General features: G+C 69.1%; 48 protein-coding genes and 2 riboswitches (2 of these 50 running past the window's edge). Of the genes, 18 read left to right on the top strand and 30 right to left on the bottom strand.

Features of this window, described 5'->3' with window-relative positions; genetic code table 11:
• A protein-coding gene (locus E0H50_RS27305) for a sensor histidine kinase (RefSeq protein ID WP_238151245.1) crosses the window boundary here: on the top strand, nucleotides 1-975 show its 3' portion. Its footprint begins 318 nt before the window's first position; the window shows 975 of its 1293 coding nt (coding positions 319-1293); the start codon falls outside the window, past its left edge; its stop codon occupies nucleotides 973-975.
• A 42-nt stretch (nucleotides 976-1017) separates the two neighbouring features.
• Here E0H50_RS27305 and E0H50_RS27300 read toward each other — a convergent pair whose 3' ends face one another.
• On the bottom strand, nucleotides 1018-2217 hold the full coding sequence (locus E0H50_RS27300; RefSeq protein WP_238151244.1) for an RNA-guided endonuclease InsQ/TnpB family protein: 1200 nt from the start codon (nucleotides 2215-2217) through the stop codon (nucleotides 1018-1020).
• A 42-nt stretch (nucleotides 2218-2259) separates the two neighbouring features.
• On the opposite strand from E0H50_RS27300, the gene E0H50_RS27295 reads away from it, so the two are divergent.
• Nucleotides 2260-2910 carry a response regulator transcription factor gene (locus E0H50_RS27295; RefSeq protein WP_131293374.1) on the top strand — a complete coding sequence of 217 codons (651 nt, stop codon included), beginning with the start codon at nucleotides 2260-2262 and terminating at the stop codon, nucleotides 2908-2910.
• Here E0H50_RS27295 and E0H50_RS27290 read toward each other — a convergent pair.
• Nucleotides 2907-3455 carry a MarR family winged helix-turn-helix transcriptional regulator gene (locus E0H50_RS27290; protein WP_131293373.1) on the bottom strand — a complete coding sequence of 183 codons (549 nt, stop codon included), beginning with the start codon at nucleotides 3453-3455 and terminating at the stop codon, nucleotides 2907-2909. The two genes, E0H50_RS27295 and E0H50_RS27290, sit on opposite strands and share 4 nt — an antisense overlap.
• A gap of 123 nt (nucleotides 3456-3578) precedes the next feature.
• Between E0H50_RS27290 and E0H50_RS27285 the strand changes: the two genes are divergently transcribed.
• On the top strand, nucleotides 3579-4247 hold the full coding sequence (locus E0H50_RS27285; RefSeq protein ID WP_131293372.1) for an FMN-dependent NADH-azoreductase: 669 nt from the start codon (nucleotides 3579-3581) through the stop codon (nucleotides 4245-4247).
• A gap of 108 nt (nucleotides 4248-4355) precedes the next feature.
• Here E0H50_RS27285 and E0H50_RS27280 read toward each other — a convergent pair whose 3' ends face one another.
• From E0H50_RS27280 to E0H50_RS27235, 10 genes are all read right to left on the bottom strand, one after another.
• Nucleotides 4356-5192, bottom strand: coding sequence for a putative RNA methyltransferase (locus E0H50_RS27280; RefSeq protein ID WP_131293371.1), 837 nt, complete (start codon nucleotides 5190-5192; stop codon nucleotides 4356-4358).
• Nucleotides 5193-5197: 5 nt separating this feature from the next.
• Entirely contained in the window at nucleotides 5198-6076 is an 879-nt protein-coding gene (locus E0H50_RS27275; protein ID WP_131293370.1) for an ABC transporter permease, read from the bottom strand.
• Nucleotides 6063-6998: an ABC transporter ATP-binding protein gene (locus tag E0H50_RS27270; RefSeq protein ID WP_131293369.1), complete on the bottom strand. Its 936-nt coding sequence runs from the start codon at nucleotides 6996-6998 to the stop codon at nucleotides 6063-6065. The genes E0H50_RS27275 and E0H50_RS27270 overlap by 14 nt, the downstream gene beginning before the upstream one ends.
• An 8-nt stretch (nucleotides 6999-7006) precedes the next feature.
• Complete coding sequence (locus tag E0H50_RS27265; protein ID WP_131293368.1) at nucleotides 7007-8116, bottom strand: LolA family protein; 1110 nt, start codon at nucleotides 8114-8116, stop codon at nucleotides 7007-7009.
• Between the two features lie 102 nt (nucleotides 8117-8218).
• A complete protein-coding gene (locus E0H50_RS27260; protein WP_238151243.1) occupies nucleotides 8219-8818 on the bottom strand; it encodes an LURP-one-related family protein in 600 nt (199 codons plus the stop codon).
• On the bottom strand, nucleotides 8815-10170 hold the full coding sequence (gene bluB / locus E0H50_RS27255; RefSeq protein WP_131293367.1) for a 5,6-dimethylbenzimidazole synthase: 1356 nt from the start codon (nucleotides 10168-10170) through the stop codon (nucleotides 8815-8817). The genes E0H50_RS27260 and bluB overlap by 4 nt, the downstream gene beginning before the upstream one ends.
• Nucleotides 10167-11525, bottom strand: a complete 1359-nt coding sequence (locus tag E0H50_RS27250) for a cobyrinic acid a,c-diamide synthase CobB (protein WP_238151242.1) — start codon at nucleotides 11523-11525, stop codon at nucleotides 10167-10169. Before E0H50_RS27250 ends, bluB begins: the two co-directional genes overlap by 4 nt.
• Complete coding sequence (gene cobO / locus E0H50_RS27245; RefSeq protein WP_131293366.1) at nucleotides 11519-12133, bottom strand: cob(I)yrinic acid a,c-diamide adenosyltransferase; 615 nt, start codon at nucleotides 12131-12133, stop codon at nucleotides 11519-11521. Before cobO ends, E0H50_RS27250 begins: the two co-directional genes overlap by 7 nt.
• A gap of 1 nt (nucleotide 12134) precedes the next feature.
• Nucleotides 12135-14132, bottom strand: coding sequence for a putative cobaltochelatase (locus E0H50_RS27240; RefSeq protein ID WP_131293365.1), 1998 nt, complete (start codon nucleotides 14130-14132; stop codon nucleotides 12135-12137).
• 61 nt (nucleotides 14133-14193) lie between these two features.
• A riboswitch (cobalamin riboswitch) is annotated at nucleotides 14194-14331 on the bottom strand.
• Complete coding sequence (locus E0H50_RS27235) at nucleotides 14327-15046, bottom strand: FadR/GntR family transcriptional regulator (RefSeq protein WP_202868346.1); 720 nt, start codon at nucleotides 15044-15046, stop codon at nucleotides 14327-14329. Its footprint overlaps the riboswitch before it by 5 nt.
• Nucleotides 15047-15168: 122 nt before the next feature.
• Between E0H50_RS27235 and E0H50_RS27230 the strand changes: the two genes are divergently transcribed.
• From E0H50_RS27230 to E0H50_RS27210, 5 genes are read left to right on the top strand one after another with little or no spacing between them, the layout of a single operon-like run.
• A complete protein-coding gene (locus tag E0H50_RS27230) occupies nucleotides 15169-16779 on the top strand; it encodes an ABC transporter substrate-binding protein (protein ID WP_238151241.1) in 1611 nt (536 codons plus the stop codon).
• A gap of 11 nt (nucleotides 16780-16790) precedes the next feature.
• The gene (locus tag E0H50_RS27225; protein ID WP_131293362.1) at nucleotides 16791-17750 is read left to right on the top strand and encodes an ABC transporter permease; all 960 of its coding nucleotides are present in this window, start codon (nucleotides 16791-16793) and stop codon (nucleotides 17748-17750) included.
• Entirely contained in the window at nucleotides 17750-19705 is a 1956-nt protein-coding gene (locus E0H50_RS27220) for a dipeptide/oligopeptide/nickel ABC transporter permease/ATP-binding protein (RefSeq protein ID WP_131293361.1), read from the top strand. Before E0H50_RS27225 ends, E0H50_RS27220 begins: the two co-directional genes overlap by 1 nt.
• Nucleotides 19702-20715, top strand: coding sequence for an oligopeptide/dipeptide ABC transporter ATP-binding protein (locus tag E0H50_RS27215; protein WP_131293360.1), 1014 nt, complete (start codon nucleotides 19702-19704; stop codon nucleotides 20713-20715). Before E0H50_RS27220 ends, E0H50_RS27215 begins: the two co-directional genes overlap by 4 nt.
• Nucleotides 20712-21656, top strand: coding sequence for a dihydrodipicolinate synthase family protein (locus E0H50_RS27210; RefSeq protein WP_131293359.1), 945 nt, complete (start codon nucleotides 20712-20714; stop codon nucleotides 21654-21656). Before E0H50_RS27215 ends, E0H50_RS27210 begins: the two co-directional genes overlap by 4 nt.
• 272 nt (nucleotides 21657-21928) lie before the next feature.
• On the opposite strand, the gene surE is transcribed toward E0H50_RS27210, so the two are convergent.
• From surE to E0H50_RS27185, 5 genes are all read right to left on the bottom strand, one after another.
• Nucleotides 21929-22687, bottom strand: a complete 759-nt coding sequence (gene surE / locus E0H50_RS27205) for a 5'/3'-nucleotidase SurE (protein ID WP_131293358.1) — start codon at nucleotides 22685-22687, stop codon at nucleotides 21929-21931.
• 12 nt (nucleotides 22688-22699) lie between these two features.
• Entirely contained in the window at nucleotides 22700-26404 is a 3705-nt protein-coding gene (gene cobN, locus E0H50_RS27200) for a cobaltochelatase subunit CobN (protein ID WP_131293357.1), read from the bottom strand.
• 32 nt (nucleotides 26405-26436) lie between these two features.
• A riboswitch (cobalamin riboswitch) is annotated at nucleotides 26437-26548 on the bottom strand.
• Nucleotides 26549-26559: 11 nt separating this feature from the next.
• On the bottom strand, nucleotides 26560-27537 hold the full coding sequence (locus E0H50_RS27195; RefSeq protein WP_131293356.1) for a DUF3500 domain-containing protein: 978 nt from the start codon (nucleotides 27535-27537) through the stop codon (nucleotides 26560-26562).
• A gap of 37 nt (nucleotides 27538-27574) precedes the next feature.
• Nucleotides 27575-28255: a phosphoglycerate mutase family protein gene (locus tag E0H50_RS27190; RefSeq protein ID WP_131293355.1), complete on the bottom strand. Its 681-nt coding sequence runs from the start codon at nucleotides 28253-28255 to the stop codon at nucleotides 27575-27577.
• Nucleotides 28246-29223, bottom strand: coding sequence for a cobalamin biosynthesis protein (locus E0H50_RS27185; RefSeq protein WP_202868345.1), 978 nt, complete (start codon nucleotides 29221-29223; stop codon nucleotides 28246-28248). The genes E0H50_RS27190 and E0H50_RS27185 overlap by 10 nt, the downstream gene beginning before the upstream one ends.
• Nucleotides 29224-29267: 44 nt before the next feature.
• Between E0H50_RS27185 and E0H50_RS27180 the strand changes: the two genes are divergently transcribed.
• The 3 genes from E0H50_RS27180 to E0H50_RS27170 are packed head-to-tail and all read left to right on the top strand — an operon-like array spanning nucleotide 29268 to nucleotide 32013.
• Entirely contained in the window at nucleotides 29268-30095 is an 828-nt protein-coding gene (locus E0H50_RS27180; RefSeq protein WP_131293353.1) for a serine hydrolase, read from the top strand.
• Nucleotides 30092-31150 (top strand): mandelate racemase/muconate lactonizing enzyme family protein, encoded by a 1059-nt coding sequence (locus E0H50_RS27175; RefSeq protein ID WP_131293352.1) that lies wholly within the window; start codon nucleotides 30092-30094, stop codon nucleotides 31148-31150. The genes E0H50_RS27180 and E0H50_RS27175 overlap by 4 nt, the downstream gene beginning before the upstream one ends.
• The gene (locus tag E0H50_RS27170; RefSeq protein WP_131293351.1) at nucleotides 31147-32013 is read left to right on the top strand and encodes a C40 family peptidase; all 867 of its coding nucleotides are present in this window, start codon (nucleotides 31147-31149) and stop codon (nucleotides 32011-32013) included. Before E0H50_RS27175 ends, E0H50_RS27170 begins: the two co-directional genes overlap by 4 nt.
• Before the next feature lie 54 nt (nucleotides 32014-32067).
• On the opposite strand, the gene E0H50_RS27165 is transcribed toward E0H50_RS27170, so the two are convergent.
• Nucleotides 32068-33099: a TerC family protein gene (locus E0H50_RS27165; RefSeq protein ID WP_131293350.1), complete on the bottom strand. Its 1032-nt coding sequence runs from the start codon at nucleotides 33097-33099 to the stop codon at nucleotides 32068-32070.
• 390 nt (nucleotides 33100-33489) lie between these two features.
• Between E0H50_RS27165 and E0H50_RS27160 the strand changes: the two genes are divergently transcribed.
• The gene (locus E0H50_RS27160; RefSeq protein ID WP_131293349.1) at nucleotides 33490-34377 is read left to right on the top strand and encodes a nitrilase-related carbon-nitrogen hydrolase; all 888 of its coding nucleotides are present in this window, start codon (nucleotides 33490-33492) and stop codon (nucleotides 34375-34377) included.
• A gap of 2 nt (nucleotides 34378-34379) precedes the next feature.
• Here E0H50_RS27160 and uvrB read toward each other — a convergent pair whose 3' ends face one another.
• From uvrB to coaE, 6 genes are all read right to left on the bottom strand, one after another.
• Entirely contained in the window at nucleotides 34380-36497 is a 2118-nt protein-coding gene (uvrB, locus tag E0H50_RS27155; RefSeq protein WP_131293348.1) for an excinuclease ABC subunit UvrB, read from the bottom strand.
• A gap of 46 nt (nucleotides 36498-36543) precedes the next feature.
• A complete protein-coding gene (locus E0H50_RS27150) occupies nucleotides 36544-37401 on the bottom strand; it encodes a hypothetical protein (protein ID WP_131293347.1) in 858 nt (285 codons plus the stop codon).
• Between the two features lie 31 nt (nucleotides 37402-37432).
• Nucleotides 37433-38347: a hypothetical protein gene (locus E0H50_RS27145; protein ID WP_131293346.1), complete on the bottom strand. Its 915-nt coding sequence runs from the start codon at nucleotides 38345-38347 to the stop codon at nucleotides 37433-37435.
• Nucleotides 38344-39408, bottom strand: coding sequence for a hypothetical protein (locus E0H50_RS44260; RefSeq protein WP_131293345.1), 1065 nt, complete (start codon nucleotides 39406-39408; stop codon nucleotides 38344-38346). Before E0H50_RS44260 ends, E0H50_RS27145 begins: the two co-directional genes overlap by 4 nt.
• Nucleotides 39405-40541: a PrsW family glutamic-type intramembrane protease gene (locus E0H50_RS27135; RefSeq protein WP_238151240.1), complete on the bottom strand. Its 1137-nt coding sequence runs from the start codon at nucleotides 40539-40541 to the stop codon at nucleotides 39405-39407. The genes E0H50_RS44260 and E0H50_RS27135 overlap by 4 nt, the downstream gene beginning before the upstream one ends.
• Before the next feature lie 201 nt (nucleotides 40542-40742).
• A complete protein-coding gene (gene coaE, locus E0H50_RS27130) occupies nucleotides 40743-41369 on the bottom strand; it encodes a dephospho-CoA kinase (protein ID WP_238151261.1) in 627 nt (208 codons plus the stop codon).
• Nucleotides 41370-41458: 89 nt separating this feature from the next.
• On the opposite strand from coaE, the gene E0H50_RS27125 reads away from it, so the two are divergent.
• Nucleotides 41459-44218, top strand: a complete 2760-nt coding sequence (locus E0H50_RS27125) for an AfsR/SARP family transcriptional regulator (RefSeq protein WP_131293343.1) — start codon at nucleotides 41459-41461, stop codon at nucleotides 44216-44218.
• 62 nt (nucleotides 44219-44280) lie between these two features.
• Here E0H50_RS27125 and rpsA read toward each other — a convergent pair whose 3' ends face one another.
• Together rpsA and E0H50_RS27115 are read right to left on the bottom strand one after the other, a co-directional pair.
• A complete protein-coding gene (gene rpsA, locus E0H50_RS27120) occupies nucleotides 44281-45759 on the bottom strand; it encodes a 30S ribosomal protein S1 (RefSeq protein ID WP_131293342.1) in 1479 nt (492 codons plus the stop codon).
• Between the two features lie 251 nt (nucleotides 45760-46010).
• Nucleotides 46011-46883, bottom strand: a complete 873-nt coding sequence (locus tag E0H50_RS27115) for a phosphotransferase family protein (RefSeq protein WP_131293341.1) — start codon at nucleotides 46881-46883, stop codon at nucleotides 46011-46013.
• A gap of 106 nt (nucleotides 46884-46989) precedes the next feature.
• On the opposite strand from E0H50_RS27115, the gene E0H50_RS27110 reads away from it, so the two are divergent.
• From E0H50_RS27110 to E0H50_RS27100, 3 genes are read left to right on the top strand one after another with little or no spacing between them, the layout of a single operon-like run.
• Nucleotides 46990-47742: a MerR family transcriptional regulator gene (locus E0H50_RS27110; protein ID WP_131293340.1), complete on the top strand. Its 753-nt coding sequence runs from the start codon at nucleotides 46990-46992 to the stop codon at nucleotides 47740-47742.
• A 48-nt stretch (nucleotides 47743-47790) separates the two neighbouring features.
• Nucleotides 47791-48600, top strand: a complete 810-nt coding sequence (locus E0H50_RS27105) for a class I SAM-dependent methyltransferase (protein ID WP_131293339.1) — start codon at nucleotides 47791-47793, stop codon at nucleotides 48598-48600.
• Nucleotides 48597-49634 (top strand): acyltransferase family protein, encoded by a 1038-nt coding sequence (locus E0H50_RS27100; protein WP_131293338.1) that lies wholly within the window; start codon nucleotides 48597-48599, stop codon nucleotides 49632-49634. The genes E0H50_RS27105 and E0H50_RS27100 overlap by 4 nt, the downstream gene beginning before the upstream one ends.
• Here the strand turns inward: E0H50_RS27100 and E0H50_RS27095 are convergent.
• Nucleotides 49541-52216 carry an alpha-(1->3)-arabinofuranosyltransferase domain-containing protein gene (locus tag E0H50_RS27095; RefSeq protein ID WP_165547316.1) on the bottom strand — a complete coding sequence of 892 codons (2676 nt, stop codon included), beginning with the start codon at nucleotides 52214-52216 and terminating at the stop codon, nucleotides 49541-49543. The genes E0H50_RS27100 and E0H50_RS27095 overlap by 94 nt on opposite strands.
• Nucleotides 52217-52306: 90 nt before the next feature.
• Here E0H50_RS27095 and E0H50_RS27090 point away from each other — a divergent pair, with 90 nt between their 5' ends.
• Nucleotides 52307-53578 carry a lipopolysaccharide biosynthesis protein gene (locus E0H50_RS27090; protein ID WP_131293336.1) on the top strand — a complete coding sequence of 424 codons (1272 nt, stop codon included), beginning with the start codon at nucleotides 52307-52309 and terminating at the stop codon, nucleotides 53576-53578.
• On the opposite strand, the gene E0H50_RS27085 is transcribed toward E0H50_RS27090, so the two are convergent.
• Genes E0H50_RS27085 through E0H50_RS27075 form a run of 3 tightly spaced genes read right to left on the bottom strand, consistent with a single transcriptional unit; the run spans nucleotide 53564 to nucleotide 57240 of the window.
• Nucleotides 53564-54550 carry an ABC transporter permease gene (locus E0H50_RS27085; RefSeq protein WP_131293335.1) on the bottom strand — a complete coding sequence of 329 codons (987 nt, stop codon included), beginning with the start codon at nucleotides 54548-54550 and terminating at the stop codon, nucleotides 53564-53566. The genes E0H50_RS27090 and E0H50_RS27085 overlap by 15 nt on opposite strands.
• A 6-nt stretch (nucleotides 54551-54556) precedes the next feature.
• Nucleotides 54557-55495 (bottom strand): carbohydrate ABC transporter permease, encoded by a 939-nt coding sequence (locus tag E0H50_RS27080; protein WP_131293334.1) that lies wholly within the window; start codon nucleotides 55493-55495, stop codon nucleotides 54557-54559.
• A complete protein-coding gene (locus E0H50_RS27075; protein ID WP_131293333.1) occupies nucleotides 55492-57240 on the bottom strand; it encodes an extracellular solute-binding protein in 1749 nt (582 codons plus the stop codon). Before E0H50_RS27075 ends, E0H50_RS27080 begins: the two co-directional genes overlap by 4 nt.
• A gap of 242 nt (nucleotides 57241-57482) precedes the next feature.
• On the opposite strand from E0H50_RS27075, the gene E0H50_RS27070 reads away from it, so the two are divergent.
• A protein-coding gene (locus E0H50_RS27070; RefSeq protein WP_131293332.1) for an NUDIX hydrolase crosses the window boundary here: on the top strand, nucleotides 57483-57671 show its beginning. Its footprint extends 285 nt past the window's final position; the window shows 189 of its 474 coding nt (coding positions 1-189); the start codon lies at nucleotides 57483-57485; its stop codon lies off the right edge, out of view.

Genomic DNA, 57671 nt, shown 5'->3' with positions numbered 1-57671 from the left:
GCCCAGCGCCGGCGTACGACGGTGTGGTTCTGCCTGCACCTGCTGGCCGGCGGGGTCGTCGGCATCCTCAGCACGATCGTGTTCGGTCTCGGCGCGATCTGGCTGGCCGCCCCGTTCCGCTCCCCCGGTGCGCACGACGTCGTCCCCGGCTGGTCGTACGACATCCACGGCGACTGGACCGACCTGTGGATGCCGGCCGCGGCGATCGGCGGACTCGCCGGACTCTTCCTGCTGTCGGCCGCCGTCGGCGCTCTGCTGGCGTACCTGGCGCCCCGCGTCCTCGGCCCGACCGCGGCGGAGCGGATCGAGCTGCTCGAGCAGCAGACCGCGACCCTTGCCGAGCGCAACCGTCTCGCCCGCGAGCTGCACGACAGCGTCGGGCACGCGCTGAGCCTGGTCACGATCCAGGCGGCGGCCGCCCGCCGCGTGCTGGCCAGCGATCCGGAGTTCGCCGAGACCGCACTCGCCGCGATGGAGACCTCCGCCCGGGCGGCGCTGGCAGATCTCGACCACGTGCTCGGCCTGCTCCGCGACGACCGGCGACCCGGGTCCCGGACCACGCCGCAGGCAACACTCGGAGGGCTGGACCGGCTCGTCGATGCCACCCGGGCCGGCGGGATCACGATCGAGGTGGAACGATCCGGCGCGCTGGAGCAACTACCGGCCGCGGTGTCCCGGGAGGCGTACCGGATCGTCCAGGAGGGCCTGACCAACGCGATCCGGCACGCCGGCCGCCCAGCCGGCGAGCTGGCCGTGCACCTGTCGATCTGCCTCGACACCTCCGGACTACGGCTCGCCGTGACCAACCCCGTCAGCGGCAAATCCGATCACTCCGGAGGCGGCCGCGGGCTGGCTGGGATCCGTGAAAGAGTCGCCGTACTACGAGGAACCGTCGACGCCGGCCCGGTCACCTGGCAGGACGCCCCGGGATGGCAACTGGCAGTGCGGTTACCCGTCAGCGTGACGAAGGGATGACTTGACGTCCTCCCCGCCCGAAGGCAAGGGATTTCAACCCAACTACGTGGAGGTGGCGAGTTGAGGTTCACGCGTCTCAGAGGCCGGTATAGCAGTCTCTCGGCGTGCGTTCACGGCCCGTCCGGCCGCGATGCCACGTGCGATGTTGATAGCAGCGTTCACATCGGCGTTAGCTTCATACCTACAGGCGACGCATCGGAACACGGTTTGGTTCTCACGGCTTTCCGGTGCGCAATGCCCGCAAGCACTGCAGGTCTGCGATGTATACGCGGCGTTCACCTTCTGGACCCGACCGGGCGCCTTGTGCTCCAGTCTGGCCGCAAGCTGCCCCCACCCGTTGGCGAGGATGCCACGGTTCAGCCCAGCCTTCGCGCGAACATTCCGGCCGGGCTGTTCGATCGTGCCCCGTGCCGAGCGGGTCAAGTTTCTGATCTGGAGATCCTCGAGCCGGATCAGGTCGAATCTTCGTGCGAGGTCTGTGCTGGTCTGCTCGACCCAGTTCTTGCGCCGGTCGGTCTCGCGCGCTTTCCATCGCGCGATCGCAGTCCTGACCCGAGCGCGGCGCTTCGAACCATGCTCAGCGCGGGCCAGGCGGCGTTGCAGCTTCTTGAGCCGGACTTGTTCGCGTTTGGACAGGCCCGGACAAGACAGCATCTCGCCGGTGGACAGCGCTGCGGACACGGCGACGCCACGGTCTACGCCAACGATCTCGCCGTTGCCGGGCGCCTCGATCACGGATGGGATGACCGCAAAGGCTATATGCCACCGGCCGCTCCGGTCACGGGTCACTCGGTACGACTTCGCGGCCGGCAACGCACACGACAGCCGGAACTTGATCCAGCCGACCTTCGGCACCAGCACCCGGCCCCACTTCCGGTTCAGCTTCTCCACCCGCTGAACCTGGGATCCGACGATACGGAATCCCTCATCCACCCCCTCCCTGCGCCACGTCGGTCGCCGATGCGTGCCGTTCCAGAAGTTTCGCCATGCCTGCTCGAGATCCCGCAGCGCCTGCTGCTGCACCATTTGCGAGCCGGCCTTGAGCCACGGCTCCGCCGCGCGGGCTTCGGTGAGTTGCCTCGCCTGCGCGACATATCCCGGGGTGGCGCGACGGCCTGGACGCCACATCAACCGTTGTTCCAGGCCCAAATTCCAGACGTACCGCGCATGCCTGCACAAATCGAGCAGCCCCGACACCTGGTCGGGGCTGGGCGCGAGGCGGTAGCGGGACACGACACACATCCGATCAGATAGAACCGACAGTTCTCACGCGAAGGAGTTGCGGTGACTTTGTCCGTGGTCGTGGTTGATGACGAGCCGCTGATCCGTAGTGGGTTGCGGGCCATCATCAACGCCGAGGAGGACCTCACGGTCGTCGGTGAGGCCGGCGACGGGGCGGAGGTGCTTCCGCTGGTACGGCGTACCGGGGCGGACGTCGTACTGATGGACGTCCGGATGCCGGCGGTGGACGGCATCCAGGCGACGCGACTGCTGCTGGACAGCCTCGACCCGGCGCCGCGCGTCCTGGTTGTCACGACGTTCGAGAACGACGACTACGTGTACGACGCGTTGCGGGCCGGAGCGTCCGGGTTCCTGCTCAAGCGGACCCCGCCGGACGACATCATCGCGGCGATCCGGACGGTCGCGAAGAGCGAGTCGTTGCTGTTCCCGGAGGCGATCCGCGCCCTTGCCCTCGCTCACCTCGGAGCCCCGGCGGCGAGTGGACTCGACCGGTACCAGCTGACCGAGCGCGAGCAGGAGGTGCTCCGGCTGATGGCGCGCGGACTGTCGAACGCGGAGATCGCCGCGGAGCTGATCCTCGGTCTGCAGACGGTCAAGACCCACGTCGCCAACGTGCTCGCCAAGCTCAACGCCCGGGACCGCACGCAAGCGGTCATCCGCGCCTACGAGTCAGGCTTCGTGCCGCTGCACTAGGTGTTGGCCGGGTCGTCCGCCTCGGCCAGCGTGCAGGCGTTGTGGAGCGGGTCGACGGCGTTGGCCTTCATCGCCAGCCGCTGCAGGAGCATCCTGAAGCTGGTCCGCTCGGACTCGTCGAGGATGCCGAGCATCTGGTCCTCGGTGGCCCGGAGCCGCCGCTCGAGGTCACAGAGCGTCTCGCGGCCGTCGTCGGTCGGCGCGATCAGCCGCGCCCGGCGGTCGGCCGGGTCGGGCCGGCGCTGGACCAGGCCTGCCTTCTCCAGGTCGTCCAGCAGGTAGGTCATCACGGTCCGGTCGACGCCGAGCTGAGCGGCCAGGTCGAGCTGCCGTTTCGGGCCCTCGGCGCTCGTCGTCGCGAGCACCTGGTAGCCGCGTGGGCCACCGGGCACGCCCTCCAGCGTCACCGCGGCCGCCTTCGCGTACTGCCGGAAGACGACGCCCAGGGCCCAGCCGAGGTCGGCCTCGACCGGCGCGCCACTGGCGACCGCGGGCTCGACCCCCCGCGTGCCTCGGGTCGCGACGTCGGGCGGAGTACTGGACATGTCCCCATCGTACGTGGTGTACGCCACCCGGAATACGATCTGGCTTGAATATGTTCTGTTCCACAGATTATCTTCGGAGCAGCTCAATACGAGCACCCCCTCAACTCGATGGAGACACAACGAATGAGCACCCTGCTACGCGTCGACGCCAGCATCCGGCTGGACGGCTCGGTGTCCCGCGCCCTCGCGGACAGCGCAGAAGCCGCCTGGAAGGCTGAGCACCCGGACGGTGTCGTGGTACGGCGTGACCTCGGTCAGCACCCGCTGCCCGCGACCGTGTGGCCGACCCTGGCCGCGGCCCAGGTGGGCCAGGAGCCGGTCGCCGAATCGGACCGGATGCCGCTCGCCGAGGCTCAGGCGATCGCCGACGAACTGAAGGCGGAGATCGTGAACGCCGACGCGGTCCTGCTCGCCGTACCGATGTACAACTACGGCATCGCCCAGCACGTGAAGACGTGGATCGACCTGCTGGTGATCGACAAGGACCTCGCCTTCGGTTCCCGGCCGCTCGCCGGGCGGCCGGCGATCTTCGCGCTCGCCCGCGGCGGCGGCTACGGCCCGGGCTCGCCCAAGGAGGGCTGGGACCACGCCACGCCGTACCTCGAGCGGATCTTCGGCGATGTCTTCGGGATGAACATCCGGACCGCCGCGGCGGAGCTCACCCTCGCCCCGGTCACCCCGGGTATGGAGGAGCTGATCGACGCCTCCAAGGTCTCGGAGTCCGAGGCGCACGTGGAGGCCGAGACCCACGGCACCGTCGTCGCCCGCGAACTCGTCGGCAAGGCAGCCTGACAGACCGGAGCTCCACCACTCACCAACTCTCACTCGCCTCCCGGCACCGCCCGGGGTTGAGCGTGCGTCGCTCGGCTGACGAGTGGTTGGTGAGTGGTGGGCGTCCGGTCAGCCGGCGAGCCGTCGCCAGGTCGAGAGGTTTACCGACAGCGTGACGATCGCCGGCTCCGGGAGTACGGCGATCCGCTGCAGCAGCTCGCGGTAGTTCAGGTGGCGGGCGCTCGGCGTCATCAGCACCAACTGCTCCACGGCCGACCGGTCGAGCCGCATCGTTTCCTCGACCAGCTCGGTGCCGACGCGCTCGAACTCCCCGGCGAGCGACTCCTCCAGCCGGCGTTCTTTCTGCTCGTCGACGCTGACCATCCCCAGTACGTCGACCAGCTCGCCGAGGTGCTGCTGGTTCGGTGTGACCACGAGCAGCCGGCCGCCCGGGGCCAGGACGCGGGCCATCTCGGCGGCATTGCGGGGAGCGAACACGTTCAGCACCACGTTCGCCGAGCCGTCCATCAACGGCAGCTCACGCCACGCGTCGCACACCACGGACGCGATCCGCGGATCCGCCCGGGCCGCGCGGCGGGCGGCGTACTTCGACACGTCCAGCGCGATCCCGCGGCGGTGCGGAGACACGCCCAGGACCCCGGACAGGTAGTAGGCGGTGCCGGCGCCGACCTCGACGACCAGGTCGTCCTCGCCCAGCCCGGCCTGCAGGATCAGCGCGTCCCGGATCGGTCCGTAGTGGCCGGTGCCGAGGAACACCGTGCGGGCGCCGACCATCGCGGCCGAATCGCCCTCGATCCCGTTCGACGCCGAGGGCAACAAGTTCAGATAGCCCTGTTTGGCCAGGTCGTAGGCGTGCCCGCGCGGGCAGCGCGCCGTACGGTCGTCCAGCGCCAGCCGGTCAGCACACACCGGACAGCGCAGGACGGCCACGAGGTCAGCTTCCACGCGGCTCAGGTTATGTCGCGACTGGTGATCCTCGCCCAGGCGGCGGCGTAGAAGACGACCAGGTAGCCGGCCTGGAGGAGCAGGTTGCGGCCTATCTCGTGCCAGTACGGCGGGTCGCGGAGCAGGTCGGCGAACGACTGCCAGCGGTAGATCAGCAGCCACGGGTGGATCGCGTGCAGCTGCGGGATCGCGGTCAGGATGCCGAGGACGATGAACGTGCCGAACGTCGCGGCCATCGCGGCCAGCGGCGTCGAGGTCAGTGACGAGATGAACAGGCCGATGCCGGCCAGGCCGAGCAGCGACAGGGAGATCACGACGGCGATCCCGAGCGCGCGGAGCAGGCCTTCGCCGAGCGAGACGGTCGAGCCGGACAGCAGCAGGACGTCGCCGACCGGGAACAGGATGAAGCCGACGATCAGGCCGGAGAGCCAGATCGTCATCGTCGCGGCGAAGCAGAACACGATGAGTGCGACCATCTTGGCGGCGAGGAGGCGGGAGCGGCCGGCGGGTGCGGTGAGCAGGTTGCGCAGGGTGCCGAGGCTGGTCTCACCGGCCAGCGACTCCCCCGAGATCACGGTCACCGCGGTCGGGAGGAAGAACGGTAGCGAGAGGCCGAGGCTGGCGACGATCAGGAACAGCCCGTTGCCGGCGATCTGCCCGATGAACCCTCCGGCGCCGCTGTCCTCGCCGGCGATCCGCACCGCGATCCCGATCAGCAGCGGTACGGCGGCCAGCACCCCGAGCCCCACCTGAGTCCGAGCCCGCGCGAACACCAACCGCAGCTCCGACAGGAACAACGCCACCGTATGCCGCCCGGCCCCAGGCCCCCGCCCAGCAACCACCACGTTCTCGATCGGTTCTACTGATGCTTCATTCGGCGACATCGAAGCCCTCCCCGGTGAGTGCTACGAAGGCGTCTTCCAGGCTGGGGCGTTCGAGGCCGAAGCCGTGGATGCGGACGTCGGCGGCGACCAACGCGGCGGCGAACTTCTCGACCGGCAGTTCGCCCGGATCACCCTCGACGGTGTCACCACTCGTCTTCAGATCCGTCACACCCAGGCCCTGCAACGTCTCGGCCGCCGTCCCCGCATCCGGCGTCCGCACGACCAGCCGCGGCCGGAGCTCGGCGCGCAGGTCCTCCACCGTCGACTGCCGGAGCAGCTTCCCGCGGCTCATCACGGCCGCGTGCGTGCAGACCTGCTCGACCTCGGCGAGCAGATGGGTCGACGTGAACACCGTCGTACCGTCACTCGCCAGCTCCTTGATCAGATGCCGGACCTCGCGGGTCCCCTGCGGATCGAGCCCGTTCGTCGGCTCGTCCAGCACGAGCAGCTCCCGGCGCTGCATCAGCGCGACCGCGATCGCGAGCCGCTGCCGCATACCGAGCGAGTACGCGCGCACCTTCTTACCGGCCGCGTTCGACAGGCCGACCCGTTCGAGCGCCTCACCGGCGCGCGCCTTCCGGGTCTTCGGATCGGCGGTACGGTCGGCGGCGTCGAACCGCAGCAGGTTCGCCTGGCCGGTCCAGAACGGATAGAACGCCGGCCCCTCGACCAGCGCGCCGACCCGGGGCAGCACCCTCAGGTGCGCCTTCGGCATCGGCTCGCCGAGCAGTTCGACCGCACCGGACGTCGGCGCGATCAAGCCGAGCAGCATCCGGATCGTCGTCGTCTTCCCCGACCCGTTCGGGCCGAGGAAGCCGAACACACTGCCGGCCGGCACCTCCAGGTCGACCGCGTCCACCGCGACCTGTCCGCCGTGGAACCGTTTGGTCAGCCCGTGGGTGACGACCGGCGCGCTCGTCATCTGGCTGTTCAGCGGGGGGCCTTCGCCGCGGCGGCCTGCAGGGTGTCCGAGGTGACCAGGCCGACGAAGACCCGGCCGTCGTCGGTGATCAGCGCGCTCACCATCTTGCTGGTCAGCACCTTGCCCTTGCCCCACGGGCCCGACACGGTCGGCGCCTTCGCGAGCAGCTGCGCGAGCGGCCCGTTCCCGGTCAGCTGGCCGGTCTGCGCACCGCGGATCATCGCGACGCTCTCCCAGCCCTCACCGATCACGGTCGGCTCGTCCGCCTTCGCCGTACCCGGCTTGGTCTGCTTCGGCTCGACCTGCTTCGGCTCGATCCGCTGCGGCCGCTCCTGCGACGGCACCTTCTTGTCCGTGACCTTCACGCCCTTCGGCGGAGTGAAGGTGAACGTGCTCGCCGCCGGTACGTCGAACGACACCGAGCTGAAGCCCACCTCGAGCGCCGGGTCGTTGCCGGTCCGCGGCATCACCGTCACGTCCAGCGGGACCCAGGTCTTGGAGTCGATCGCCAGCGTCACGGAACCCACGGTGGTCTTGTCGGTCTTCGGAATCAGGCGCAGCTTGTACGCGTCCCGGCCGGCGACCTTCTCGGTGCCGCTGACGTCGACCTTGGTGCTCGGGTCGATCGCGTCGAGGAACTGCTTGGCGACCGCCTGCGGATCGTACGACGGCACTGCCTTCTCCGGCTTCGCCGTCTTGTGCTCGGGGACCGTCAGCTTCACGGCCTCGCGCCTGGACGAGTCGTACGCCCACGCGGACTTGCCGTCCGTGGTCCACACCCGCTCGGCCTGGGCGTCGAGCACCGAGACCCGGGCCTTGTCCGGGCTCGCGAACGCGACCCGCGCGGTGTGCTGACCGCTGAGCATCTCGGTCAGCTGCTGGCTACCGGCCGGTGCGCCCGGGATGGCCGGCAGACCCAGGTCCGCGTCCGAGCGGACCGTGCCGCTCAGGCCGTCGACCTTCGCCGTCTGCACCTTGGCCAGCAGATCCTGCGCGGAGATCCCGGGGAGATTCGGCGAGGCATCCGCGACCACCGGTCCGAGTGCCCCCACCCCCGCCACCACCGCGACTGCCGTGACCGGAACCAACCACCGTCGACTGCGCTGTGCTACGCCCATGAGTACAGCCTCGCACCGGCGCAGGCCGGAACCAAGCCCACTCAGGGTAGGTTCACCCGAAAGAGTGAGTACGGCGTACGACCGTGGTCGTACGCCGGGGACTCAACGCGACTGCAGCGCGTCCAGAGCCACCGTCATCGCGGCCGCGACGCGGAAGTCGAGGCGCTCGTCCTGGACGGTGATCCGGTAACGGTCCCGGACCGACATCTTCCGCTCCACCGACAGCACCGGCTGCCCGCTGGACCGGTCGGTGAAGTCGAAGTGGAAGATGAACGGCAGCGGGATCTCACCGATGAACGGCACGAAGTCCCAGACCCGCCGGACGATCGCGACCGTCTGGTTGCGCTCGGTGCCGTCCGCCTCGACACCCGGCGCGCTGAGCTGCCAGCTGGACCGGAGCAGGCTCTTGCCGAACTCCTTCTTGAACCAGCCGATCGCCTGCCCGTCGGCGTCGTACACGTCGTACCCGGACCCGAGGTCGATGGCCTTGCGGGCCTTGAACGAGAACACCGGCTGGGTCTTGGCGTCGTCGCTGTAGAACGTCACCTGCTCCTTGAACGCCATCCGCTTCTGCTGCGCGAACGCGAGCAGCGCCCCGTCGGTCCCGTCCGGGTTCGTGGCGATCAACTCGTACTTGTTCGCCATCAAGGTCACCCGCTGCTTCATCGAGAACGCGGGCACGTACATAGGTGCAGTCGTCATGCGGTGGAGTGTGTCAGACCACAGGCCGACGCACCGACCTGCAGACCGCGGGAGAGGGCTTCGGCTTGCTCCGAGTTCTCTGCGAGCTGTACGACGAGTTGGCCGACGCCCTGCAGTGCGAGGTCGCGGGCGATCTCGACGCCGAACTCCACCGCCTCGGCGGGTGTCCGCGCCGGGCGCCACAGGACTCCGAAGTCGGCGGGCGGGCGGACTGCTTGTAGATCGACGATCAGTGCATCGGCCTGCTGCAGTCGGCTCGCGTCGCCGCCGACGATCACGTGGACTCGCTGACCGGTCGCCGGTACGGCGTTCTGCGTGGCTTGGAGGGCGTCGTCGACGATGGACGTGGCGCGGCGGCCCCATTCCTCGTGGTGGATCGCCCAGGAGAGCGGGCGGCGCTTGGCCCATCCGGAACGCACGAGTTCGGGGGCCGGGGCGAACTCGTCGACGTACCCGACGCAGAGGTAGCCGACCAGTTCGATGTGCGCGGGGAGGTCGAGGATCGCGGCGACTTCATCGGGTTCGAAGAACGAGACCCAGCCGACGCCGAGTCCCTCGGCGCGGGCGGCGAGCCAGAAGTTCTGGATCGCGATCGCGGCCGAGAACATCGTCGTCCGCGGATCCGCGTGCCGGCCGAGGACGTGCCGTCCGCCGCGGCCGGGGTCGCAGGTCACGGCGAGGTTCAGCGGGGTGTCGAGGATCGCCTCGATCTTGAGTCCGTCGAACGCCGCGCGACGGTCCTCCGGGAGGGACGCCGCGAACGCGTCGCGCTGCGCGGTCGCGAGATCGTGCACCTTGCGGCGGGTCGCGAGATCGCGGATCACCAGGAAGTCCCACGGCTGACTCAACCCGACACTCGGCGCCCGATGCGCCGCCTCCAGCACCCGCCCGAGCACCACATCGTCGACCGCCACGTCCAGGAACCCCCGCCGCACATCCCGCCGCTCGGCAATCACTCGCTGCACAACTTCCCGATCCCGCAGGTCGTAGCCCGCAGCCCGCTGCACGCCTATTGCGATGGTGGTGTTGGAGGCTTGGCGTTTGGGGATGAGGAGGTGGGCGCCGGTTGCCAGGACGGCTGCTTCGGCGACGCTGGGGGTTCCTTTGAGCTGGTCGACTCGCTCGCTCGGGGTTGGTACCGGCTGTTGGGCGAGTTCTTCGGTCGAGAAGGTACGTAGTTCTGCACCCAACTGCGCGACCAGCTCTTGCAGTGCGGGCTCGTGTTCTTTGCCGGCGATCGTGACGACCAGCCGCACCTCGCCCGCGAGTTCACGCAGGGCTGTTGTCACGAGGTCCTGTAGTTCCGCGAACGGCGTACCAGCGCGGAGGCCGACGCCGAGTACCAGGCTCATCGGGCACGCTCTCGGGCAGCGGCGACCAGGCGCGCGGGGACGTCCGGGGTGGCGGTCCAGTGCAGGTGAAGGTACGACGCGTGGACGTGTGGAAGGGTGATGCCCTCGACGCCGCCGGGGAGATGCCAGGCCGGTTGTACGTCGGTCTCTAGGTCGATCGTGGTGCGGTGGAATTCGTGGCCGCGAACCCGGCGTCCTTCGTCGAAGAACGCGGTGGTGGACGCGGCGACCGCCGTACGGTAACCGAGGGTGAGGCGGCCGGTCATGCGGGCGGTCGCCGGGAGTACGCCGGTCATCGGGTGCCCGTCGAGTTCGCGGCAGAGGTAGAGCAGGCCGGCGCATTCGGCGACCACCGGGAGGCCGTCGGCGACCGCGGCGGCTACTTGTTTGCGGAGTTCGACGTTCGCGGACAGCGCCTCGGCGTGCAGCTCAGGGAAGCCGCCGCCGAGGTAGAGCGCCGCGGTTGCCTCAGGCAACTGGTCGGTCAGCGGGTCGAAGGTGACCACGTCCGCACCGGCGGAGGTCAGCAACTCGGTCGTCTCGGTGTAGTGGAAAGAGAACACCGGCCCCCCAGCAACAGCAACCACCGGCCGCTCCCCCACAACCACAGCGGATTGTGGTGGGGTCCAGGGGATGGCTGTGTGAGTTGGTGCGGAGTGGGCAGCGGCTATTACTGCTTGGAGGTCTACGCCTTGGCGGACCAGTTCTGCGGCGGCGTCCACGGCTTGTTCGGCCTGGGTGCGTTGTTCGTTGGCGGGGATCAGGCCCAGGTGGCGGCTGGGGACCGTCAGGCGGGTGTCGCGGCGGAGAACGCCCAGGACCGGTACGCCGGTCGGCGCGACACCGGCCCGTACTTCGGCCTCATGCCGATCCGACCCCACCTTGTTCAGGATCACCCCGACGATCCGGATCTCGGTGTCGAAGGCAACGAAACCCTGCACGACCGCCCCGACGCTCCGCCCCGCCGCCGACGCGTCGACGACCAGCACCACAGGTGCCTTCAGCAACTTCGCGACATGCGCCGTGGACGAGAAGCCTTCCGTCCCGAGCGCACCGTCGTACAGCCCCATCACGCCCTCGACCACCGCCAGGTCCGCGCCCTCGGAACCGTGCGCGAACAGCGGCCCGACGAGCTCCTCCCCCGACAGCATCGGGTCGAGGTTCCGCCCCGGCCGCCCGGTCGCGACCGCGTGGAATCCGGGATCGATGTAGTCCGGCCCCACCTTGAACCCGGCCACCACCTGCCCGGCCCGCCGCAACGCCGCCATCAACCCGACAGCGACCGTCGTCTTCCCGGCCCCCGAAGCCGGCGCCGCAACCACGATCCGCGGAATCATCGCCGCGCCCGTTACCACTCGATACCCTTCTGGCCCTTCTGCCCGGTGTCCATCGGGTGCTTGAGCTTCGTCATCTGAGTCGCGAGGTCGGCGGCCTCGAGCAGCTTGGGATGCGCATCGCGTCCGGTGATCACGACGTACTGATGGCCGGGACGGTTGACGAGCGTTTCGACGACCTCGTCCACGTCGATCCAGCCCCACTTCATCGGATACGTGAACTCGTCGAGCACGTACAGGTCGTGGGTCTCGGCGGCCAGCCGGCGCTGGATCTCGCGCCAGCCTTCGACCGCGTCGGCGGCGTGGTCCTCCTCGGTGCCGGCCTTCCGCGACCAACTCCAGCCCTCGCCCATCTTGTGCCACTCGACCGGCCCGCCCTCACCGGTCGCCGCGTGCAGCCGGCCGAGCGCCTTGAACGCGCTCTCCTCGCCGACCTTCCACTTGGCGCTCTTCACGAACTGGAAGACCCCGAGGTTCCAGCCCTGGTTCCAGGCCCGCAGCGCCATCCCGAACGCCGCCGTCGACTTTCCCTTCATCTCGCCGGTGTGCACCATCAGCAGCGGACGGTTGCGGCGCTGCCGGGTGGTCAGCCCGTCCTGCGGTACGGCAACCGGTTGCCCCTTCGGCATCTCAGGCCGCCTTCCGTTCGGTGACCGTGCGGATCAGGTTGCCGGCGGCAACGTCTCCGAGGTCGAGGTACTCCGCGCCGAGATCCCCCGCGAGCTCCGCCGCCAGCCCGAGCCGGACGCCGCGCCGCGGTTCGCAGTCCACCACGACGGTGGCGATGCCGCGGTGCGCGAGCCACCCGGCGGCCTGCCGGGCGCGGGCGAACGCGTTGTCGCCGTGGGTGGCGCGGCCGTCGGTCACGAGGACCAGGAGCGGCCGCCGGCGCGGGTCGCGGATCGCGGCGATCCGCAGTACCTCGGCCGCTTGCAGCAGCCCTTCGGCGAGCGGCGTACGTCCACCGGTCGGGAGTGATTCGAGCCGTCGTACGGCGGTCTCGACGCTGCCCGTCGGCGGTAGCGCGACCGTCGCGGCGGCGCCGGCGAACGTGACCAGACCGACCGTGTCGCGGCGCTGGTACGCGTCGAGAAGGAGCGAGACGATCGCCGTCTTCACCTCACCCATCCGCTTCTTCGTCCCCATCGAACCGGACGCGTCGACGCAGAACAGCACGAGATTTCCCTCCCGCCCTTCCCGCACCGCGAGCCGCACGTCGTCCGCCCGCACCACCAGGCCCGGACCGCTCCGCCCGCGCACCTTCTGGTGCGGCGCCGCGGTGCGCATCGTCCCCAGCAGATGCGGTCGCCCGGCCTCGCGCCCGACCCGGCCGCGATCGCCCACCACGCGTCCCGCCTCGGTGATCGCCCGCGACCGGCGCCCCGCGACACCGGCGCCGGCCACCTGAACACTGAGCAGCCGAGCCTTGTACGGCGTGGAACTGCCGGCAACGTCACCGCTCGGGGCCGGACCGGACGGCGCCTGACCAACGGACTGCTCTTCGCCTTCGGAATCGGAAGAAGCAGCCGAGGTATCCGCTCCCCCGCCAGGTCCTCCGCTCGGATCGTCCGGTCCGTCGTCGTCGGGGTCTTCGGGTGGGGTGCTGTTGTTGATGGCTTCTTCGAGTTGCTCGTCGTCCAGGCCGGGGGCGTCGAAGGGGTTCCGGCGACGGCGGTGCGGGAGCGCGAGTTTCGCGGCGGCCCGGACGTCGTCGACCTCGACGACGGTACGGCCGGACCACGCGGCGTGGGCGACCGCGGTCCGGGCCGTGACCAGGTCCGCGCGCATGCCGTCGACGTCGAACGACGCGCAGATCTCCGCGATCTGGCGCAGGGCCGAGTCGGTCAGGATCACCTCGGTCAGCAGGTCGCGCGCCTTCACGATGCGTTCGGCGAGCTCCCGCTGCGCGCCGTCGTACCGGGTGACGAAGGCGGCCGGATCCGCCTCGTACGTGAGCCGCGCGCGCATCACCTCGACGCGGACGGCGGGATCGCGGCTGGCGACCACGTCGACGGTCAGCCCGAACCGGTCGAGGAGCTGCGGCCGGAGCTCACCCTCCTCGGGATTCATCGTGCCGACGAGTACGAACCGTGCCGGGTGGGTCACCGAGACACCGTCCCGCTCGACCGTCGCACGCCCCATCGCGGCGGCGTCGAGGAGCACGTCGACCAGGTGGTCGTGGAGCAGGTTGACCTCGTCGACGTACAGCAACCCGCGATGCGCCGCGGCGAGCAGACCCGGCTCGTACGCCGTCACGCCCTCCGCGAGCGCCTTCTCCAGGTGCAACGACCCGAGCACCCGGTCCTCGGTAGCACCCACCGGCAACTCCACCAACCGCGCCGCCCGCACCGACCGCTCCCCCGCGTGCGGGCTGTCAGGACAGGACGGGTCGGGGTGGTCGGGATCACAGGAGAAGCGGCAGCCGGGTACGACGTCCACCGGCGGGAGGATCTCGGTGAGGGCGCGGACGGCGGTCGACTTCGCCGTCCCCTTCTCGCCGCGGATCAGCACGCCGCCGATGGCCGGCGAGATCGCCGCCAGGATCAGCGCGAGCTGGAGATCGTCCATCCCGACGATCGCGGTGAACGGAAACGAATTCGACGGTCCACTGAGTGGTGCAGCCCGCATCGGCGGTGGTCCCTTTCGTCGAGCGGGTGTCCACGCCCGCTACGGCCGGTACGCCGTCCCTTCGGGCCGGCGGACGACCGCGGATGTCCTGGCTTCCAGGCCGACGTGATGCTCGGCTCTGGTCACAGTGGCGGGACCGCCCCGGACTCCCAGCACGCTGGTCACCGGTGTTCCTCCACGACTCGTCGGCCCGATCATGGCACATCGGCTCCCGGCAGGCTGCGGTACGGGCCGGTGCCCAGGCGGGTACGGACCTCGGCGAAGTGCAGGTGGACGGCTTCCTCCGCCAGGTCGGCGTCGCCGGAGTCGATCGCGTCGACCACGCGCTGATGGCGCGCCGCGGTTTCAGCGGGTGACGCCGCGAAGGTCTCCAGCTCGGTCTCGACGGCCCGGTACACGTCCCAGAACAGGCCGACCAACTCCCGGGCCAGCGGGACCCCGGCGGCGTCGCAGATGTGTTCGTGGAACTCGCGGTCCGCGGTCGCCGCGTCCGGGCCGTCGTCCCGCATCCGCGCGACACACGCGGACAGCTTCTGCTGGAGCTCGCCGTCGCCGGTCCGCGCGGCGCGGCGGGTCAGCTCGGTCTCGAGGATCTCCCGGATCTCCAGCAGTTCCCGGAGCCGTTCGGTGCTGCTGCCGGAGCGGGTGCGGAACAGCAGCCAGGGCTGCAAAGCCGCCGAGCTGGCCGAGCCGACGAAGGTTCCGTACCCGTGCCGGATCTCGACGATCCCCAGCGCCTGCAGGGCTTTGAGCGACTCCCGGACCGAGTTGCGGCTGACGCTGAAGTCCGTCATCAGCACGCTCTCGGGAGGCAGCGGAGCGCCGGGCTCCAGGTTGCGTTCGATGATCAGGTCGGCGATCGCGTTGGCCAACTCGTCACTGCGTTTCGACCGTTTCGACCGTGTCACTGCCACGACGTCTCCTCGGGCTTGACCGACTGGAGACGGACTCCTAAGGTCGGCACTCATAGGACGTAGTACGTCCTACAACCTACCTCCTAGAACACTTCGCCACATCCCCTGCCGCTGGAGGCATCGTGAAGCAAACAGGGTTCGACCGCCGCTCGTTCCTGAAGTACTCCGGTGCGCTGGGCGCAGCCGCGACGATCACTGGTGGATTGTCGGCCTGCAGCAGCGGCCCGGCCTCGACCGGAGCCGTCGGCGCCGGCGCGGACACCGGCCTGGTCACCGCGGTGATCGGCTACGGGAACAACCAGAGCTGGGACCCGACCATGACCGCCTCCGCCTTCACGATGGCGGCGATGCAGCACGTGTACGAAGGGCTGCTCGACACCGACCCGATCACCCGGCAGCCGTACGCCGCTCTCGGGACGGAGGTGCCGGCCGACCTGAACGCCACGTCGTGGAAGTTCACCCTGCGGGACGGGGCGAAGTGGCACGACGGCCGGCCGGTCACCGCCGACGACGTCGTCTTCACCTTCCAGCGGATCCTCGACCCGAAGCTGAAGGTGCTCACCTACAACTTCTTCGCCGCCTGGCTGAAGGAGGTCAAGAAGGTCGACGACAAGTCCGTCGAGCTGGTGCTGAACTTCCCGTTCCCCGACGGCGCGCCCCGGCTGACGATCGCGAAGATCATGCCCAAGCACGTCTTCTCCCAGACCGGCGCCTGGGACCTGGCCAAGAACGGCAAGGCGGTCGGATCCGGACCGTACAAGCAGGTCTCGCACCAGCCGAAGTCGAACACCACCTTCGAGGCGTTCGCCGACTACAACGGCCCGCGTCCGGCGGCGTTCAAGAAGATGAACTGGCTGAGCATCGTCGACTCCTCCGCGCGGGTCGCGAAGATCTCCGGCGGCAGCGCCGAGGCACAGATCTCCGACAACATCCCGTACGCCAACATCGAGCAGCTGAAGAGCTCGGGCCTCACGGTCGAGGGCGGCAAGGGGATGAACCACCTGTTCCTGATGTTCAACACCGCCACGAAACCGTTCGACGACGTCCGGGTCCGGCAGGCGCTGTTCACCGCGATCGACACCCAGAAGATGATCGAGGTCGCGCTCAAGGGCCGCGGCAAGGCGAGTACGTCGTTCCTGAACGAGGAGAACCCGGCGTACGCCAAGGCCAAGACCGTGTACGGCTACGACCCGGCGAAGGCCAAGGCGCTGCTGGCGGAGGCCGGCGTGACGAACCTGTCGATCAACCTGCTCGCGGTGAACGTGAGCTGGATCGTCGACTGCCTGCCGACCATCGCCGCGTCCTGGAACGCGATCGGCGTGAAGACGACGCTGGAGCCGCAGGACACCGCCGCGGTGTTCACCAAGATGGACCAGAACGCCGACTACCAGGTGGTCGCGGCGGCGTCGAACCCGAACCAGTTCGGCGCCGACGCGGACCTGATCCTGCGCTACAACTACACGCAGGGCGGGTCGTGGATGAAGTACACGCGCTGGGAGAACAGTGCCGGCGCCAAGGTGATCTTCGCGAAGATGGACGAGGCGGTCCGGGCCACCGACGCGGACGCCAGGCTCAAGCTCACCCACGAGTACCTCGACCTCGTCGCGGAGCAGGCGGTGCTGTACCCCGTCGTACACACCGAGCTGATGACGGCGTGGGACGGGAAGAAGCTGAGCGGGATCAAGGCGCTGCCCTATCCGGGGATCAACGTGCTGCAGGCGAAGCGGGCCTGAGGTAGCCGACTGTGGCCGTCATCGTCCGAATGCTGGTTCGCCGGCTGTTGCTGCTGGTTCCGTTGCTGCTCGGCATCATCGCGTTCGTCTTCCTGGTGATGCGGTTCTCCAACAACGATCCCGCGGTCGCGTACTTCCAGGGTGCCAACCCGACCGAGGAACAGCTACACATGTTCCGGCAGGAGAACGGCCTGCTGGACCCGCTGCCGCTGCGCTATCTGCACTTCGTCGGTGACCTGCTGCACGGGGATCTGGGCACCAGTGTGCTGACGAAGGCGCCGGTGCTGCAGTCGGTCACCACCGCGATGCCGCTGACGTTCCAGCTCACCCTGCTGGGACTGCTGATCGCACTGGTGCTGGCGTTGCTGCTCGGTGTCACCGCCGCCATCTTCCGGGACCGCTGGCCGGACCAGGCGATCCGGCTGGTCTCGCTGATCGGCGTGGCCGCGCCTTCGTTCTGGCTGGCGCTGCTGATGATCCAGTACCTCGCCGTCGACCGCGGCTGGTTTCCGCCGAGCGGCTACGTGAATCCGGCCGACGGGACCGTCCCCTGGTTACGGACGATGGCGCTACCGGCGCTGGCGCTGTCGTTGCCGGTGGCCGCGCAACTGACCCGGATCATTCGTACGTCGGTCGTGGAGGAACTCGACAAGGACTACGTCCGGACCGCGATCGGCAGCGGTCTGCCGCCGGTGGTGGTGGTCGGGCGCAACGTGCTGCGGAACGCACTGATCAACCCGCTCACCGTGCTCGGCCTGCGGATCGGGTACCTGCTCGGTGGAGCGGTCGTGATCGAGCAGATCTTCACTCTGCCGGGGATGGGCACGCTGATGATCAACGCGGTCCGCGACGGTGATCCGGCCGTCGTCCAGGGCGTCGTACTGACGATCGCGGTCGGCTTCGTGGTGGTCAACCTGGTCGTCGACGTCCTGTACCTGCTGGTCAACCCGCGACTGAGGAGCGCTGCCTGATGCGTGCACGACTGGCCCGGCAGCTCTCCCGCCCGGGGATCAACTTCAAGCGGCTGCCGCCGACGGCGTGGATCGCGGTCGCGGTCCTCGCGGTGGTGATCCTCGCCGCGATCCTGGCGCCGCTGCTGACGCCGTACGACATCCTGACCCAGGAGGACACCGGCGGCGGGCCGTCGGGAGCGCACTGGTTCGGGCTGGACAGCGCGAACCGGGACATCTTCACCCGGCTCGTGTACGGCGCTCGCTGGTCGCTGATGATCGGACTCGGCGCGACCGCGCTCGCACTGACCGCGGGCGCGATCGTCGGAGCCGTCGCGGCCACCTCCCGCAAGGCGGTCGACGAGACCGTGATGCGGATCCTCGACGTGGTGATGGCGTTCCCCGGGATCGCGCTGGCCGCCGTCCTGGTGGCGGTCTTCGGTGGATCCATCCCGGTGCTCGTGATCGCGATCGCCTTCCTCTACACGCCGCCTGTCGCCCGGGTCGTGCGCGCCAACGTGCTCGCGCAGTACGGCGAGGACTATGTGATCGCGGAGAAGATCATCGGCGCCCGTACGCCGCACATCCTGCTCCGGCATGTGGCGATCAACTGTGCCGCTCCGGTGCTGGTGTTCTGCACCGTGATGGTCGCCGATGCGATCGTCTTCGAGGCGTCGCTGTCCTTCATCGGGGCCGGGGTCCGGCCGCCGGAGCCGTCCTGGGGCTCGGTGATTGCCGATGGCAAGAACATGGTGTTGCTGGGTGGCTGGTGGGCGACGGTGTTCCCGGGTCTGCTGATCCTGATCACCGTGCTGTCGCTGAACATCCTGTCCGAGGCCGTCTCCGACGCGTGGGCAGCGCCCGGTGGGAGGCGCGCGGAGACCAAGAAGCAGGAAAAGGACGCACTGGAGACCGCACAGCCGGGCTCCGGCGAACTGATCGAGCTTCCCGGTCTGGACCTGGCGGCGACGCGGCTGCGGGAACGCGCGCGGCCGCTGCCGGACGGTGAACCCGTACTGTCCGTGCAGCAGTTGGCGATCGGCTTCGAAGGCCGGCACGACGGAGTCGACGTCGTCGACGGGATCAGCTTCGACATACGGCCTGGCGAGGTGCTCGGGCTGGTCGGCGAGTCCGGGTGCGGCAAGTCGCTGACCGCGCTCACCGTGATGGGGCTGGAGCCTCGGGGCGCACGGATCCGGGGCCGGGTCCGGTTCGACGGCAAGGATCTGTTGAGTCTGCGGCGCTCCGAGCGGCGCCGGCTGCTCGGTCACGACATGGCGATGATCTACCAGGACGCGCTGTCCTCGCTGAACCCGGCGATGACGATCAAGGCGCAGTTGAAGCAGGTGGTTCGCCGCGGCGGACGGCGTACTCCGGCCGAACTGCTGGAGCTCGTCGGACTCGATCCCGAGCGGACCCTGACCAGCTACCCGCACGAACTGTCCGGTGGTCAGCGCCAGCGGGTGCTGATCGCGATGGCGCTGTCGCGGGAACCGAAGCTGATCGTCGCCGACGAGCCGACCACGGCACTCGACGTCACCGTGCAGGCGCAGGTGATCCAGCTACTGCTGCGGCTGCGCGCCGAACTCGGCTTCGCCCTGATCCTGGTCTCGCACGACCTGGCGCTGGTCGCCGACGTCACCGATCGGGTGGTGGTGATGTACGGCGGCCAGATCGTCGAGACCGGTGTGACCGCCGACCTGGTCGGCGAGCCCGCGCACCACTACGCCCGCGGCCTGCTCGGTTCGGTCCTGTCGCTGGAATCCGGCGCGGCCCGGCTGACCCAGATTCGCGGCGTGGTGCCGTCGCCGGCCGACTTCCCCGCCGGTTGCCGGTTCGCGGACCGGTGCCCGATGGTCACCGACCTGTGCCGTACCACCGCTCCCGAGCTCACCGGGCTGCCGAAGCGCCATCTGGTGGCCTGCCATCACCCGGCAGTCGTCCTCGAGCCGCTGGAGAAGGAGGCGCTGCGATGACCGAGACGGTGCTCGAACTGTCCGACGTACACGTCGTCCACCGGGCCAGGTCCGGTGGTCTCTTCAGCCGGGACCGGGTCTATGCGCTGACCGGGGCCGATCTGACCGTCGCCGCCGGTGAGACCGTCGGCGTGGTCGGCGAATCCGGCTGCGGGAAGTCCACGCTGGCCAAGGTCCTGGTCGGCGTCCAGAAACCGACCGAGGGTACGGCGGCATTCCGGGGCCGCGACATCTGGGCGATGAAACCGGCCGAACGCCGCGAGGCCATCGGCGCCGGGACCGGGATGATCTTCCAGGACCCCTCGACCGCCCTGAACCGCCGGCTGCCCGTTCATCGCGTCCTGCGTGATCCGCTGGACGTGCACCATCGCGGCACCGTTGCCCAGCGCAACGAACGGGTGCGGGAGTTGATGGCGTTGGTGGGTCTCCCCCGCAGCGTCGCCGACGCGTTGCCCGGCCAACTGTCCGGTGGCCAGCGGCAACGGGTCGCGATCGCCCGGGCGCTGGCCCTCGAGCCGTCGCTCCTGGTCGCCGACGAGCCGACCAGCGCGCTCGACGTCTCCGTCCGGGCGCAGATCCTGAACCTGCTGCTGGACCTGAAGGAACGTCTCGGCCTGGCGATGGTGTTCGTCTCGCACGACATCCAGACCGTCCGCCGGATGAGCGACCGGGTGGTCACCATGTACCTCGGCCGGATCGTCGAGCAGGCGCCGGCGGCCGGCATCGCCCGGCAGGCGCGGCATCCGTACACCCGAGCGCTGTTCTCGGCGACCCCCGGCCTGATCTCGCCGATCGAACCGATCCCGCTGGTCGGGCCGGTGCCGTCGGCCACCCGGCCGCCGAGCGGCTGCCCGTTCCGGACCCGCTGCTGGAAGGCCGACGACGACTGCTCGGGGTCGATGCCCGAGTTCGAAGCCGCCGATCCCGCGCATCTGTTCCGCTGCTATCACCCCGTCGTCGCCGGCGAGTCCACCGATGACCTGATCACCCAAGCATTGGAGCGTTCATGACCATGTCCGCCAGGCCCGCCCGCCTGACCGGCGTCATCCCGCCTGTCTGTACGCCGTTCACGCCGGAGCACCAGGTGGACACCGCCTCCCTGGTCCGGCTGGTCGACCACCTGATCGACGGCGGCGTGAGCGGACTGTTCGTCCTCGGCTCCACCTCCGAGGTGGCGTACCTGCCGGACGGGCACCGCCGGGTGGTGCTCGACACGGTGGTGGGCCACGCGGCGGGCCGCGTACCGGTGCTGGCAGGTGTCATCGACATGGCGACCTTGCGGGTGATCGACCACGTCCGGACGGCCGTCGCGGCCGGCGTCGACGGGATCGTCGTCACCGCGCCCTTCTACACCCGCACCCATCCGGCGGAGATCGAGAACCACTTCCGGATGGTCGCGGCCGCCGCGGGGCTCCCGGTGTTCGCGTACGACCTGCCCGTGGCGGTGCACTCCAAACTCGGCGCCGACTTGCTGCTGCGGCTCGCGGCCGACGGCGTACTGGCCGGCCTGAAGGATTCCAGCGGTGACGAGGGCGGTCTGCGCAACGTCATCCTGCGAGCACGCGACCGGGGCGACATCACCGACTTCAGCGTGCTCACCGGCTCGGAACTGACCGTCGACAACGCGCTCTGGATGGGAGCCGACGGAGTGGTCCCGGGCCTCGGGAACGTGGACCCCCACGGCTACGTCAAGCTCTTCGACCACGCAGTCGCCGGCGAATGGGAGGCAGCCCGCGCCGAGCAGGAACGCCTGGTCCGCCTCTTCGACCTGATCACCGTCGGCGACCCCTCCCGGATGGGCATGAGCTCCTCAGCCCTAGGAGCCTTCAAGGCCGCGCTACAACTGCGCGGCGTCATCGCCAGCGGCCTGATGGCCCCACCCCAGATCCCCTTGAACACCGACGAAATAGCCCAGGTCGAGAAGTATTTGGTAGCAGCCGGCCTGCTCTGACAGGCTTTAGCGGCTCCTGTGATGCATGTGCCTGCGCGGTGAGGCGCCGGCGCGACCGACCGGTGTCTGCGCAGCACGACTGCCTTGTCCCGGGAGCGACACGCGCCGAGTCGTGGCGTTTGGTTGACCCCGGGAACCGCGAGTCGTGGATCGAGGTTGCGCTTTGGTCGCCGAAATCCACGACTCGAGGAACCCGTCGTCTGCTCCGACGGGCTGGTGGCCGACCGGCGGGGGCGGCGGCGGGGACAGGCCCTGGTGGCAGGGGACAGGCTTCATCGGGTCAGGCGTTTGGCGAGGGCTGTGGCGGCTGCGTCGTCGCGGACCTCGCGGATGCCGACGATGGGGGTGACGGTGACGAAGCCTTCGGCGAGGAGGGCCTCGTCGGTGCCTGGGACGGCGGGGGCGTGGGGTGTGCGTTCTATGACGACCATCGGCTCGCCGGCCGGACCGGTCGCGGCGACGAGGCGGGTGCGCCGGTTCACGGCCAGTGAGGCGTGCCGTACGCCGGCCAGCTGCTCCAGCGGGCGGTCCGGCACGTTGATGGTCAGGACCGTCCCGGCCGGCTCGTCGGCGATCCAGCCGAGTGCCTCGCCGGCGATCGTCGCCGCGGTCGGCCAGTGCCCTGGGGCCTCCGAGTCGAGGCTGACGGCAACCGCCGACGTACCGGTCTCGGCCGCCGTCAGGGCCGCCGCGACGGTGCCCGAATGGAAGATCGACACGCCGATGTTCAGCCCGCGGTTGATCCCCGACAGCACGAGATCCGGCGGCGGGCCGAACGCGCCCGCCTGAGCCAGGGTCACGGCGCCCGCGGGCGTCCCCTCGATGCCGACGTACGTCACACCGTTCTCGACCTCGGTCGCGGTCCGGACCGGCCGGTTGACCAGGCCCGCGCGCGCCGAGCCGACACCGCTCTCGTCGAGCAGCGGCGCGACCACGAGTACGTCGTACCCGAGGGCGGCGATCGCCGGCGCGAGCGCCCGGATCCCCGGTGCACGGTAACCGTCGTCGTTCGTGATCAAGACCCTCGGCATGCCTCTACCCAATCAGCCGCGGTCCTCGATGTCACCCTCCGTCTCAAGGACTGCGGTCCGCAGCGTCTCCAGCGCCTCGGGCGACGGTTCGGCCCAAAGGCCGCGTTGCGCCGCCTCGAGCAGGCGTTCCGCGATCCCGTGCCGGGCCCACGGGTTCGACTTGCGGAAGAACTCGGCCATCTCCGGATCGGCGACGTACTCCGTGGTCAGCGACTCGTACATCCAGTCGTCGACGACGCCCGCGGTCGCGTCGTACCCGAACAGGTAGTCCACGGTCGCGGCCATCTCGAAAGCGCCCTTGTACCCGTGCCGCCGCATCGCCGCCATCCACCGCGGGTTCACCACGCGGGCCCGGAAGACCCGCTTCGCCTCCTCCTCCAGCGTCCGGGTCTTCACCTGCGCGGGTACGGCGGAGTCACCGACGTACGCCTTCGGGTTGGCGCCGGTGAGGTGCCGCACCATCGCGATCATGCCGCCGTGGTACTGGAAGTAGTCGTCGGAGTCCATGATGTCGTGCTCGCGGGTGTCCGCGTTCTTCGCGGCCACCTGGATCCGGGCGTACGCGCGTTCCATCGAGCCGCGGGCATCGGCGCCGTCGAGGTCCTTGCCGTACGCGTACCCGCCCCAGACGGCGTACACCTCCGCCAGTTCGGCGTCGGTCCGCCAGTTCCGCGCGTCGACGAGCGGCAGCAGACCGGCGCCGTACGAACCCGGCTTGGAGCCGAACACGCGCGCCGTCGCCTGCCGTACGTCGTTGCCCGCCGCAACATCCTGCTGGACGTGCGCGCGCAGATAGTTGTCATCGGGTGATTCGTCGAGCTCCGCGACCGTACGGACCGCTTCGTCCAGCAGCGCGACGACGTGCGGGAACGCGTCCCGGAAGAAGCCGGAGATCCGGATCGTCACGTCGACCCGCGGCCGGCCGAGTTCCTCCAGACCGACCACCTCGAAGCTGGTGACGCGTCGTGAGGCCTCGTCCCAGACCGGACGGCAGCCGAGCAGCCAGAGCACTTCGGCGAGGTCGTCGCCTTGCGTACGCATCGCCGACGTACCCCAGACGGTGAGACCGACGGACCGCGGCCACTCCCCCGTCTCCGTCCGGTGCCGCTGGAGTAGCGAGTCGGCGAGCGCGACGCCGACGTCCCAGGCGTTCCGGCTCGGGATCGCCTTCGGGTCGACGGCGTAGAAGTTCCGCCCGGTGGGCAGCACGTTCACTAATCCGCGGGTCGGCGACCCGGACGGCCCCGCCTCGACGAACCGCCCGTCCAGCGCCCGTATGACGTTCCTCAACTCGTCATCCGTGCGCGCGAGGCGCGGAACGACTTCGGTGGCCGCAAAGGTCAGCGACGCTTCTACTTGGGCAGAGTCCCGGCCCAGCACCTCCCCGACGACAACCGGGACCTTCGCCGCGTCCCACCCCATCGTCTCCATTCCGACGACCAGCTTCCGCGCCACCGCCTCCAGCAGATCGACACCGTCGGCACCGCTCACCGCCGGAAGATCGGCGAGCGTCGCGAGCTCGGCGAGGTCCGGCACCGCACGACCCGGGTCCGCGAGGAGCGCTGCTTCGTCGACACCGAACGTGTCACCGAGAGCGGACCGCAGACCCGGGATCGAGTACGACCCGCCCCACAGTTGCTTCGCCCGCAGCACGGCGAGCACCAGGTTGACCCGCGCCTCACCCTCCGGCGCCCCGCCCAGGACGTGCAGCCCGTCGCGGATCTGCACGTCCTTGATCTCGCACAGATACCCGTCCAGATGCAGCACGAACTCGTCGAAGTCGTCGTCCTCCGGCTTCTCGTCCGTGTGCAGGTCGTGGTGCAGTTGGGCGGCCTGGATCAGCGTCCAGATCTGCGCGCGCAACGTCGGCACCTTCTCCGGATCCAGGGCAGACACCGTCGCGTACTCGTCGAGCAGGTACTCCAGCTTCGCCATGTCGCCGTACGTCTCGGCTCGCGCCATCGGCGGCACCAGGTGGTCGACGACCGCCGCGTGCGCCCGCCGCTTCGCCTGCGTCCCCTCGCCGGGGTCATTGACGATGAACGGGTACACCATCGGCAGGTTCCCGAGGACGGCGTCCGGCGCACAGTCGGCCGCCATCCCGATCCCCTTGCCCGGCAGCCATTCCAGCGTCCCGTGCTTCCCGAGGTGTACGACGGCCTGCGCACCGAACCCGCCCTCGTCGGGCGACGCCTCCAGCCAGCGGTACGCCGCCAGGTAGTGGTGCGACGGCGCCATGTCCGGGTCGTGGTAGATCGCGACCGGGTTCTCACCGAAACCACGCGGCGGCTGGATCATCAGCACGACGTTCCCGAACCGCAGCGCGGCGAGTGCGATCGCCGGCTCGTCTCCGGACCGGTCGACGTACAGCTCCCCCGGCGCCTCGCCCCAGGCCCCGGTCATTGCCTCCTGCAACGACTCGGGCACTCGGCCGAACCAGGTGGCGTACGTGGACAGCGGGATCTTGGCGACCGCGGTGGCCAGCTGCTCGTCCGTCAGCCAGTCGACGTCGTGCCCGCCCGCCGCGATCAACCGGTGGATCAGCCCATCGGCGCCGTCGGCCCCCTGCAGCTCGCTCAGATCGAGGTCGCCCAGGTCGTACCCGGCGTCCTTCAGCTTCCCGAGCAGCACGACCGCCGACGCCGGAGTGTCCAGCCCGACCGCGTTCCCGATCCGCGCGTGCTTCGTCGGGTACGACGACAGCACCAGCGCGATCCGCTTCTCGGCCGGCGGCACGTGCCGCAGCCGGGCATGCGCGACCGCGATCCCGGCCAGCCGCGCGCACCGCTCCGCATCCGGCGCGTAGCGGGCCAGACCGTCGGCGTCGTACGACTTGAACGAGAACGGAATCGTGATCAGCCGCCCGTCGAACTCCGGGATCGCCACCTGCGTCGCCGCGTCCAGCGGGCTGACCGCCGCGTCGCTGTCCACCCACTGCTCGCGGGTCGACGTCAGTGCGAGGCCCTGGATCAACGGGATGTCGAGCGACGCCAGCGCACCCGCGTCCCACGCGTCGTCCGCACCGCCCGCGCTCGCGTTCGCCGCCACCGCACCGCCCGCGGCGAGCAGCGTGGTGACCAGGACGTCACACTTCCGCAGCAGATCGAAGAGCCCGACGTTCTCCGCCGGGTCGAGCCCGCGCAGAGTCCCGCAGTACACCGGAAGCGGCTGCGCGCCGGCCTTGTCGACCGCCGCCGCGAGGGCGTCCACGAAGGCGGTGTTCCCGGAGATCTCGTGCGCGCGGTAGTAGACGATGCCGACCACCGGCCGCTCGTCCTCGACAAAGGTCCCGCGCACGCCGTACGCCGGGAGCGCGCGCGGCGGATCGAATTCGTCGCCGGTCAGCAGCAGCGTGTCCCGCAGGAAGCCGGCGAGATTGCGAAGGTTGTCCGCGCCGCCCTCCCGCAGGTAGGCGAGCACCTCGGTGACCGCACCGGCCGGCACGGTCGACAGCGACATCAGCTCGGCGTCCGGCGCCGCCTCACCGCTCACCACCACCGCGGGCTTCCCCGAGGCGAGGACCGCGTCGAGCCCGTCCTCCCACGCGCGGCGCCCACCGAGCAGGCGGACGACCACGACGTCAGCGGCATCGAGCAGGCCGCCGAGCTGATCGAGGTCGAGCCGGGCCGGGTTCGCCACCGCCCAGCCCGCACCCGCCTCGGCAGCGGCCAGCAGGTCCGTATCAGCAGTCGACAACAGCAGAAGATTCGCGGCCATGCGGCAGTCCTTCCCGGGGTGTCCACGCCCCAGCTCCAGGTACGACGGCGGCAGTTCCTGACTCCCCCTGCACGGGGTCACAGTGGCGGGACCGCCCCGGACTCACACCGGGTTCCTGCTGATGCCGTCGATGATCGTGGTGATTCGGACTGACTCTATCTGTGCATCGCGTAGTGGGCTGCCAGGAGGTCGGTGGCCCAGTCGTTGCGGAGGTCGCGCCAGACCGAGTGGATGTGGTTGGCGTTGTCCTGGGTGTTGTCGTACTCGGCGAGGAAGGTGGGGCCCGCGATCGAGTAGTAGTGGCGGTGACCGAGGCCCGGCTGGGTCTCGCCGGCCCAGGCGAACGTCAGGCGCTCGACGCCCTGCTCGGTGATGTCCTGCCAGGTCTGCAAGCCGATCGGGCCGGCGGCGCGGCCGACGTACTGGCCGATGAGGAGGCTGAGGAGCTGCCGCTGATCCTCGTTCATGTCGCCGTACGCCAGGCCGCGGTGCAGCAGCGACGCGTCGGCGACCGGGTCGTGGCGGGTCAGGATGTCGTCGGGCGCCTCGGGTGACACCAGCGCGACCTCCAGCTGGGCCGGCTCCAGTGCGTGCAGCAGCTGGAAGCCCAGGTCCTGCTCGGCGACCAGGAACCGTCTGCCCGCGTGCGGCCCGGACAGGACCTCTGCCGGGTTCGACCCGAAGAACTGCGGGGTGAACGAGATCGCTCCGTCCACCAACGTGACGTGCAGCGCCAGATGGTGACCGTTGAGCCGCCAGGCCCACGGCTCGGTGCCGGCCGGGTCGCCGAGCACGCGGAGATAGTAGCGATCGCCGACCGTCGAACCCGCCCATCCCCCGGTCTCCGCGACCTCCATCGGGTCGCCGAGGCCGCGGACGATGATCTCGGCTGCCATCACCGCGCGGAAATCGGCCAGCCCGCGCTTGCTGTAGACGAGTTCGAGCAGGCGGACGACGAGAGCCTCCTGCGCCGCCGACAGGTCAGTCAGCGCAAGGCCCGGAACGGCACCGGGCAGGTAGGTCCAGGTCTGGTGATCGGGTGTGTCGAACGGTGCCGAGATCTGCTTCAGCTGGTCCGGTGTCAGCGCGGCCAGCAGGTCCTGGGTTGCCGCGCGGATCTGGTCCACCACCATGCGATCACTCCCGTCGAGTAGCCCTCACCTCAGGACCCTACAACCAGGCTGAGCGCTCAGGTTCTGTCGGCTCGTAGGGTGTCCACTGGTCGAACGGGCGGTCGAGTTTGTAGCGGAAGTCCGGCTGCCGGAGCAAGACGCGGGTTTCCGCGTTGGCCGGGTTGCGGAGCGACTCGAAGAACCGGACCGACCAGTGGAACCAGCGCATGCAGAACAGCCGCATCGTGAGCCCGTGCGACACCAGCAGCACGTTGCGCGCGGCATCCGGTTTCTCGAAGTCGCGGTGCATCGTCTCCAGGAACGTCGACACCCGGTCGTACACGTCCGACCCCGACTCACCGTGCGTGAACCGGTAGAAGAAGTGCCCGAACGAGTCGCGCAGTTCCTCCTGCCGCTCGATGTCCGCGGTGTCCTGGAGGTTGGCCCAGTCCTGCTCCCGCAGCCGCGGCTCCTCCCGCGGTACGCCGATCAGGTCGTCCAGCCCCAGCGAGTCCAGCGTCTGCCGGGCCCGCAGGTACGGCGACACGTACACGCGGACCGGCTCGTTCTCGAACAGCTCCCGCAGCTCCCGCCCTGCCTTGGCCGCCTGCTCGTGCCCCAGCGCCGTCAACGGGACCGCGTGGTCCGGGGTGCGCTCGTAGACCGTCTTGTCCAGATTCGCCTCGGACTCCCCATGCCGAATCAACGCGATCCGCAACGGCCGATGACTCAACCCCATCGCTTCCCCCTCCGATCAACCGCTTGCGTCCGAAGAAGTGGCGAGACGTCTCTCCGCTTCTTCGGACGTAACGCAAGGATGGCGGTGAGGGCGGCGGCTGCGGTGACGCGGCGGGCGAGGGCGGCGGTACGGCGTACGTCGGCGACTGTTGGCGCCGGGCCGTCGCCCAGCGTGCCGCGATCCTCCGCGTAGGTCCCGTAGCTGTTCCGCCCGCCGAGCGTCAGCCCGAGCGCCCCGGCGAACGCCGCCTCGACCGGCCCGGCGTTCGGACTCGGATGCTTCGGCGCATCCCGCCGCCACACGCGCGCCGTCTCCTGCACCCGACCCGCCGCGACACCGGTCAGCAACGCGCACACCCGCGCCGGCAGCAGATTGAGTACGTCGTCCAACCGCGCCGACGCCCACCCGAAGTTCTGGTACTTCGGCGACTTGTACCCGACCATCGCGTCGAGTGTGTTCGCCGCGCGATACCCGAGCAGCCCTGGAACGCCGAGGACACCGCCCCAGAGCAGCGGCGCCACGCACGCGTCCGACGTGTTCTCGGCGATCGACTCCACCGTCGCACGGGCCAGTTCGTCGGCCTCGAGGCCGGTCGCATCGCGGGCGCACAGATGGCTGAGCCGGTCACGCGCCGCCGGGATGTCCTTCTCCTCCAGCAGCCCGGCCATCGTCTCGGCCTCCCGCTCGAGGCTCCGCGCACCTAGGACGGTCCAGGTGGCGGCGGCGGTCGCGGCGGTGTGCAGGATCGGATGCTTGCGGGTGACCTGCTCGACCGCAAGCCCCAGGACCGTAGTGGTACCTACGAGGATCGCCGTGTACGCAGCGCCCGCTGGGCGCGAGTCGGCGTACAGGTGTTTTTCGAGGCGGGCCGCGGTCTGGCCGAAGCCGGCGACCGGGTGGAACCGGCGGGGATCGCCGAACACGCGGTCGGCGGCGAAGCCGAGAAGGATGCCTAAAGCCCTGGACACCCTCGGCAGTCTGCCAGGTCTCTCGCTGTGATTGGGTGAGCGGCATGGGAATCGCGGAGCTGCTGCGGCAGGTCGACGGGGCCGGGGAGTTCGGGGTCTGGCTGGGCCGCTTGGACGGTACGCCGGTGTTCGTGCACGAGGCGGAGCGGGCGCACTACTCCGCGAGCACGATGAAGCTGCCGGTGGCGATGGCGATGATGCGCAAGATCGACGCGGGTGAGCTGTCGATCTTCCAGCAGGTGGCCGTGCACAACGACTTCGCGTCCGCGGCCGGCGGCCGGTTCGGTGTGAACCCCGAGGAGGACGAGGCGCCGAAGACCTGGAAGCAGCTGGGCAAGAAGGTGCCGCTCAACTGGCTGGCCACCGAGATGATCGCCCGCTCCAGCAATCTGGCGACCGACCTCGTGCTCGAACAGGTCGGGATCCCGGCGGCCCACGCCGCGCTGGCCGCGGCGACGCTGCCCAGCTCGCCGGCCCCCGAGTCCAAGATCCAGCGCGGCATCGACGACGTCCCCGCCGCACGCGCCGGGATCAGCAACCTGATGAGCCCGGCCGGGATGGCCGGTGTGCTCGTTGCGGTCGGCAACCAGCAGGGCGAGTCCGGCGAGTACCTGCGCGAACTGCTGGCCGGCAACCAGTGGAACGGCGAGATCCCCGCCCTGCTGCCGAAACGGACGCGCGTCGAGCACAAGAACGGCTGGGACACCCGGATCCGGCACGACGGCGGCATCGTTCGCCCGAAGGACGCCGACCCGTTCGTGCTCGTCGTGTGTACGACGTCAGACCTGCCGGATCCCGACGCGCAGCATCTGATCGCGTCGATCGCGCTCGAGGCCTGGAACCACCGGCACAACCTGGAGGCAGTGCGGTGAAGCTCACCACCCATCGTGTCTCGGCACCGCTGCACACCCCGTTCGTCACCGCGCTGCGTACTGCGACCCACGTCGAGTCGCTCCTGGTCGAGATCAGCGACGGCGAGCACAGCGGCTGGGGCGAGGCGCCGCAGGTGTGGAAGGTGACCGGCGACTCCCTAGCCGGCTCGCAGGCCTGTATCGAAGGGCCTATCGCCACAGCGCTCGACGGCCTGGGCCCGGACGACCTCACCGAGGCGCTGCGGCGCGTGCAGAGTGCGGTGGTCGGCAACTTCGGGGCGAAGGACGCGGTCGACGTGGCGCTGCACGACCTCGCGGCGCGGCGGCGCGGGCAGACGCTGCACGGGTTCCTGGGATCGACGACGGACGTGGTGCGGACGGATGTGACGCTGTCGGTCGGTGATGCGGACGCGCTGGCCGACGCCGGGAAGGCACGCGTCGCGGACGGGTTCGACGTACTCAAGATCAAGGTCGGCACCGACGCGGCCGGCGACATCGAGCGCGTCCGCCGGGTCCGGGACGCGATCGGACCCGGGCCGCGACTGCGCCTGGACGCCAACCAGGGCTGGACGCGGCGCGACGCCGTCACGGTGATCCGGGCGATCGAGGACTGCGACATCGAGCTTGTGGAGCAGCCTGTCGCGGCGGCCGACCTCGAGGGGATGGCCTGGGTGACGGACCGGGTCAACACGCCGATCCTCGCCGACGAGTCCGTGTACGGCGTCCGCGACCTGGTGGCGGTGATCCGGCACGGCGCGGCCGACCTGGTGAACGTGAAGCTCGCGAAATGCGCCGGGCTGGCCACGGCGCGGACACTTCTCGAACTCGCCCGCGAGCACGGGCTCGGCGCAATCGTCGGCTGCATGATGGAGAGCCACGTCGGCGTCGGCGCGGCCGCCGCGCTGGTCTCGGCGTACCCGACGACGGCGGTCAACGACCTCGACGCCGCCTGGTGGCTCCGCGAGGCGCCCGTGACCGGCGGGATCCGGTACGACGGCTCGCTGATCCACCTGCCTTCTGCTCCGGGACTGGGCGTGACAGGCTTGACGGTATGAAGTTAGCCGCCGCCAAGGTCCCGATCAGTACGGTCTGGACTTCCCCGGACGCGCCGCGCGACATCGACGCGCCGGCCACCGCCGCCCAACCCGACGTGGCCGCGTGGGCCAAGTCGATGGACACCGAGACCCGGCTCGGCCTGCACGGCCGGACCCTCACCCAGCTGCTGTTCGCCGAGCCCGTTCTGGTGCGCTCGGAGCGGGACGGCTGGTCCGAGGTTCTCGCACCGTGGCAACCGTCGTCTCAGGACGAGCTCGGGTACCCCGGTTGGGTTCCGTCGAGTCACTTGGGCGAGTTGCCGCAGAGCGCGTCTGATCCGGTCGCCATCGCCGTACCGACGGCCTCGTTGCTGGCCGAGCCTGGTGGCAGGGCGGTGTTGGAGCTGTCGTTCGGGACGCTGCTGGCCTCTGACGAGCACGCTGACGGGTATACGCGGGTGGCGACGCCCGACGGCGGGTCGGGCTGGCTGGCGGACGCCGTACTGCGGTCCGTGTCCGAGCCGTCCGATGCCGAGGAGCGGCTGCGTCTCGGCGAGCAGTTCCTCGGGCTGGAGTACCTGTGGGGCGGTACGTCGGCGTACGGGCTGGACTGCTCCGGGCTGATCCACACCGTGAGCCGGGTGCTCGGGCTGCGGACACCGCGGGACGCCCACGATCAGGCGGACACACTGCCGAATATCCCGATCGACGACGCCCGGCCCGGTGACCTGTACTTCTTCGCACGCCCCGGCAAACCGGTGCACCACGTCGGCTTCGTCTCCCCCGCCGGCATGCTGCACGCCTCCGAAACCGGCAAACGCCTGGAAAACGAGCCCCTCACCACCGACCGCCGAGCAACCCTGCTCACCGCCGCCCGCTTCTGAACGCACAAGAATCGCCCCGGACCGCGACTGCGCGGTCCGGGGCGATCCACTTGTTCAGGACTCTTTGCGGTGCAGCTCCGGCTCGGGGGCCTCGAGCTCGTCGGCCGGGGTGTCCGGCGGCATCGTGCGGGACTTGCGCAGGCTGAGGATCGTCGTGATGCCGAGCGTCACGATGATGAAGCCGAGCGAGAACCAGATCGGGATCTCGGGCGCCCACTCGATGTGGTGACCGCCGTTGATGAACGGCAGCTCGTTCACGTGCATCGCGTGCAGCACCAGCTTCACGCCGATGAACGCGAGCACCACCGACAGGCCGAGAGACAGGTACACCAGGCGGCGGAGCAGGTCACCGAGCAGGAAGTACAGCTGCCGCAGACCCATCAGCGCGAACACGTTCGCGGTGAAGACCAGGAACGGCTCCTGCGTCAGGCCGTAGATCGCCGGGATCGAGTCGAGCGCGAACAGCAGGTCGGTGGTGCCGAGCGCGATGATCACGATCGCCATCGGGGTGACGAACCGGCTGCCGTTCTTCTTCACGGTCAGCTTCACGCCGTTGTACTCGTCGGTGGCCCGCAGCCGGCGCTTCGCGAACCGGATGACCGCGTTCTCCTTGAAGTCCTCGTCGTCGTTCTCGCCCTGCTTGGCGAGGTGGATCGCGGTGTAGACCAGGAACGCGCCGAAGATGTAGAAGATCCACGAGAACTGGTTGATCGCGGCCGCGCCGACGGCGATGAAGATGCCGCGGAACACCAGCGCCAGGATGATGCCGACCAGCAGGGCGGTCTGCTGGTACTTCCTCGGGACGCCGAACCTGGACATGATGATCAAGAAGATGAACAGGTTGTCGACGCTCAGGCTGTACTCGGTGAGCCAGCCGGCGAAGAACTCCCCGGCGTACTGCCCGCCGGAGAACCACCAGACCCCGAGGCCGAAGACGACCGCGAGTCCGACGTAGAACGCGATCGCGGTGGCCGATTCGCGGGTGCTCGGCTCGTGCGGGCGGCGGCCGATGACGAAGACGTCGAAGGCCAGCAGCGCCAGCAGGATGCCGACGGTGATGTACCAGACATAGTCAGCTACGTGCACAGAATCCTCCGGAGCTCAGACGAAAAATCGACTCCGAAGGTCTCTTCCGCGTCACACCGGGTGATCGTCATGATCGGTGTGACGCCGAGGGCACCGGGTTCGGGACGAGCCCTGACCGTGATGACGATGCCGCCGCAAAAGGAATACTCCCCTTCTCAAGGACCATTCTGACGGCTGGATGTCCAAGTCTCCAAATCCAGGACGCCGTGTCCGCCTGTCGAAATCGTCACAGCCCCGTCAGGGAATAGTTGCAGCCCGTGACCCATTCACGGCCGATCAGTCACCGGTCGTGGGTCGTTGCCGCCTCGGCAGCTTGGCCACCACGGTGTCGTACGACGCGTCGATCAGCTCCAGCACCTCGTCGTCCGGGACAGAACTACGCTGCTCGGCATGGGTTCTGTTGTGGTGGCTGCTGTGCAGGTTGGGGCTGAGCTGTTCGACACGGCCGCGACCGTCGTGAAGGCGGAGCGGTGGATTCGGGAGGCCGCGGCGGGTGGGGCGCGGCTGGTGGTGCTGCCGGAGGCGTTGCTCGGTGGCTATCCGAAGGGGTACGACTTCGGGATCACCGTAGGATCGCGGTCACCGGAAGGCCGCGAGCTGTTCCGCCGGTACCGGGAGGCCGCCGTCGAGCTGGACGGGCCGGAGATCACGCGGCTGGCCGAGCTCGCGGCGGAGCTCGACGTCCACCTCGTCGCCGGCGTGATCGAACGGGACGGCGGGACGCTGTACTGCACCGCGGTGTTCGTCGACCCGCGCGACGGGCTGGTCGCCCACCACCGCAAACTGATGCCGACCGCGGCCGAACGGTACCTGTGGGGCCAGGGCGACGGCTCGACGATGCCCGCGGTCCGGACGGACCTCGGGGTGCTGGGCGCCGCGATCTGCTGGGAGAACTACATGCCGCTGTTCCGGCAGTCCATGTACGCCAAGGGCGTGCAGATCTGGTGCGCGCCGACCGTCGACGACCGGGAGCAGTGGCAGGCGACGATGCGGCACATCGCGCTCGAAGGCCGCTGCTTCGTGATCAGCGCGAACCAATACCTGGCCCAAGGCGACACGGTGCTGATCAATGGCGGCAGCACGATCGTCTCCCCGCTGGGCGAGATCCTCGCCGGACCGTTGCGCGCCGGCGAGGGCGTCCTGCTCGCGGAGCTCGACCTCGCCGAGCTCGATCGCGGGTACTTCGACTTCGACTCGGTCGGTCATTACGCCCGGCCGGACATCTTCACCCTGACCGTGGACGAGTCGCCCCACGAGACCGTCGTACGCCGGAGCTGAGGCTACTTCGCGCCCGCGTTGGTCATCTGGCGGAGTTCCTTCTTCAGTTCGGAGATCTCGTCGCGGTAGCGGGCGGCGACCTCGAACTGGAGCTCGGCGGCGGCGTTGTGCATCTGGTCGGTGAGCTGCTGGATCAGGTCGGCCAGGTCGGACGACGGGAGGCCGCCGGCCAGTTCCTTGGCCTTCTCGCCGGCCTTGTCACCAGCACGGCCCTTGCCCCCGCCCGGGACCGGTGCCTTGCCGCGCGACTGGGTGCGGCCGGAGCCGAGCAGCTCGGCGGTGTCGGCGTCCTCGCGGGCCAGCATGTCGGTGATGTCGGCGATCTTCTTCCGCAGCGGCTGCGGGTCGACCCCGTTCGCCTCGTTGTAGGCGATCTGTTTCGCGCGGCGGCGGTTGGTCTCGTCGATCGCCTGCTCCATCGACGGGGTGATCTTGTCGGCGTACATGAACACCTGGCCGGACACGTTCCGCGCGGCGCGGCCGATGGTCTGGATCAGCGACCGGCCCGACCGCAGGAAGCCTTCCTTGTCGGCGTCCAGAATCGCGACCAGCGACACCTCGGGCAGGTCCAGGCCCTCACGGAGCAGGTTGATGCCGACGAGAACGTCGTACTCCCCCATCCGGAGCTCGCGGAGCAGCTCGACCCGGCGGAGCGTGTCGACCTCGCTGTGCAGGTACCTGGTCCGGATCCCCATCTCGAGCAGGTAGTCGGTCAGGTCCTCGGACATCTTCTTGGTGAGCGTCGTGACCAGGACCCGCTCGTCGCGCTCGACCCGGAGCCGGATCTCGTGGATCAGGTCGTCGATCTGGCCCTTGGTCGGCTTCACGATCACCTCGGGGTCGACCAGACCGGTCGGCCGGATGAGCTGCTCGACGTACCCGTCGGACTTGTCCTGCTCGTACTGCCCCGGGGTCGCGGACAGGTACACCGTCTGGCCGATCCGCTCCAGGAACTCCTCCCAGCGCAGCGGCCGGTTGTCCATCGCCGAGGGCAGCCGGAACCCGTGCTCGACCAGGGTCCGCTTCCGGGACATGTCCCCCTCGTACATCCCGCCGATCTGCGGGACGGTCACGTGCGACTCGTCGATGACCAGCACGAAGTCCTCGGGGAAGTAGTCCAGCAGGCAGTGCGGCGCCGTACCGGCCTCGCGGCCGTCGGTGTGCCGGGAGTAGTTCTCGATCCCGGAGCAGGTCCCGATCTGCCGCATCATCTCGATGTCGTACGTCGTCCGCATCCGCAGCCGCTGCGCCTCCAGCAACTGCCCGCCGCGCTCGAGCTCGGCCAGCCGCTCCTCCAGCTCGGCCTCGATCGACGTGATCGCACGCTCCATCCGCTCCGGAGCGGTCACGTAGTGCGTGGCCGCGCCGATGTAGACCTCGTCCTCCTCGCTGAGCACCTCGCCGGTCAGCGGGTGCAGCGTCATCACACGCTCGATCTCGTCGCCGAAGAACTCCACCCGGACGGCGAGCTCCTGGTACACCGGGAAGACCTCGAGCGTGTCGCCGCGAACCCGGAAGGTGCCGCGGGTCCCGGCCAGGTCGTTGCGCGCGTACTGCACGCCGACGAGCTTCCGGAGCAGCCCGTCGCGGTCCATCTCGGTGCCGACCTTCACGTGGATCATGCGGTTCAGGTACTCGTCGGCAGAGCCCAGGCCGTAGATGCAGGAGACGGTCGCGACCACGATCACGTCGCGGCGGGTGAGCAGCGACCAGGTCGCCGAGTGCCGCAGCCGCTCGACCTCCTCGTTGATCGAGGAGTCCTTCTCGATATAGGTGTCCGTCTGCGGGACGTACGCCTCGGGCTGGTAGTAGTCGTAGTACGACACGAAGTACTCGACGGCGTTGTGCGGGAAGAACTGCCGCAGCTCGTTCGCGAACTGGGCGGCGAGCGTCTTGTTCGGCTGCAGGATCAGCATCGGGCGCTGCACCCGCTCGGCCAGCCAGGCGACGGTCGCGGTCTTACCCGTACCGGTCGCGCCCAGCAGTACGACGTCCTGCTCGCCGGCGTTGATGCGCCGTTCCAGGTCCGCGATCGCGGCCGGCTGGTCACCCGCCGGCTCGAAGTCCGATGTCACCTTCAGCGGGGCGACCATACGCTGGAGATCCGAGACCTGTCTCATGCCCTCCACCGTACGGCCGCCCGCCGACAGTTTCTAAAACCGCAGGTCAGAAGCTTTTCACGACGCTGTTGTTCATGTAGATCAGCTCGTTCACGCGGCGCGCGTAGACGCGGGTCTCGAGGGCCGCGTCGGTCGCCGTAGTGCGGTCGAACTGGTCCTGGTAGGCGGTGACGAAGCCCTGCATCGCGACCTTCTTGCCGTTCTTCGCGACCCAGGCGCCGGTGTAGGACACCGCGTAGCAGGCCTTGATGTTCGGGTTCGCCGGCTTGCAGGTGGTGCCCTTGCCGATCCGGACGCCCTCCATGCCGTTCGACTCGACGTCGACCAGGTGCTCGGCGAAGCCCTTCGCGTCGTACAGCTCGGTCTGACGGACCCAGTAGTACCCGTCGATCAGCCCGCGGGCGTTGAACTGCTGCAGGATGTAGTTCTTCCCGCTCCGGGACTTGTCCCAGTCCGGCAGCCAGCCCTTGGACGGCGTGAACCAGATACCCCAGCCGACCTCGACGCCGACGTCGTTCGGCCCCTTGGAGTCGTTCGGGGTTGGTGTCGGCGACGGCGTGTACATCGTGCGGCCGATGCCCGGTGTCTGCTCCGTGGCGGTCGGCGTGTCCTCGTCCTTGCCGTTCACCAGCAGCACGACGCCGACCGCGACCAGCAGCACCGCGACGACCGCGCCGGCCATGATGATCCACGGCGTCCGGTTCGGCTTCGGCGGACGGCTCAGCCGTCCCGGCCCCGGGCCCCAGCCGCCGGCGCCACCACCGCCGAAGCCGCCCTGCTGCGCGGGCGGTCCCTGCGGTCCTTGCTGACCCTGCTGGCCCTGCTGGCCCTGCTGCCCGGTGCCCCAGCCGCCGGGAGCGGGTGCCGGCGGCGGGCCCGGCGGTGGACCGTACTGCTGACTCATAACTGTTCCTCGCAGGTGTTCTGGGGATCCGTCACAGACTGTCGATCACGGACTTCTTCATGGTCGCGGCGTCCGCCTCGGCCTTCGGGGCGAAGTCGACCCGGGTCCGGAAGTCCAGCGCGGTGACCACGTTGTCCTTGCGCCGGTACGCCTCGACGAAGCCCTTGACCTTGACGTCCTCGCCGTTCACCTTCGCCGTCGAGGTGTAGTCGATCGCGACGCACTCCACCAAGACGTCCTTCGGGCACGGCAGGTTCCGTACGTTGCCGAGCTGCGCGACCTCGTTCTCGATCTCGCCCTCGACGATCCCGAGCAGGTAGGCGTTCGCGGTCACGTTCTGCTTCTGCCGGACCCAGAAGAACGTCCTCGCCTCGGCGTTCGGGGCCGGTGTCACACCCGGCGGGTAGACAGCGACCTGCTTGCCGCTCTTCTCCCAGGTGACCGTGGCCCACCCCTGGGCCGGGACGAGGGTGACGCCGAACCCGACAGCGAGCGCGTTCGGCGGCGGCTGGTACGACGAGACCGGCGCGGTCGGCGTACTGGCCGGCGGACTCGGCGACTGGCCCTGCTCGGCCTTCTTGTCACCGCCGGACAGCGCCACGAGCACGACCGCGACCAGCGCGACCACGAGCAGGCCGGCGCCGATCGGGATCAGCAACGGCGGGACCGAGAACCGCTTCTTCTCCGGCGGCGGGCGCCGCAGCGACGGCGGACCGACCTTGTCGCCCCACGCCGACGACGTCTGCGTCGACGGGCCGGCGCCCGGGCCAGGTCCAGGACCCGGCCCGGGCGTGCCGCTGTCACCCCAGGGGGACGGTGGCGTCACCTCGAGGTTCCACGGCGACGGCGGGAGCTGTTCCTCCCGCTCGTCGGTCTCGTCCGGGTCCGGTCCGGTCTTGTTGACCCAAGGATTGCCGCCGGTCCCCTTGTCGCGCTTTCCGCTCACTGACTCTGCAGCACCGACTTCAGCATGGCCGTGGTGTCCGGATCGAGCGTCGAGAGCTTGTCCTTGCGTCCGTACGCCCTGGCGACGGTGAACACGCCGTCCTCCCGCTCCACCACGGCGACGAACCCGACGACCGCGAGGCTGCCGCTCTGGCTGCTCTGCATGCCGGAGTACGACTGGGTGAGCAGGACCTTGACCGGGGTCTTGTCGTCCGGCCCTGGGGTCGTCGTCTTGACCTGGCCGGTCTTGACCGAGGACAGGCTCTTGGTGTCGGTCTTGAGGACCTGCGGCAGCAGTGCCGCCGCGCTGGTACCGGACACCTTCGCGGCCTGGACCATGAAGACGCCCTCGCCCTGCTTGACCAGAACGACGCCCTTGAACCCGTCGACGCTCTTGCGGATGTACCCCGTCTGCGGCTTCACGTAGACGCCCTCGGCGACCTCGATGCCCTCGTCGCCGCCGTTCGGCTCCGTGGTCGGCTCGTTGGTCGGCGAGGTGGTGGGCTCTCCCGTGGGCTCTTCGGTCGGCTCCGTGGTCGGCGAGTCGGTGGGCTCAGCCGTGGGTTCCTCGGTCGGCTGCGAGGTCGGCGCAGACGTCGGCGTCGGGGTCGGGTCGGCCTGCTCGTCGTCGCCACCCCTGAAGACCAGGGCGAGGACGACACCGATGATCGCCACGACCGCGAACGCACCGCCGGCGATCAGCAGGGTCTTGCTGCTGCCACCACCGCCACTACGCGGCGGCTGGTTCCACTGCTGGCCGCCGTACTGAGGCTGCTGCCCGGGGAAGCCCTGCTGCTGGCCGGGGTACCCCTGCTGCTGACCCGGGTAGCCCTGCTGCGGTTGCTGCTGTGGGTACGGCGCCTGCTGGCCGTACCCAGGCTGCTGCGGCTGCTGCCCGTAACCAGGCTGCTGACCCGGCTGCTGGCCGTAACCGGGCTGCTGGCCCGGCTGGCCCGGCTGCTGGCCATGGCCCGGCTGCTGACCCGGCTGACCGCCGTACGGCGGCTGTCCGCCTTGACCGCCCTGGCCCTGACCGCCGTACGGCGGCTGCTGGTTGCTCATGCCTGCGTCTCCCCAGTCGTCGCTTCGTACCCACTGGCACCCGTGGCCGCTGTCACTCCGCGGGCGGACTTCGGTACGGATCGCACCGAGTTACCGCAGGCCGAGCAGAAGTCGGAGTGCGGCAGCAGCGGCATCTCACAACGCGAGCAGAACGCCAGATCGCCGGACGCGTGGTTGGAACCGCCCCGGGCCGCCGACTCCAGCGCAGCCTCCAGGAGGCCCTTGTGGAGCACGGTCCGGACCCGGATGATCAGCGCGCCGAGCAGCAACAGACCCCAGACGACACCGAGGATCGCGCCGATCGTCGAGCCGCGGCCGCCGACGAAGCCGAGCAGGTAGATCCCCCCCTGGAACAGCGCGTTCACCACCATCGCCTGCAGCAGGGCGCCGACCCAGCGCGGCGTGAAACCGTCGTACTTCTCGCCGAGGCCGGAGAACTCCGCACCCGCGAGACCGGTCGCCGAGCCGTACACCAGCGGCTTGATGAAGCCGTGCAGCACGACGATCGAGATCCAGGTCCCGGCACTGCTGCCCGGACCGGCGAAGCCGCCGCTGATCCAGCCCCAGTGCAGCACCAGCGTCTCGAAGCACGCGTAGCCGACACCGGCCACCACACCGAACGTGAAGCCGTCCATGAGGTCGTCGTACCGGGGCCGCGAGGCGAGGTAGAGCGGGCCGATCTGCCGGATCAGCTCCGACACGACCGGCACCAGCAGCAGCACGATCAGCAGGTCCCGCAGCGACGGTCCGGAGCGGTCCTCGCCGATCGTGGCGATCGACAGCCCGATCTTGTCCGACCAGATCCAGGTGAAGACCGCCGCGAGCACGCCGGTCAGCACGAAGGCCGCGGCGACCACCGGGATCGGCTCGTCCTCCCAGAGGTTCACGTCGTACAAGTAGATGATGTAGACGATCGGGATCGCGAAGGCGGCGATCATGATCGCCACCGGCAGCGCGCCGAGCGCGGCCGTCACCACGGTCAGCAGCAGGGCGATGCCGAGCGCGACCTTGTAGGTGTACGGCTGCTTGCCGGACCCCTGCGGCATGATGGTCGAGACCAGCTTGAACGAGGCCACGGCCTCGTCCGGCCTGGCGGCGTACGCGTTCTTCCGCTCGGAGTCCCCGGTGCGCATGTCGTTGCCACAGTGATGGCAAAAGTGCGACACCTCGGGGACGTCAGAGCTGCAGCGCGGGCAAACCACGCCATCCTCCCAACGTCGGACGTCCGGACCGGCGCGGGGGTGCGCCGACCGTGTCCGGCCCTGTACAGGCGGGCCGAACCGGGACAGATTCTCGTACAGGCGGTCCCGGATGCATCATTTCCCGCGCAAGGGTCACCTTTTCGTGTCCGGACCGTGGCCTTGGCGGTCTTTGAGTGTGGCCCACACCTCGTCCACTCGGCGATCCAGGTCGGCCAGGCTGCCCGCGTTGCCGACCACAACATCCGCTACCGCGAGCCGCTCGTCCCGGGACGCCTGGCTCGCGATCCGCCGTTTCGCTTCCTCGTCAGGCATTCCGCGCTGTGTCGTCAGCCGCTCGACCTGGACGTCGACCGGTACGTCGACCACCAGTACCAGGTCGAACTTGTCCGCCTGACCGGTCTCGACCAGCAGCGGGATGTCGTGCACCACGATCGCGTCCGCCGCCGCGCCGGCCTCGATCTCGGCCGCCCGCGCCCGGACCCGGGGGTGGATGATCGCCTCCAGCTTCTTCCGGGCGGTCTCGTCGCCGAACACGATCTTCCCGAGCGCCGGCCGGTCCAGCTCACCGTCGGCGGTCAGTACGCCGGGGCCGAACGCCGCGACCACCTCGGCGAGACCGTCGGTCCCCCGCGCGACCACCTCCCGCGCGAGTACGTCGGAGTCGATCACGACGGCGCCCCGCGCGGCCAGTCGCGACGACACCGCACTCTTCCCCGCACCGATCCCGCCGGTCAGTCCCACTCTCAGGCCCACTCTCAGCACCGTCGCAGCCTACCGACCCTGTTCGGGCGGCGGTTGAGCCGTCCGGGCCGGACAATCGAAGGAGCAGGCTACCGAGGGGGCACGGCGTGGAGATCCGGCTGCTGGGACCGGTTGAGGTGATTCGTGACGGCGAGCCCGTCGCGCGCCTGACCGGGCGGCCCCGGACCCTGCTGGCGGTGCTCGCGCTCGCGGCGCCGGAGCCGGTCACCGTGGACGCCATCGGCCGCCGGGTCTGGGGCGCCGATCCACCGGCGAACCTGCGCCCGAGCGTGCAGTCGCTGGTGTTCCGGCTGCGTCGGCTGCTCGGCTCGGAGGCAACCATCGAGTGCATCGGCAGCAGTTATGCGCTGCGAATCGCCCCCGGACAAGTGGATGCGTCCCGGTTCGGACAGCTGACCGAGGCTGCCGGCCGCTTGGACGACCCCGGCGAGCAGCGGGACCGGCTCACGGCAGCTCTCGCGCTGTGGCGCGGCGAGCCGTTCGGTGGGGTCGACTCGGAATGGCTCCACCAACTCCAGGCGCCTCGGCTGACCGAGACGTACCTGTCTGCCATCGAGCGGCGGCTCGACCTCGATCTCGCCGCAGGGAAACACGAGCAGGCGTTGCCGGAGCTACGGGAGCTTGCAGCGGCCTATCCGCTCCGGGAGTCCCTCTGGCTGCGGCTGCTGACCGTGCTCGCCAAGTGCGGCCGTCCGGCGGATGCGTTGACGCAGTACGAAGAACTGCGTCAACGGCTCGCTGACGAGCTAGGGACCGATCCTGATGAGCAACTGCGGGCCCTGCACGCTCAGCTGCTGGCGGCGACACAGTCCCGGCCGCTGGCACCTGCGCGGACCCCGATGACGCCTCGCCAGCTCCCGCCGGCTCCAGGGGGCTTCACGGGCCGGGCGGCGACCCTGGCTGAACTCGACCGTCTGAGCTCAGCTCCGCGGGCGTCTGGCGCTCCGGCGATCATCGCCGTGCACGGCCCAGGCGGAGTGGGTAAGACCGCGCTGGCTCTGCACTGGGCGCACCAGGCAGCGGACCGGTTCCCGGACGGCCAGCTGTACCTGAACCTGCAGGGCTACGGGCCCGACCGGCCATTGGACCCGGACACCGCGCTGGATCTGCTGCTGCGCGGTCTGGGCCTGTCCGGTGCTCAGATCCCGGACGGCCGGCAGACACGGGCAGCCCTCCTACGGAGCGTCCTGGCCGGACGCGAGGTGCTCGTCGTACTGGACAACGCCCGGGACGCCGACCAGGTGCGGCCACTGATCCCAGGGTCGTCCGGTCTGGTGCTGGTGACCAGCCGCAGTCAGCTCAGGTCGCTCGCAGCCCGGGAAGGTGCGCACCGCGTGCCGCTGGAGCCGTTCAGTGCGGACGACGCGGCGGCGTACCTCACGCGGATCCTCGCCGCCCACGACGTCAGCCACGACACGGCGGAGCTGGCCGAGCTCACGCGACTGTGCGGCAACCTGCCGTTGGCACTGGCGATCGCCGCGGAGCGCCTGACCCGGGAGCCGGCAGGGAGCGTACGGGCGCTGTCCGCCGAGCTCGAGCAGCATCCGGACCGGCTGGCGCTGCTGGACGTCGGTGAGGACGCCGACGGCGCGCTAAGGGCAGTCTTCGGCTGGTCGTACGACGTACTCGACGCGCAACCGGCCCGCGTTTTTCGCCTACTCGGACTGCTCCCGGGTCCAGACACGAGTCTGGAGGCAGTCAGCGCGCTGCTCGCCGTACCGCCTGAGGAGACGCGCCGGTCGCTCGGTCAGCTCGTCGGCGCGCATCTGCTCGAGCAGCCCGGAGACAGGTACCAGCTGCACGATCTGCTGGCTGAGTACTCGGTCCGGCTCGTGCAGGAGCTCGAGGACGCGGCGGAGAGCGATGCCGCGCAGACACGGTTGCTGGACTGGTACGCGCACTCGGCGCTGAACGGCAAGGTCGCACTGGAGAAGTCGGAACCGCTCCTGGACTTCGGTCGGCCGGCGGCGGGTGTCGAGCCGATGGTCTTCGACACTGCTCGGCAGGCCGTTGAGTGGTTCACCGACGAGCGGCAAGGGCTGGTCGCCGCGGTGCGCACCGCGGTCGAGCAGGGGCACGACCGGGCGGCGTACCGGCTCGCGCATGCGCTCTGGCCGTACCTCATGTACCTGCGCGCTCTCGACGACCTGTTCGAGATCCAGTGCCTGGCGCTCGACGCTGCTCGCCGTACGGGCGACGGCGATGCCGAGGCGGTGACGGCCCATGCTGTCGGTCGCGCGTACCTGTTCCGGTCCGATCTGGACCGGGCGTGCAAGCACCTGGACGAGGCGCTCCGGTTGTTCGAGTTGCTCGGCAACGACCACGGCCGGGGGTCGGCATTGACCGACCTGGGCCGGCTGTACCGCCGTTGGGGTGACACCGACGCGTCCGTTCGCCATCACCGTGCGGCGATCGAGGTTCTCGAGCCGTTGAACGACCCAGCCGGTGTCGCGCGCAACCACGCGAACGTCGCCGAGACCTTCCTCCTCGCCGGCCGCTACCTGGAAGCCGTCGAGGCAGCACGCGAGTCGGTCGAGCTCAACCGGGTCGCAGGCGAGCGACGCGCCGAGGCCTTCGCTCTCAACACTCTGGCCACCGCATTGATCGGGAGCCGCGATCACGACGCCGTCCGGATCGCGACGGAAGCGCTCGAGCTCAGCCGGGATCTCGGCGACCGCTGGTCGGAGGTCTGCGCACTGACCCACCTGGGCGAGGCCTTGGACCTTCGCGACGACGCTGCGGGCGCTCGCCGGCACTGGCAACTCGCCCTCGACGTCCTCGACGAGACCGGAATGCCCGGCTCGGACACGCTGAACCGCGCGACGCTGACCGAACTGCTCGCCTGAACGCACGAGACCCCCGCACCGGAGTGCGGGGGTCTCGGTTACTGCTACCTACCGGGTCAGGATCAGCCCTGGCCGGTCAGCTTCTCGCGGAGCGCCTGCAGTGCCTCGTCGGAAGCGAGCGCACCCTCGACGGGAGCGTCGTCCTTCGGGGCAGCCGCGGAGGAGTACGTCGACGCCTCGCCGGCCTCGACGTCCGCCGTCTTGGCGTCCTCGATCTGCTTCTTGTGAGCCTCCCAGCGCGTGTGGGCCTCGGCGTACTGCCGCTCCCACTCCTCGCGCTGAGCGTCGAAGCCCTCGAGCCACTCGCCCGTCTCCGGGTCGAAGCCCTCCGGGTAGATGTAGTTGCCCTGGTCGTCGTACGTCGCCGTCATGCCGTAGAGCGTCGGGTCGAAGTCGTCCGAGACCGGGTCCACACCCTCGTTGGCCTGCTTGAGCGACAGCGAGATCCGGCGCCGCTCCAGGTCGATGTCGATGATCTTGACCATGACGTCGTCGTTGACCTGGACGACCTGCTCCGGGATCTCGACGTGCCGCTCGGCCAGCTCGGAGATGTGCACCAGACCCTCGATGCCCTCCTCCACGCGGACGAACGCACCGAACGGAACCAGCTTGGTGACCTTGCCGGGCACGATCTGGCCCATCTGGTGGGTCCGGGCGAACTGCTGCCACGGGTCTTCCTGGGTCGCCTTCAGCGACAGCGAGACGCGCTCGCGGTCCATGTCGACGTCCAGCACCTCGACGGTGACCTCCTGGCCGACCTCGACGACCTCGGTCGGGTGGTCGATGTGCTTCCAGGACAGCTCCGAGACGTGCACCAGACCGTCGACGCCGCCGAGGTCCACGAACGCACCGAAGTTGACGATCGAGGAGACGACACCCTTGCGGATCTGGCCCTTCTGCAGCTGGGTGAGGAAGTTCATCCGCACCTCGGACTGCGTCTGCTCCAGCCACGCCCGGCGGGACAGGACCACGTTGTTGCGGTTCTTGTCCAGCTCGATGATCTTGGCCTCGATCTCCTGGCCGACGTACGGCTGGAGGTCGCGGACCCGGCGCATCTCGACGAGCGAGGCCGGCAGGAAGCCACGGAGGCCGATGTCCAGGATGAGACCACCCTTGACGACCTCGATGACGGTGCCGGTGACGACGCCGTCCTCTTCCTTGATCTTCTCGATCGTGCCCCACGCCTTCTCGTACTGAGCGCGCTTCTTGGACAGGATCAGGCGGCCTTCCTTGTCCTCCTTCTGGAGAACCAGGGCCTCGACGTGATCGCCGACGTTGACGACCTCGTTCGGGTCGACGTCGTGCTTGATCGACAGCTCGCGGGACGGAATCACGCCTTCGGTCTTGTAACCGATGTCGAGCAGGACCTCGTCCCGGTCGACCTTGACGATGGTGCCCTCGACGATGTCGCCGTCGTTGAAGTACTTGATGGTCTGATCGATCGCCGCGAGGAAGTCTTCCTCCGACCCGATGTCATTGACCGCTACCTGCGGGGTGTTGCGCACTGCGGGGTCGAGGGGAGCCTCGATGCTGGCCGTCATGTGGTGGGTTGCTCCGTGGACTGGTGGTGTTGTGCGGTCGCGTCATGAACCGTTGGATCGCACCAAACCGCGGGATTGCCAGAAGACGACAGATTCACCACCGAGCTGCTGCGAGTCACGAGCCTGCTCCGTCCGAGGTCGCGCGGGCCCATAGCGCATCTCACAGAATACCGGTCTTGACTGAGGCAGCACAACCTGGGGCACCCGGCGTCACCGGGCGCCCGCCGAGGTCTCCCGACGTGCCATTGATCTCAATGTACGACGTCCAGTGCCGGACGGCCCCCAGCGAGCGTGCCCGTGTCCGCCATGCGGGAGACCAGGCGGTGCGCGGCCGCCGCGACCTCGTGCTCGGCCGCCCGCTGGGCGAGGTCCAGCAGCGCCCAGAGATCGGCCGCTCGACCCCGGTCCACCAGCCGCTCCCCCAGGCCCATCCCCCGGAGCGCGTCCAGCACCGCCCCGGCCAGGACCTGGTCCTCCGAGAAGCGCAGCAGGTTGCCCAGATCGGCGTACGGCGATCCCACGTGGGAGAACTCCCAGTCGATGAGCCCGGTGATCCGCGCCGTCTCCGGGTCGACCAGCAGGTTCTTCGGGTTGAAGTCGCTGTGCACGAGGCAGAACCGGGACACGCCGTCCGCCAGCAGGTCCTCCGCCTCGTCGATGACGGCGGCGAACCCTTCACCCAGGTCCAGCTTCAGCCCGGCGACGTACTCCGCCAGGTCACCCGAACCGAACGGCTCGACCGTCAGCTCCCCGTCCCGGAACATGCCGGCCTTCAGGAACGGCATCCCGCTCAGCCGCGCCAGCAACTCCCCCAGTTGCGTCCCGACCCGATGCCGCTGCTCGTCCGCCGCCGACTCGAGGAAGATCTCCAGGTTGATCCCGGGCAACCGCTCGGTCAGCAGGTACGGCGGGTCGTCGTAGGAGCCGTCGCGCTTGAGATCCAGCACCCGCGGCACCGGCAGCAGTCCGCGCACCAGCTCGAGCAGCGCGGCGTCGACAGCGGCCCGCTCCGGGTCCCGCGCGTAGAACTTGATCACCGCGTCCTCGTCGCCGGCGCTCACCGCGAAGGTCTGCCCGCCGTACCCGCCGGTCAGCGGGACGGCACTGGCCGCGAAATCACTCATGGCCAGATCCTGCCGCATCCCGTCGACTAATCGGCTTGAAGTTGACGTAGCGGCAACATCTAGCGTCGGGGACGTCGCCGAAAGGACGACGGAAAGGAGCAGTTCGATGGCGTGGTCGATCGCGCAGGTGGCCCGGTCCTCCGGTGTCACGTCACGCACGCTCCGGCACTACCACTCCATCGGTCTGCTGGTGCCGGCCCGGGTCGCGCCCAACGGCCGGCGGTACTACGAGCAGGAGCAGCTGTTGCGGTTGCAGCAGATCCTCCTGCTCCGGGACCTCGGGCTGAGTCTGGACGTGGTGGGCGAGGTGATCGCGCACCGGGACGAGCAGGACGCGATCAAGGTGCTCGCCAAGCACAAGGAGTGGCTGGTCAAGGAGCAGCTGCGCCTGGGCCGGCTGGTGCAGACCGTCGACGCGACCATCGACAACCTGAAGAGAGGAGGAGAGATGTCACCGGAGAAGGTCTTCGAAGGATTCGAGCGCAACCCGTACGAGGCCGAGGCGCGTGAGCGCTGGGGCGACGAAGCAGTGGACGCCAGCTACCAACGGATGCGCGGCTGGACCGAGGCGGACGCCGAGAAGGCCCGGACCGGCTATGTGCGGGTCCACGAAGGGCTGGCCGCACTGAAAGCGGAAGGGGTCGCAGTGACCGAGCTGAGTGTGCAGGAGCTGATCCAGCTGCACTACGAGGTCACCTGTCTGTTCTGGACGCCGACACGTGAGGCGTACAAGGGACTCGGGCAGATGTACGTCGACGACGAGCGGTTCCGGCAGAACATCGGCAGCGGCGACGACGCACTGGTCGAGTACCTGCGCGACGCCATGACCGTCTACGCCGACACCAAGCTGGACGGCTGACCCAGGACCTCGGAGGCTGCAGACTCCGGGGTCCCCTAGTCTTGGCCGGTGGTTGAACCGCGGAGGGTTGAGCTGACGGAAGCTCAGACGTCACGTGCGAGCCGTACGTATTGGGACTCGGCCGCTGCGGAGTACCTGGCTGAGCACGGTGACTTCCTTGGAGACGACCGGTTCATCTGGTGTCCGGAGGGTGTCGACGAGGAGGCGGCCCAGCTGCTCGGGCCGGTGCGCGGCAAGCGGATCCTCGAGGTCGGCTGCGGTGCGGCCCAGTGCTCGCGCTGGCTCGCCGGGCAGGGCGCGGACGTGGTTGCCTTCGACATCTCGATCGAGCAGCTCCGGATCGCTCACGAGCTCGACGTACGCACCGGCACGGCGGTCCGCACAGTGGCCGCTGACGCCGTCGCACTCCCCTACCGCGACAGCACCTTCGATATCGCCTGCTCGGCCTTCGGAGCGCTCCCGTTCGTGGCCGACGCCGGTACGTCGTTCCGCGAGATCGCGCGCACCCTGAGGCCCGGGGGTCTGCTGGTGTTCTCAGTGACGCACCCGTTCCGCTGGACGATGCCCGACGACCCGTCGGCCGCCGGGCTGCGGATCACCCACTCCTACTTCGACCGGACGCCGTACGTCGAGGTCGACGCGTCCGGTACGCCGGTCTACGCCGAGCACCACCGCACGACCGGGGACTGGATCCGGGAGCTGACCGGCGCCGGGTTCGTCGTCGACGACCTGCTCGAACCGGAATGGCCGGCCGGGCACCAGCTCGTCTGGGGCGGCTGGGGACCCGAGCGCGGTCCTCTCGTCCCCGGAACCGCCATCTGGACCGCCCACAAAGGCCACAAAGGACAGCCCGCATGACCCGATTCCCCGCGGTGGACGGACTGCGAGTGATTGCCGCACTCGCCGTCGTGGTGTCACAGGTCGGCCTGCACGCGCAGGCGCCGTTCGCCGGGGTTGTGTCCCGGCTGGACGTCGGCTGGGCGATCTTCTGCGCGGTGTCCGGATTCCTGCTCTACCGGCCGCACGTCCTGGCGTGGTTCTCCGGGACCCTGCCGCCGCTCACCCTCCCGTACCTGCGCAACCGTGCACTGCGCATTCTCCCGGCGCTGCTGGTCGTCGTCGTGCTGTCGATCGTCCTCATCCCGGACCCGGCGACCACCTACCTCCGCTGGGCAGTCCTGACGCCCCTCCCGTTCTACTTGCTCCTGCCCGGTCTGGGGCGGTTGCTGACCGGGTACGAGCGTCCTACTCGCCGGAGTGTCCGATGGCGGCTCCTGGTTCTGGTCGCGTTGACCGCACTCGGACCGGTGTGGATGGCCGCGGTCATGGCAACCGGTCACCCGGGTGCGGGGCTCTGGCTGCCCGGGTACCTCGGCTGGTTCGCCGTGGGCATGGGTATGGCGCTCTGGCAGGTCGCCCGCGCCACAGGTCGGCTCGGCCCGTCAACGCTCGACACGCTGACCAGAGTCCCCGGCACGCTGTGGGGAATCGCCGCAGCACTCCTGCTGATCACCGCAACCCCAATCGCCGGTCCGTACGACCACACCACCCCCACTGCGGCGCAGGCCCTCATCAAGAGCCTGCTCTACACAGTGGTCGTCGCCTGCGTGCTCTTCCCGGTCCTGACGCCCACAGCCGGGACAGTCCGCGTACTGGGTGGTCGACCGGCGCAGCTCGCCGCGCAGTTGTCGTACGGCGTCGTGGCGTACCAGTTCGTCGTACTAGGACTCATCGACGGTCCGTTCGCCGTACAACTGCCCGTGACGCTGCTGGCCTCTGTCGTCCTGGCCGCAGTCAGCTACCGCCTGGTCGAACGTCCTGTGCTGAAGAACGCGGCGGTGGCCAAGACCGAGAGCAACGCGACCAGCCCGAGCAGCAGCCCGGCGCGGTAGGTCCTGTCCGGCAGGAAACTTGCCGTGACCACCTGCTCCGGTCCGGCCGGCAGGACCCAGCCCTGCTGCCAGCCGCCGATGCGGATCGGCGTGAGCTTCTGTCCGCTGCCGTCGTACGCTTCCCAGCCCTCGTTGTAGTTCTGCGCGACTGCCAGCACTGACTGCTCGTCCGCACCCGGCACCTCGACTGTCAGCTCGGTCGGGTTCGGACGCCAGACGTCCACGCCCTGCACCGGCGTCACCGACACGTCCCCGAAGCCCGCCTTCGCCAGCGTCGCCTCGATCGGCACCAGCCCGCCGTTCGTCTGCACCTCCACCCGGTGGAGCCCGGACCGCAGCGGGAAGGCCGACATCTGGCCGCACAGGCTGAACGTCACGTGGCGCCGCTGCAGCAGGTCACGCATGGTCGCCGCGACCTGTGTCCGGGCGGGTACGCCGTCGACGCGGACCGTCGGCCCGTTGCCGCAGTACACCGGAGCGCGGCGCTGCGGAGCGACGGCCTTGCGCAGTTCGTCCGCGCCGAGCACCTCGACCTCGGTCACGCCGACCGGACTGGTCCGCGCGTCCTGCAGCGGCTTCGTCGCGGTGAAATCGATCCTGACGGTCTGCGCGTGCCGCGGCGAGAACCGGACATACCCGCCGGCGTCGACCGTCGCGGGCAGCGGCGCGCCGCCGTCGAAGTGCAGCACGACCTCTGCCGGCCGGGACCCGTTCAGGTACGCCTGGAACCGCAGCCCTTTCACGTCCCTTGCTACAGGCAACTTCAGGGTCAGGCTCGGCGTCGGGTCGTCCGGCGCCGCCAGCCAGCCGGTACCGAGATCGCGGTCGACCGCGGCGTCCGGCCGTCCCTCCGGCGCAGCAACGGCCCGCGACGACGCCGTGGCAGCGATCGCTCCCGGCACCGACAGCAGCCGTTCGAGAGCCTCGCCGTCCTGCGGCAAGGCCGTCCCTCGCAGCTGGTACGTCGCGGCCTGCGGGAGCTGCACGCTGCGGGACAGGCCGTTCGGTTCGGCGGAGTCCATCTCCTGGTCCTGGCTGCACAGGGCCCGGGCGCCAACGTGCAGACACGCGGACCGGCCGATCTGCGCGTTCCGCAACACCACTGCGCTCGGCTGCCCATCGGTCGGCTGGCTCTCGGTAGCGATCAGCGGCAGGCCGTCGAGCTTCCCGTTGGCGTCTGCCCGCAGTACCGCAGCGCCCTGGCCACCGAGCGCCGCCACCACGGTCGGTACGTCGTCAGCGGTGCCACCGACCGCCACGAGCCGGGACCGCGGGATCAGCCGCCCCGGTGTGGTCGCTCCGACGTCGTAGATCTCCACGCTCGGGTACGGCAGGACGGACTGTCCGGGCGGTCCGAAGTACGCCACGCGTCCGATGCCCGAGTCGGCGAGGCTTTCGTGGATCGCCAGCGACGGCGTGTCCTCCGGTACGTCGTTGCGCACCACGACGTACCGGACGCCGTCGCGGGTCAGCTCCTGACGCAGTGCCGAGTCACCGACGCCGGAGTCGATACGGCTGCGCATGTCGTTGGTCAGTGCGGCCAGCGGGCGGCTCACCAGAGCGGCGAGCGGTTCACTGGAGCCGGGAAGCACCAGCACGCTGCCAGGCGTGGTCTGTTCGTCCAACCAGTTGGCTGCGTCCTCCCAGTGCTGCGGGATCGCAGCGAACGCCCCGTCCGGTCGGGCGAGCACCACAGGCACGGCAGCAGCCACAGCCAGGCAGGTGACCAGAACCGGTACGACGCGGCGGTGGACGCCTTGTGAGACGGATAGGTTCGTCAGGCGACGCAAGTAGTGCGCCGCAGCGAGTGCGAGCGGCACTCCGACCACCGCGCCGGCGACTGGTACCCACCGCACGCTTTGCGGCGCAACGCCGTACCGGAGCAGCATCAGCAGTGGGACCAGCCACCAGATCGACGCCGCGACGACGAAGCCGAGCCAGGCGGCAGTCAGCTTCAGCCTCGCGCGCGCCACGAGCCAGACGGCCGGTACGACGAGAGTCGCGACGCCGGCGATCGGGTTGGCGCCACCGATCAGCGCGAACGCGACAGCCGACCAGCTGACCCGCCACCAACCGGAGCGGGAACCTGGTGAGACAAGGGGCATCAGCACCCACGGGGCCATGGCCAGCGGCCACACCTCGATCGCGAGCCCACCGAACGCCAGTGGCACTACGGCGTACAGCAGTGCGACGGCGAGCCTTGTCCAAGGCACGCCGTACTGCAGGACGTTGCAGAGCTTCCAGATACCGAGGAACGCGACGCACAGGACCAGCGACCACCACAGCCGCTGCGTGACCCAGTCCGGCACCGACAGCGTGTCCAGCAACCAGTGGAACGGCCCCATTGGAAACAGGTAGCCGTAGGCGTCGCTCTGCAGCTGACCGAACGAAGTGTGCGGATCCCAGAGGTGCAGTGCACGCGACAGGAACCCGCCCGGCCCGGCCGTCAGCTCGAGCCGGCGATCCGGAACGATCTGGCCAGGAGCGCGTTGAAAGCACAGAGCGATGAGAGCAAGGCATCCCAGGACGAGCCGTGCCCGCCAGACGACCTGCTCCGAACTCCCTGCCTTCAGCCTCCTCACCGGCGGGACACTAACGGATCCGGCGGCTCCTCGGCGGCTTCGTTGCCGTACCGTGAGGTCCGGCAAATCTCACACGATCCGAGGCAGCGAATGACGTCTGGCACCACTCCGGCCAGTGCACCGAAGGCCAAGCGCCTGGCGTTCCTCCGGCGGGCCACTGTGGTCGCCGTCGCCATGGCGATCATGAACGTGGCCGCCTACGGCTTCACGCTGATCGGCACGCACCGGCTCGTGCCGGAACAGTTCGGCGCCCTCACGGCGTTGCTGGGCCTGCTGCTGATCGGCAACGTCGCCTCACTCGGCCTGCAGGCAGCCGGCGCCCGTCAACTCGCGACACACTCCGGGGCCGGCGCCCAAGCGCTGGCCGACGCGATGCTGAAGGCGGGCACCCGCGCGGCCCTCGGACTGACCGCGGTCTGCCTGGTACTCACGCCGGTGTTCATGTGGCTGCTGCACATCGATTCGGTGGTCTCGATCCTGCTGCTCGCCCCGACGCTCGGCTGCCTGACGGTGATGGGGTCGCAGCTCGGCGTCCTCCAGGGCAGCAAACGCTGGACCGAACTGGCCGCCGTCTACCTGTCCACCGGTGTCGGCCGCCTCGTCCTGGGCGGCGGCGCGCTGCTCGTGCGTCCGTCCCTCGACGCGGCGATGATCGGTCTCGCGCTCGGCGCCGCCGTACCGGTCGTGATCGGCCGCATCGCGCTCCGCGGATCGACCGGTGCGACCAAGAACCAGATCAAGGAAGTACTGCGGGAGACCGTGCACGGCACGCACACGCTGCTGGCGTTCTTCGCGCTCGCGAACGCCGACGTACTGTTCGCCCGCGCGTTGCTCGACGGCACGGACAGCGGGTACTACGCGGCCGGGGTGATCATCGCGAAAGCCTGCCTGTTCCTCCCGCAGTTCGTCATCGTCCTGGTGTTCCCGACCCTCGCACAGTCGCCGGGTGACACCCTGCGGCTGCGCAAGGCGATCGCGGCCGTCGGAGGGCTCGGTGTGTGCACGATCATCGGCACGCTGATCCTTCCCGATCTCGTCGTCGCGATCATCGGCGGCAAGGAGAAGTACGCGCCCCTCGGCCCCTACACCTGGCTGTTCGCGGTCGCCGGCTCCGCGTACGCCGTACTGCAACTGGTCGTGTACGCCGCTATCGCGCAGCAGGAGAAACGCGCCGCGCTGGGGATCTGGCTCGGGCTCGTGGTCCTCGCGGTGGCCGCCGCGATCATCCTCGGCACCGGGACCGCGACCGGCCTGGACGGCGTGAAGGTGCTGGCCGCGATGACCAGCACCTGCGCGCTCCTGCTGTCGGCCGGCCTGGCGGCAGGACTGCGCCGCCAGGCCACCGAGTCACCACAGGCTTGATTTGGCGAAACGCCTGGCGAACGTGTTGGCCAGCACCAGCAACACCAGCCCGATCACCGATCTGAACAACCCGATCGCGGTCGCGTAGCTGAACTGCGGGACCGCCGACGCCAGGCCGATCTTGTAGACGTATGTATCGATCACCTCGGCGGTGTCCAGGTTCAGGTTGTTCTGCATCAGCAGCACCTTCTCGAACCCGACCGACAGGATCGAGCCGATGTTCAGGATCAGCAGGATCACGGCCACCGGCACGATCGCGGGCAGGTCGATGTGCCACATCCGCCGCAACCGCGACGCCCCGTCCACGATCGCCGCCTCGTGCAGCTCCGGCGGGACACTGGTCAGGGCGGCCAGGTAGATGATCGCGGCGAACCCCATCGTCTGCCACGCCCCCGACCAGACGTAGATGTGCCGGAACATCCCGGCGTCGCCCATGATGTCGACCGGACCGAAGCCGAACAACCCGATGAACTTGTTCGCGACGCCCGTGTTCGGATTGGTGAGTACGACGACCAGACCGACCACGACCACCGTGGAGATGAAGTGCGGCGCGTAGGTGATCAGCTGGGCCGACCGGCTGAACCACTTCTTCCGCACGGTGTTCAGGAAGAGCGCGAGCAGGATCGGCAGCGGGAACGTCGCCACCAGCTCGTAGACGTGCAGATAGATCGTGTTCTTGATCAGCTTCCAGAACTGGTACGACTCCACGAACCGCTCGAAGTACTTCATGCCGGCCCACGGGCTGCCCCAGATCCCGGACACCACGTTGTAGTCCTTGAAGGCGATGATGACGCCGTACATCGGCCAGTAGGCGAAGACCGCCAGCCAGATCAGCGGCAGCGCCAGCATCGCGTACAACTGCCAGTTCCGCCGGATCCGCAACCCGAGGCCGACCCTGGACTTCGCCACCCGAGTGCGCTTGTGGGCCGCCGACCGAACCGACGACCGCGCGTCTGTTTCCGTTGTGGTCATGGGGCGTTATCCCTTCAGGGAGCCGATCATGGCTCCCTTGACGAAGTGCTTCTGGACGAAGGGGTAGACCAGCAACGGCGGGATCATCCCGATCACGATCAGCGAGTACTTCAGCTGCTGCTGCAGCTCCTTCAGCTGCGCCAGCTTGCTCGTGTCGGGCATCTGGGACGGGTCGACCTTGGACTGGATGAGGATCTGCCGGAGCACCACCTGCAACGGGAACAGGTGCTCGTTGGTCAGGTAGATCAGCGCGTTGAAGAACGAGTTCCACTGCCCGACCGCGTAGAACAGCAGATTCACCGCAATGATCGGCTTGCTCAGCGGCAGCACGATCCGCCAGAAGAACCCGAAGTCGCTGCACCCGTCCACCTTCCCGGCCTCCACCAGCTCCTCGGGGATCGTCACCATGAAGTACGTCCGGGTGATGATCACGTTCCAGACCGCCAGCGCAGTCGGCAGGATCATCGCCCACCGCGTGTTCAGCAGCCCGAGCTGGTCGACCACCAGGTACGTCGGGATCAGCCCGCCGCTGAACATCATCGTGAACACGAACGCCGCCATGATGATCCCCTTGCCCGGCAGCCCCTTCCGCGACAGCGGGTACGCCGCCAGCAGCGTGAGAACCGTGGCGACGAGCGCGCCGGCCACGGCGTAGAACACGGAGTTACCGAAGCTGCTGACGATCGCGTCGTAGTCGAAGATCGCCTTGTACGCGTCCAGGGTGAAGCCGACCGGCCACAACCACACCTGGCCGGCCGACACCTTGTGGGTGTCGCTCACCGACGCGCTGAGGACGTAGACGATCGGATACAGGATCGCCAGGCAGAACAGTGCGAGCGCGGTGTAGATGCAGGCCAGCGCGATCTTGTCGCCGCGGGTGTCCTGAATCGGCGCGCCGGCTCCCAGCCGCCGCTCGTCCGGCGGCAGGGTCCCTGCCGCGCTCATCCGTTGTAGATCTCGTAGGCGGCCTGCTGGAGCTCCAGATACGGCTTCACGCCGATCTTGGCCACCCGGTCCTTGTAGCCGTTCCACGCGGCGTCGTCGTTCGGGTCCAGCTGTCCAGTGACGAACTTGGAGAACGACAGGTTGACCTCGCTCTTCAGGTTCGTCTTCAGCTCCGCCTCCTGCGCGGCCTGGTCCTGGTCCAGCGTGACCGGTGGGAACTGCATCTCCTGCGGCTGCTTGTACGGGAAGTAGTTGTCCACTGTCTGCTGGTAGAGCGGCTTCTCGAAGGTGAGATCGGCCGGATTCACCCGCTCGGCGAGCCGGAAGTCCTGAGAGCGGTACATCGTGTTCTCCTGGCTCCAGGAGATGTTCTTCTCGGTGTTCCAGGTCGCGGAGAACCCGTACACCGCCTGCTTGCCATTGATCCCGAGCTCGCCCTTCTTGGCCCACTCGAACTTCGGCCCGCCGTACCCGCGCAGGATCGCCTCCAGTTCCATCTGGGCGTCGGCCCACTGGACCAGCAACTCAGGCTTCGCGCACTTCTTGGTGATCACCAGCTTGGCCACCTCGACGCCGACGCCGAGGTAGTTCCAGGCGGCGTACTGCACGCCGTTCGGTCCCTTCAGCGGCGGGATCGCCTGATACTTGCGCCAGCGAGCGTTCGGGTCCTTCTGGTCGATGTCCAGGAAGCCGCCCCAGTAGTACGACCGGGCGCCGCCGATGATCGGCTTACCGGGCGCGTTCCCGTACCGGTCCATCTGGTCCTGGTCGGCGGTGAACACGTCCTTGTTGATCAGGCCCTCGGCGTACATCCCGTGGATGAACTTCAGGCCCTCGCGCCACTCGTCCTTGTCGAAGGTGACATCGACCTTGCCGTCGTTCACCACCAGCCACGGCTCGCCCGGGTTGTACAGGAACGAGTTCATGAAGAACGTGTCGAACGGCGCGTCCTTGTAGCCGGCGAACGGGATCGTCCGGCCGTTGCCGCCCAGATCGGCCTTCTTGAAGGCACGCAGCACCTCGACGAACTCGTCGGTGGTCTTCGGGACGGCCAGCCCGACCTGCTTGATCCAGTCGGTGTTCAGGAACGTCCGGCCGTTGCTGGCCCGGCAGTGGTAGCAGTCGTTGATGTTCGGGAACGAATAGATCTTCTTGTCCGGCGCCTGCACCAGCTTGCGGGCGTCCGGGTAGTCCTTCATCGCCTGCTGCAGGTTCAGCGCATAGCCGTCGATGTACTGGCCGACGTCGGCGAACAGGCCCTGCTGGCCGTACAGGAACAGCTGCGACCGGGTGAAGTTCACGCCCATGAACGCGTCCGGGATGTCGCCCGCGGCGATCATCGCGTTGACCTTGGTCATGATGTCGTCGTCGGTCCCGCCGACCTGGTTCCACTCGATGTGGATGTTGGTCTTCTGCTCCAGCCACTTGGTGAAGGCGTTGGTCTTCCAGTCCCCGATCGTCACGTCCTGCGGTACGACGATCTTGAACGTCACCTTCTCGCTGGTGATCGGCTTCAGCTCGCGGGCGACCGGGCCGACGTACCCCTCCGGGTACTGCACCGTCGCCAGCTTCGGGCCGAGCGTGACGCTGGGCGCCGCACCGCCGGCGCCTGCGGCCGTGGTGCCGGCGTTGCTCGAGCCGCTGCACGCGCTGAGCACTCCACCGCCGGCGGCCGCGGTCAGTCCGAGTGCCCCGGCAATGAGTGATCGGCGGCTGAGTCCCGGGCGTGCGTGATCGTTCGGCATGGTTCCTCCTAGGCGGCGGGATCGGAACGGAGACGAAATATCCGATTGCGATATCCAATAGGATCTCGGATCTTTGCCCGGGAGAATGACATAGAAAGGGCGGCTTCGGAAGAGGTCAGGTGTCACCGGCCGAAGTTGACCGGTCACTGTCGGGATATTTCGTGCAAACGCTTGCCACTGAACGTTTCACTGACAGTTTCTTGCGTGTGGGATGGCGCGACGGCTTCGGTAGGGTGCTGGGCATGCCGACGCCGAAATTCGTCCTCGACCTGCGCGCGAAGATCGGGCACGACCTGCTCTGGCTGAGCGGGCTGACCGCGGTCGTGCTCAACGACGCCGACGAGGTGCTCCTCGTCCGGCGCGCCGACAACGGGCGGTGGAGCCTGGTCGCGGGCATCCTCGAACCAGGTGAGCAGCCGGCCGTCGGGCTG

It is taken from the genome of Kribbella sindirgiensis (genome assembly GCF_004331435.1).
Taxonomy (GTDB): domain Bacteria; phylum Actinomycetota; class Actinomycetes; order Propionibacteriales; family Kribbellaceae; genus Kribbella; species Kribbella sindirgiensis.
This window is presented reverse-complemented; position numbering and strand designations above follow the sequence as displayed.

Coding starts and splice junctions, on each gene's coding strand:
- E0H50_RS27300 (WP_238151244.1), bottom strand. CDS start 2,217: ATGTGTGTCGTGTCCCGCTACCGCCTCGCGCCCAGCCCCGACCAGGTG.
- E0H50_RS27290 (WP_131293373.1), bottom strand. CDS start 3,455: ATGTCCAGTACTCCGCCCGACGTCGCGACCCGAGGCACGCGGGGGGTC.
- E0H50_RS27285 (WP_131293372.1), top strand. CDS start 3,579: ATGAGCACCCTGCTACGCGTCGACGCCAGCATCCGGCTGGACGGCTCG.
- E0H50_RS27275 (WP_131293370.1), bottom strand. CDS start 6,076: ATGTCGCCGAATGAAGCATCAGTAGAACCGATCGAGAACGTGGTGGTT.
- E0H50_RS27270 (WP_131293369.1), bottom strand. CDS start 6,998: ATGACGAGCGCGCCGGTCGTCACCCACGGGCTGACCAAACGGTTCCAC.
- E0H50_RS27265 (WP_131293368.1), bottom strand. CDS start 8,116: ATGGGCGTAGCACAGCGCAGTCGACGGTGGTTGGTTCCGGTCACGGCA.
- E0H50_RS27260 (WP_238151243.1), bottom strand. CDS start 8,818: ATGACGACTGCACCTATGTACGTGCCCGCGTTCTCGATGAAGCAGCGG.
- bluB (WP_131293367.1), bottom strand. CDS start 10,170: ATGAGCCTGGTACTCGGCGTCGGCCTCCGCGCTGGTACGCCGTTCGCG.
- cobO (WP_131293366.1), bottom strand. CDS start 12,133: ATGCCGAAGGGGCAACCGGTTGCCGTACCGCAGGACGGGCTGACCACC.
- E0H50_RS27240 (WP_131293365.1), bottom strand. CDS start 14,132: ATGCGGGCTGCACCACTCAGTGGACCGTCGAATTCGTTTCCGTTCACC.
- E0H50_RS27220 (WP_131293361.1), top strand. CDS start 17,750: ATGCGTGCACGACTGGCCCGGCAGCTCTCCCGCCCGGGGATCAACTTC.
- E0H50_RS27215 (WP_131293360.1), top strand. CDS start 19,702: ATGACCGAGACGGTGCTCGAACTGTCCGACGTACACGTCGTCCACCGG.
- E0H50_RS27210 (WP_131293359.1), top strand. CDS start 20,712: ATGACCATGTCCGCCAGGCCCGCCCGCCTGACCGGCGTCATCCCGCCT.
- surE (WP_131293358.1), bottom strand. CDS start 22,687: ATGCCGAGGGTCTTGATCACGAACGACGACGGTTACCGTGCACCGGGG.
- cobN (WP_131293357.1), bottom strand. CDS start 26,404: ATGGCCGCGAATCTTCTGCTGTTGTCGACTGCTGATACGGACCTGCTG.
- E0H50_RS27195 (WP_131293356.1), bottom strand. CDS start 27,537: ATGGTGGTGGACCAGATCCGCGCGGCAACCCAGGACCTGCTGGCCGCG.
- E0H50_RS27190 (WP_131293355.1), bottom strand. CDS start 28,255: ATGGGGTTGAGTCATCGGCCGTTGCGGATCGCGTTGATTCGGCATGGG.
- E0H50_RS27180 (WP_131293353.1), top strand. CDS start 29,268: ATGGGAATCGCGGAGCTGCTGCGGCAGGTCGACGGGGCCGGGGAGTTC.
- E0H50_RS27170 (WP_131293351.1), top strand. CDS start 31,147: ATGAAGTTAGCCGCCGCCAAGGTCCCGATCAGTACGGTCTGGACTTCC.
- E0H50_RS27160 (WP_131293349.1), top strand. CDS start 33,490: ATGGGTTCTGTTGTGGTGGCTGCTGTGCAGGTTGGGGCTGAGCTGTTC.
- uvrB (WP_131293348.1), bottom strand. CDS start 36,497: ATGAGACAGGTCTCGGATCTCCAGCGTATGGTCGCCCCGCTGAAGGTG.
- E0H50_RS27150 (WP_131293347.1), bottom strand. CDS start 37,401: ATGAGTCAGCAGTACGGTCCACCGCCGGGCCCGCCGCCGGCACCCGCT.
- E0H50_RS44260 (WP_131293345.1), bottom strand. CDS start 39,408: ATGAGCAACCAGCAGCCGCCGTACGGCGGTCAGGGCCAGGGCGGTCAA.
- E0H50_RS27135 (WP_238151240.1), bottom strand. CDS start 40,541: ATGCGCACCGGGGACTCCGAGCGGAAGAACGCGTACGCCGCCAGGCCG.
- rpsA (WP_131293342.1), bottom strand. CDS start 45,759: ATGACGGCCAGCATCGAGGCTCCCCTCGACCCCGCAGTGCGCAACACC.
- E0H50_RS27115 (WP_131293341.1), bottom strand. CDS start 46,883: ATGAGTGATTTCGCGGCCAGTGCCGTCCCGCTGACCGGCGGGTACGGC.
- E0H50_RS27110 (WP_131293340.1), top strand. CDS start 46,990: ATGGCGTGGTCGATCGCGCAGGTGGCCCGGTCCTCCGGTGTCACGTCA.
- E0H50_RS27100 (WP_131293338.1), top strand. CDS start 48,597: ATGACCCGATTCCCCGCGGTGGACGGACTGCGAGTGATTGCCGCACTC.
- E0H50_RS27090 (WP_131293336.1), top strand. CDS start 52,307: ATGACGTCTGGCACCACTCCGGCCAGTGCACCGAAGGCCAAGCGCCTG.
- E0H50_RS27085 (WP_131293335.1), bottom strand. CDS start 54,550: ATGACCACAACGGAAACAGACGCGCGGTCGTCGGTTCGGTCGGCGGCC.
- E0H50_RS27080 (WP_131293334.1), bottom strand. CDS start 55,495: ATGAGCGCGGCAGGGACCCTGCCGCCGGACGAGCGGCGGCTGGGAGCC.
- E0H50_RS27075 (WP_131293333.1), bottom strand. CDS start 57,240: ATGCCGAACGATCACGCACGCCCGGGACTCAGCCGCCGATCACTCATT.